Below are 57671 nucleotides of genomic sequence, written 5' to 3' on the forward strand. Positions count from 1 at the left end.
GGAGAAACTAATACAAGAATCATTAAAATTACAGTTAACAAACTTCCTAGCAAAACAAGATTATTTAACTTTTTTGTTTTTATATATTGCATTATAAGTGTAAAAGCAATTGTAATAAAAGAAAAACCTAAATATATTTCGCTACATCCTCCAAGAATTAGGATTGAAACTACAAAAACTATTTTATCAATTAATTTATTATTTTTATAAATATTTATAATTGATCCTAAAAATATGACAAAAAATATTGAAGGAAAAAAATAGGTTATACTACCTGCTAACCAATAATAATTTTCTGAAAGAGAACATAATAATAATGTATAAATAGATAAAAAACTAGTAGATAATAGCAAACGCTTTTTTAAATCATCTATTTCAATACTTTTTAAAAAGTATAAAAATCCTACAAAGAAAAGAATAATAAATACAATACTATATATTCCAAAGTAATTAATTGAATTTAAAGCTAATGGAGAAACTGTTAAAACCGCTGTTGCAATATATCTTGATGTCCAATCAAAATATCTATGAATTTGAACATCGATAAATGAATTATTTTTTAACGCAACTCCGTATGAAAAATCATCTGCAGATGGATAATTATAAAAAACAAAGGAATAAAATTGGAAATAATATTAAGAAATTCAATATTATTAATACAAGTAAACTTTTTTTCATTTTGAATAATAATCTTTTATAATAAATTTTGGTCTTCTTTTTACTTCTAAAAATATTCTTCCTATATATTCACCTAGAATACCGATTCCAATTAATTGTATACTTCCTATAAAAGTTATTGCAGTAATTAAAGATGCATAACCATGTTCAGATATTCCGAAAAATATTTTTTCAATCACTATTTTTAGTCCAAATATTATAGAAAATACAACTGTTATGAAGCCAAAGTATAAGAAAAGTTTTAAAGGAAAAATTGAAAAGGAAGTTATTCCATCAAGTGCTAGTTTAAATAGTTTGAAAAAATTAAATTTTGTTTTTCCAGCAACTCTTTCATCTCTTTTATATTCAACAATTGTTGTTCTAAATCCAACCCAATTGAATAAACCTTTCATAAAAAGTTGATTTTCTTTAAATTTTATTATTTCATTTACAACTTTCTTATCCATTAATCTAAAATCACCAACATTCGATTCTAGTTTAACATCTACTAAGCTGTTATATAAATTATAAAAAAGTTTTGCGGATACACGTTTTAAATAAGAATCACTATTTCTATCAACTCTTTTTGCTAAAACAATATCAAAACCTTCTTCGTATTTTGTTAACATTTCTGCTATAACGTGCAAAGGATCCTGTAAATCGACATCAATTGGAATTATAATATCTCCTTTTGCATAGTCTAAACCTGCAAAAAGTGCATTTTCTTTCCCGAAATTCCTTGAAAAATCAACGATATGTATATTATTATATTTAGAAAATTTTTCAATTAATATATTTAATGTCAAATCTTTACTTCCGTCATTTATAAATATTATCTCAAGCGAATATTTACTTTTATCAATATGCTTTGAATAAAATTCGAAGGTTTCTCGCAGAAATACATCAATAGTAGCTTCCTCATTGTAGACAGGAACTATTAGGTTAATCGTTTTCAATCTTTCAATTTAGATATAGGTTAATTTATACTTTATTGCAAAAGTACTTTAAATTTTGAATACTAATTAATTATTGCAGTTATCTTTTTCGTTCTTTTGCTCTAAATACAAAGAAGAAAATTACAATTGATAAAACTGTAATTAAAATTGTATCCCAATTATCTTTAAATAAATTGATAATATTTTCCATTTTTGATTGCGTATTAAAATTTAAAAATAATAAAAAAGCTGTTCAGAAGAACAGCTTTTTATATTTATCTTGAATCTATTTGATTAAGCGTGAATTGGACGATTATCAGTTGCAGCTAAAGCAGCTTCTTTAATCGCTTCTGCGAATGTTGGGTGAGCATGTGACATTCTTGTTAAGTCTTCTGCTGAAGCACGGAATTCCATTGCTGTAACTCCTTCTGCAATTAAATCTGCAGCACGAGCCCCAATGATATGCATTCCTAAAATTTCATCTGTATTTTTATCTGCTAAAATTTTAGCAAAACCATCTGTATCCATAGAAGCACGAGCACGTCCTAAAGCTTTGAAAGGGAAAGAACCAACTTTATATTCTACTCCTTCTTCTTTTAATTGCTCTTCTGTTTTACCAACTCCTGCAACTTCTGGCCAAGTATAAACTACACCTGGAATTAAATTATAATTAATATGAGGTTTTTGTCCAGCTAATTGCTCAGCTACTAAAACTCCTTCTTCTTCTGCTTTGTGTGCTAACATTGCTCCTGCAACAACATCACCGATTGCATAAACGTTTGAAACATTTGTTTGTAAGTGATCGTTTGTTTTGATACGACCTCTTTCATCAACTTCGATTCCTACGTTTTCTAAACCTAAAGATCCAGTGAAAGCACGACGACCAACTGCTACTAAAGCATAATCTCCGTTAATTTCAATTTCTTCTCCTTTTTTAGAAGTCGCTTTTAATGTTACATCGTTTCCATTGTTTACTACAGAAGTTACTCCAGTAGAAGTGTAGAATTTCATTCCTTGTTTTTTCAATACTTTTGTCAATTCTTTAGACAAAGCACCATCCATTCCTGAAATAATACGATCTGCATATTCAACAACTGTTACTTGAGAACCTAAACGTAAGTATACTGAACCTAATTCTAATCCAATAACTCCACCTCCAATTACAATCAAGTGTTTTGGAACTTCTGTTAAAGCTAAAGCTTCTGTAGAAGTAATGATGCGTGTTTTATCTGTTTGTGCGAACGGCAATTCAGATGAAACTGAACCTGTTGCAATAATTGTATTTTTAGCTTCAATTTCTTGAGTAGAACCGTCTTTTGCAGTTACTATAATATGAGTTGCATCTTTGAAAGCACCTGTTCCTTCTAAAACATCAATATTATTTTTACTCATCAAGTATTTGATACCAGCTACGTTAGTATCCACAACACCTGCTTTTCGAGCAATCATTTGAGTGAAGTTTACTTTTGGAGCATCAATTTCGATTCCGTGCTCTTTAAAGTGATTAACAGCATCGTAATAATGGTGAGAAGAATCTAATAAAGCTTTTGACGGAATACATCCTACATTAAGACATGTACCTCCTAAACTTTCTTTCTCGATAATTGCTGTTTTAAATCCTAATTGTGCGCAACGGATTGCAGCAACGTATCCTCCAGGTCCAGCACCAATTACGGCTACATCATAAGAACTCATATAGTTTTATTTTGATTTATATTAATTAAACTTCACAAATATAACCAATATCGTATATATTTTTGTTATAAAATTGTCATGAATTTTGTTAGGAAATATCTTAATCTAACTGATAATTTCTGCGAGCCCATTTTTTACTTGGTTCAATCCATTCATCCAGCGCTTTATAAAGAAAACCATGTTTCAAACCTGTATATAATTCAACCTCTTTGAAATGATTTATTTTTTGAGTTGATTTTTCTTTTCTTTTTATAGCTGAAACTCCATAATAATCAGAATTTTCATAAATCGTCAATATATTTCCTGAGAAGTTAATATCGGGCAGATCTTGTAAATCACTTTCTTGAAATGAACCTATAAAAACATAATTTATAGCTGGATTTTTCATAAACGTTGAAACATATTGTGCGATGTAACCTCCTTTCGAAGTTCCTATAACTGTAATATGATTCGGTTTGACACCAATATTTAATAAACTATCTATTTGATTGACAATTTTTTTTGCATAGACAACTCCATTTGTGTTTGGAGCTCTTTTCTCGCTGATAACAGTAAATCCATCATTTTTGTATGATTGTAAAATCTTAGAATATTCGATTTTAGTTTTATAAACTGTGTCATAATCATTGTCATTATGTGTTTCCAAATACTTATTATGCAGAAAAAACACATAATCTTTATCTTCTTTGTTTTGTGCTATTTTGTTTTGTGAACAACTCACAAATCCGATTAAGAATATGAATAAATATTTCATTATTAAAATTTTAAGGCAATCAAATATAATTAAAAAATCCTTTGCTTTTCAGCAAAGGATTTCTATATGTTTTAGAATATTTAATCTAATTTTTAATTACCAGTTCATCAAAACAGATCCCCAAGTGAATCCTGCTCCAAATGCAGTCATCATAACTAAATCACCTTTTTTGATTTTACCTTCTTTTTTGGCTTCACTTAAGGCTATTGGAATAGATGCAGCTGTTGTATTTCCGTAACGCATAATGTTGTTGTAAACTTTTTCGTCTGGTAAACCCAATTGTTTTTGTACAAATTGAGAAATACGCAAGTTGGCTTGATGCGGAATAAATAAATCTAAATCTTCAGGTTTTTTATTTGCAGCTGATAAAGCTTCTGCTATTGATTCAGGAAAACGCGTAACTGCATGTTTGAAAACATAGTTTCCATTCATATAAGGATAAATTTCCTTTTTTGTTAATGTGTTACCTTCTTTCAATAATTCGTCTGACCAACCTGTTTTTGTACCTGGAAAAGTAACGGCAAGTTCTTCAGCAAATTCTCCTTCTGAATGCAAGTTAGTCGCTAAAATTCCTCTTCCTTCTTCTTCCGTTGCAGAAACAATAACCGCTCCTGCTCCATCGCCGAAAATTACTGAAACGCCACGACCTTCATCAGACATATCCAATCCAAATGAATGTACTTCTGCTCCAATTACCAAAATATTTTTGTAAATACCAGCTTTTATAAAAGCATTTGCTGTTGACAGTGCATATACAAAACCAGAACATTGATTACGAATATCCATTGCACCAATAGTACGACAACCTAATTCTTTCTGAACCAATACTCCATTTCCTGGAAAATAATAATCTGGAGATAAAGTAGCGAACAATATAAAATCAATATCTTGAGCAGTAATTCCTGCATCTTCTAGAGCGTTTTTAGCCGCAATAACACCTAAATCTGTAGAAGATATTTTAGAATCCTTTTCAACATGCCTTCTTTCTACAATTCCTGTTCTTTCTTGGATCCATTCATCATTGGTATCCATTACTTTCGCTAAATCAAAGTTTGTTACAACTCTTTCAGGCACATAATGCCCAACTCCTGTTATAATAGAGTTTATCATCTGATAATCGTTTACTTTTCAATTGAGGCAAAGATATTAAATGATAACGGTTTCTTAAAATTAATACGTCTTTTTGACATCAAATTATTTAGAAAATCTTGTTTTTAAGATTCCATTCATAATGATCGAAAGTAACATTACGCCTGTAGCAACATAAAAAACAGGTGTCATATGTTCTGAATCTCCAAAAATAAGACTTGCCAAAATGATACCATATACAGGTTCTAAATTTACATTTAACATCAATGTAAAAGCACTTACATGTTTTAATAAATCTACAGATTCTATTTGTGCGAATGCTGTAAAAACTATTCCTAATAATGCTAGCCAACCAAAGTTTGACCAACTTATGGTTATCACTTCCGTGATTGCTTCGGGTTGAAAAAGAAGCATTACAATTGAAATTGTAATAAAACCACCAATCATCTCATATAATGTAACTTTTGTTGGTTGTAGTGTTTTTGGCAATGTAGAATTTAATACAGCAAATAATGCAGACAAAAAGCTACATAATATTCCTATAATGATTCCTAATTTATAACCATCTGGTGAAACGTTAAAAATAACTGCAACACAAGTTGCTACAATAATGGCTAATATAATTTCCAGTAAATTTATTCTTCTCCTAAAAAATATTGGTTCCAAAACAGCACTAAAAAGTGCGCCCATGGATAGGGTGCTCAATGCAATTGAAATATTAGAAAGTTTAATAGACAAATAAAAAGTAAACCAATGTATTCCTACAATTCCACCGATTATTAATAATTTAATTAACTCCTTTTTCGAAACAGTCAAATCCATTTTTCTAAATTTCATATAAAGAAAAACAGCAAATCCTCCTATCAACACACGATACCAAACCATTGGTAAAGCTCCCATTGTAACTAATTTTCCGAAAACTCCTGTAAAACCCCAAAGAAGAACGAGGAATTGCAAACGAAGTTGAATTTTTGAAATCATTCTAAGTATTTTCGTAAAAATAAAATTAAATTTTAGATAAGTAAAACTAAAAATAGAATAATAATTACTCATTATTGATTTTAAAAATTTCAATTTTTAATTGATGAATTTCTTGATTCAAAAACACTGAATGTAAAACATTTAAGGCTTCATGTGTGTCTTTTATTAAATTCTAACAAGTATTTTTCAACACATTTTTTTCTTTAATATTAAATTAACATTAAATAATTATTACTCAAATTTTAATTATTATTCTTCGTTGTATTTTCGAATTTCAAAAATTAACGATGGATTTTAGTATTTTTTTACAGGCAGATGCATTAATTGCATTATTTACGTTGACAATGTTAGAAATTGTTTTAGGAATTGACAATATTGTTTTTATCTCTATTTTATCAGGAAAACTTCCCGCACATCAACAAAAGAAAGCGCAGCAGCTTGGTTTGTTTTTAGCGATGTTTACACGTGTATTGCTTTTATTTTCTTTAAGTTGGGTTATGAGTTTAACTACACCTTTGTTCAATATAGCAGATTGGATAGGAATTACTTCTTCTGATTGGCACGAAAAATTAGCAATTTCTGGACGTGACTTAATCCTTTTAATAGGTGGTATATTCTTAATTTATAAATCTACCGTAGAAATTCATCATAAAATTGAGGGAGTTGAAGAAAGTAATGAAAAAATTAAAGTTCATTCTTTTGCAGGAACTATTGTTCAAATCTTAATCTTAGATATCGTTTTCTCACTGGATTCTGTTATTACAGCAGTTGGAATGGCTGAACATATAGAAGTCATGATTGCCGCAGTAATTATTGCTGTTGCTGTAATGATGCTTTCTGCAAGTGCAGTTTCTAAGTTTGTTAACGATCATCCTACAGTAAAAATGTTAGCATTATCATTCTTATTATTAATTGGTGTTTCATTATTAGCAGAAGGATTTGATCAACATATTTCCAAAGGTTACATTTATTTTGCAATGGGATTCTCTGTTTTGGTCGAATTCTTGAACTTAAAAATGAAGAAAAAAAATGCCAATCCAGGAATTGTTCGAAATATGGTTGGCGATGCAGAAAAACAAAACAAAAATTTATAACTAACTTTAAGGTCTCAATTATGAGACCTTTTTTAATAAAAAAAATCAATGCAAAATATTAAATTAATAGTTACAGATATGGACGGAACATTATTACGTTCAGATCATTCATTAAGTCCTGAATTCAATAAAATATACCAAGAATTAAAAAAGAATAATATCACATTTGTACCTGCAAGTGGACGTCAATATTATAGTATCATTTCCTATTTTGAAAATATAAAAGATGAATTGGCTATAATTGCTGAAAACGGAACTTATGTTACCTACAAAGGTGAAGAAGTTTTTGTGGATGAAATGGATTATTCTATCATTAAAAAAATAATCGAAGAAGTTCGTAAAATAGAAGGCGCAAATATTGTTTTAGCTGGGAAAAATGCAGCTTATGTAGAATCGAAAGATGAAACTTTTTTAGAATATTTTAAAAATTATTATAACAAAAGTGTTTGGGTTGAAGATTTAACAAAGATTGAAAATGAACAATTTATAAAGATTGCTGTAAATCATCCCAATGGAACAGAATTTAATGTATTTCCGAAATTAGTTGATTTCGAAAAGTACGGATTAAAAGTTGTTGTTTCTGGTGAAGTTTGGCTTGATGTGATGAATAAAAATTCGAACAAAGGAGTTGCTCTTCAAGCCTTGATGGATAAATTGGATATTTCATCTGAAGAAATCATTGTTTTTGGTGATTTTATGAATGATTTAGAGATGCTAAATTTGGCCAAATATAGTTTTGCAATGGAGAATGCACACCAAAACGTAAAAGAAATTGCCAATTTTACGGCTCCTTCAAATGATGAAGATGGTGTTATTCAAATTATTAAACACTATTTGCAACAATTAAATACTGTAGATATTTAATAATCTTAAGAAATAACATGCAGAAATTAACATACAAATAATTGAAAATTTATTAATTTCGCACAAAACCTAAACAAACAAATGTTTTTAATCAACAAACATCTAAAAAGCGTTCTTGCAATTGGAACTTTATTTTTTGTTTTTTCTTGTAAAAATGAAAATAATTCAGTTCAAAATCAAAGCACAACAACAGAACCAAAAGAGATTTTACAAAATAATACAGATTCTATTTACAACGTAAAAATAGATTCTTCTACTTTGCATCAAAATACGAATTTACCAGCTGAAAAGCAAAATGCTATCGACTCGACAAAGCAATATGTTTATTTAACTTTTGATGATGGACCTTATAAAGGAAGTAAAAATATCAATAAAATTTTAACAGAAGAAAATGTAAAAGGAACTGTATTCTTAGTTGGTTTTAATGCTTTTACTAAAGATCTTAAACAAAATGTAGAAAATTATAAAGCAAATCCGAATGTAGAAATTGCAAATCATACATTTTCTCATGCTCGCAATAAATACAAAGCTTTTTATAATGCACCACCTGAAAATGTATACGAAGATATTCGCAAAAATGAAGTTGCTTTGGATATACATTCTCGTTGGGTACGTTTGCCAGCGCGTAATACATGGCGTGTAAATGAACATAAAAAAGATGATCCTGTAAAAAATGCAATCCCAGCAGCAAATTTAATTGCCAAAAATCAATATTATATATATGGTTGGGATTATGAATGGGAAAGAAGTGGAAAAAAATCTCCTAATCATGAACTTTCATCACCTGAGAAAATTTACGAAGGAATTTTACATCGTTTAGATCAGAATAAAACATTTCAAAAAAATCATTTGGTGATCTTAATGCACGATGATATGTTTAATGAAGATTTTAATGCTGAAAAATTAAGAAAATTAATTGTTTTACTAAAACAAAATCCAAAAATTGTGATTGAAGGTATTTCTGGATATCCAACCAGGATTAGCTAGATAAAAAATCAAAAAAAAACTATTCAATTGAATAGTTTTTTTTATTTGATGAAGTTTATAGTTGTTTCTATTTCGTGACCTTTCTCTAATACTTTGTGTATTGGACAAGAATTTGCAACTTTCAGTAATCTTGTTTGTTGTTTTTCATCAAAATCACCTTCGATAACAACATGACGTTGAAATTTTATTGCTTGTGTTGTATTCATATCAAAATTGACATCAACCTCAACTTTTCTGTAAGCAAATTCTTTATGATTCATATACATTTGCAATGTAATAGAAGTACAAGAAGCCAACGAAGCGCCCAATAATTCGCTTGGTTTTGCAGCTGTATCCAAACCACCTTTATCTATTGGTTCATCAACAGTAAACTCATGTTTTCCGGTTTTAATTATCGAAATATAATTTTTGTCTGTTGAACTTGATATTACATTTATATCACTCATTATTTTTTATTTTCTTTACCTTTCAGTTTAGATTTTTGTTGAGCTTCTGGAATTGGAACATAATCGTCATCTCCAGGTACTTTCGGAAAACGATGATTTATCCAATCTTCTTTTGCCTTTTCAATTCTCTCCTTTGAGGAACTCACAAAATTCCAAAAAATAAAATGTTCTTCTGGCAATTCTTCTCCACCGAAAATATAAACTGTAGAACCTGCTGCAATTTCAAACTCGCATAATTTTGTGTCCTTTGCTATTAACAATTGCTTTGTTCCATAAGTTTCACCATCATCTTTTATAGAACCTTCTAATACATATAATGCGGATTCTCCATATAAATCTTCTCCTAATGATACTTTGAAATCATTTTTAGCTTTAATTTCAATAAAATATAAAGGAGAATAAACAGGAACAGCAGAAGTATATTCTTTAAATTTCCCTGCAATTAATCTATAATCTGCATTATGATCAGACCAATTTGGTAATTTTTCTGCTTCTACATGCGTAAAACTTGGTTCTATTTCTTCAAGTTCTTTAGGTAGAGCAATCCAAATTTGAAGACCATGAAGTGTTTTATCCGTTGTTCTTAAATATTCGGGTGTTCGTTCTGAATGCACGACTCCTTTACCAGCTGTCATCCAATTAACTGCACCTGGTTTTATTTCCATTTTAGTTCCTAAACTATCACAATGCATAATAGATCCTTCGAATAAATAAGTCAAAGTAGATAAACCAATATGTGGATGTGGACCTACATCAAGATTTTGATAATCTTTCAATTTTGTTGGTCCCATATGATCTATAAATACAAATGGCCCTACGTGCCTTTTTTGGCGAAAAGGCAATAATCTACCTACTAAAAAATTGCCAATATCAGCAGCTTTTTCTTCTAAAATTAATCCAACATTAGACATAGAAATACGTTTTTGTTTCGTGTAAATTTAGTTTTAAAAATAATTTTAAAACTTGATTTAAGATAATAAAAAAAGGCTAGCCAAAAGGCTAACCTAATTATTTTTTTTATAATTTGAACGATTTTAGTAATCGTAACTATTTTGTGTTTCTCCACCAAAATTCCAAGCAATACCAAAACGTAACGTATTTTCTAATGCATTGTTTGTATCTGAAGTTGGAATTAAATAAGAAGCATTAAATGCAAAAGCATTGTATTTAAGCCCTAAACCTAATGTTAAATGTTGGCGATCTCCTTTTGTTTTGCTTTCATGAAAATAACCTGTACGAATAAATAAAGCATCATTATAAGAATACTCTGCACCAATAGAATACATGATTTCTTTTAATTCTTCTTTTCCTCCTCCTGGAGCATCTCCGAAAGAACTAAAAATTCCTGACATTACACCTTTATTAGGAATATAACTGCTTGTAATATTTCCTTCTTCATCATACTCAAATTGAGGTGTAGGCACTAATAATTTAGAGAATTCTGTTGTAATTCCGACTTTATTATAATCATCAAATTTGAAATCATATCCAACTCCTAAACGCAATGTTGTAGGCAAGTAAGATGAATTGTCTTCTGAATTAGAATAATCTAATTTTGGACCAATATTAGAAATTTGAAAACCTCCTCGTAATTTCCCTTCAAAATGATTCGTGCTCATCGTTTCAGATTGATAATAACCTGCCAAATCTACTGCGAATGTATTTGCTGGTTGAACTGTAGCATCATTCATCCCATTAAATAAATCTGAACGAATAAAACGTCCTGTTACAGCCATCGAATAATTATCTGTTAAACGTAAACCGTATGATAAATCAATAGAGAATTCATTTGGCTTAGCAGTACCATCATTAATAATCAAATCGCTCCCACCAATACCGCCTGCTCCAAGTCTATTTAACTGAATTTCTCCCATATTGAAATAGTAAATACTTGCTCCTAATGTACTGCGTTCTTCTTGCCCTAAAAAAGTATAATAAGTAGCATTCAATAAAAATACATCATTTACTAGAGAGCCCATATAAGGCGTATATGAAAAGGCTACACCAGAATAATCTGGAGCAAAAGAATATTTTGCAGCATTCCAATATTGAGAATAATTATCTGCAGATGTAGCAACACCTTGATCTCCTAAACCTCCTGCGCGTGCATCTGGAGAAATTCTTAAAAAAGGAGCTCCTGTTATAATCGGATTATTAACCTCATCTTTTTTTTGAGCAAAAGTCAATCCTGATGCTAAAATCAATAAGCTTGCGGTAATTTTTTTCATTCGTGTTATTATTGATTATATTTAATCTTTTTAATTTTTATTTTAATATAACAAGTTTTTCAACTGCTGCTGCTGATCCTTTACAAACAGTATCATCAACACCTTTTACGTTGACCTTGTAAATATAAACGCCTTTTCCTATTTTATCTCCAAAATCGTCCAGACCATCCCATTCTATTGCATATTTTCCTGTTCGATATCCTTCTCGAAAAGGTTCTGCAGAAACTGTTTTTCGGATTGTTTTGACTAATTTTCCTGAAATTGTAAATATCTGAACCATTACATCTAACTCAGAATCACAATTATGTTCAAAATGAAAAAACGTATTTTTCGTAAATGGATTTGGCCAATTTAGCAATTTATCAATATGCAATTGTCCAGTTCCATTTTCCATTACTACAAAGTCTAACGTTGCAGAATTAGAATTATTGTTGATGTCCCAAAATTTTAAATTTACCGTATGTTGACCAAGTTCTAGATTTTTTAATTGATACATCACTTGACCTTTCTGATAATCTTCAAAATTCTTATTGACACATGGATTTGCATCTCCACCATCGTAATAATCATTTAAGACATATGCATCTTGCACTTTGCCATCAATTGTCGCAACAATATCATGTCCAATACTTGATCCAGTTGCATTAATCCCTGTATTATCTGTTAAACAACCAACCAAATAAGGTGAACGATCTGTAATTCCTCCATTTGCAAAATGAAGATTGTTCATATACAATTTTCCTTGTGGGCGTTCGTCATCATTTAATCCTTCTTCATTTATTCCTTCAATTGTTATTGTTTTTAAATTTGATGCATCTTTCCCATCTTTTTCATCCCATGCATAAAACTTTATTTTACGATCACCTAATTCATAATTAATATCTTTTGGAATATAAAATTGGATCGTGAATTCACCATTTTGTACTTTTCCTGTTCCTTTGTAAATTGTTTTATTTTCAGTTTGAAAAGTTTTTCCTGCCCAATCTGACTCTGATAAAATCGTTTTTGTTTCAGATTTTTCGTATAAACTAATTGCAATTTTTCCATTAAAATTATTATCAATGGAAGCTGCATTTAATTGATTAATCTTTCCTGTAATTGTTATAAAGTCTAATGCTTTCATCTTTCCTCCAGATAATGCATCAATATCTTTTTTATTTTTAATACTTAATATCTCAATTTCTTGCTGTGGACGATGAATTGATAACATTGGATCCCCAAGGATACTTACACTTTTATTATTCGGATGTTTTGGAGAATAACTAATTTTTGATTGATTTAAGGCTTTTCCAATTGTTTGATTTTCTAATCCATCTTTCATGAAAAATTGTTCAATCAAATAATTATTCATCGAATCGCCATAACCTGTTCCAATTGGACGATTGGTTGTAATCATTGATAAAGCTCCACCATTTGGATTTTTTAACATAGATTCTCCAGCAGAATTATATTGTGGCAAGTCCCAAATTGTAAAATCACAAGTTACAGTTGTAACAATTGGTAGACGTGAATATGCAGCATTGAAATTAGATAAATTTGTTAATTCTTCTGCTGTAATTATTCGTTCTTGTGCCCAACTTCTAGGTCCTCCATGGCCATAATACATCAAAAAATTAGAACCTAATTCTATTGCATTTAAGATCGCTTGATTTACAGTTGGATATCTAACTCCAGCAGAAGTACTTTCAAGTTGATGAGCTCCAGAGTATATTTTATTAATTGTATAAATCTGATTTTCAGATTTAGAAAATTCAGCATCAATCTTTTCATCTAAACCTGGTGTATTAACATTATTATCATTGTCTGTAACAGCCACAAGCTTTGTTCGCCAATCTCCATACGATGTTCCTTTACCTTGTACTTTATCGTAATATGAAATTATTTTATCAACCAGAACTTTTGCTTCTCCAGAATTTGATGCAGGAATTCGTCCAACAGCTATTTCAAACCAATTAGCATCATATCCATAAATACCGTCAACTCCATTATTTAGCATTTTTACATGATTAGATAACATTGCAAAATAATCGTCTGTCGCAATCGATTTATCAATATTCTCTGAAGGTTCGTCTGTAAAAGTTGGGAGATAATTCGTAAAATCTTTTATTCTATTTTTAGGATCATAGGTTGTTGCGCCAAATAGAACACCATATTCTAATTTTGGACTTAATCCATCTTTTAAAAATTTAAAGAAATCGCGAATTGCAATCGGATCTTGACTTCCTGATGAAAAATCATTGTAAACTTGTTCCGTTGTAACAACAGCTACATTTATTTTATCATGCTTTCTTCTAAAATCTGCTAAGCGCGTTGCTTGATCAAAATATTTTGGATGTGAAACAATTACATAATCAATATCCCTCAAACTACGAATATCTTGATTTGCTACTTTTCCTACATATTTTGCATCTGTAAAAGCATTTTCATCTTTGAAAGCGACAAATTGATTAAGGTAATTTTCACTAAATTTATATAAATTATTTTGTGGAACAATTGAAGATATTGAATGAAAATCAGAAACATTCCATACAGAAACATTAGAAGCATTATTCAACGAAAAAGCATTAATATTTCCTTTATTCATATCTTCTAAAAACTGAAAAGTGAATTGTTCATTGTTATAAGTTAGACCATCTTTGAAACGCAATTGTAAATAATCCAAATAGACTAATCCAGAAGGATTTGTTCCATTCGTATTAATTGCAATATCAATCGTATTTGAATTTAAAGATATTTTATCATCTCGAAGAATTCTATTAAATAGAGAGCTTCCTAATGAATTACTAAAAATTTGCCCGTTTACATTAAGATTAAAAGAAGTATTATTGGCATTTTTACCAACAATAGAAGAACGTAAATATGCTTCTCCTCCCTTTACAGCATTTGCTTTGAACGTTTTTTTGAAACCATCTTTCAATCCAATATTTTCTCCAACCCAAATTTGACCAAGTCCATTCAAGTTAATCGAATCCTTTTTATGAAACTGTAAATTATCAAAAGTTGAAAATGTTTTAATAGGATTTCCATTTAGTGATTGCTCACCTACTCTTTTTCCATTTTCACCATTAAAACTGATAAAATAGTAAGCAAAATCATCATACAAATTATAACGAAGTTTTACATTTTCTAAATTTGTTGTATTATTTCTATACCATTGATGTGGCCCTTTTGCATAAAACAAAACATAATCATTGTTATCAAAACTTCCGTCTTCACTTCCAACAAATTTTATTGGAATTTCATTTAATGCTCCTTTTCTTTCTTCCGTTAAATTTTCCATCAAACGACCTTCTCCATTTCCATATATTTTTAACGATTTTGGATTAAAGTTGGTCGGAATTCCATTTTTCGTAAAGAAATTTTTATCTAGTTTAAAAACTCCATCTTTCGAAACTTTTATTTTATACCAATCACCAGATTTAAGAACACTTGAAGTAGAATTATCAGTTAATCTTTGCGCAAAACTTCGTTTAGATTGAGCTAATTTCGGAACAATTGAAAAAGATTCTATTTTTAAAATCTTATTGTTCTGCTTAACAAATGGTACAACTTTAACAATTAGTTTTTGTTGACCATTTTTGTCTATAATATTATAAGAAGAAAAATTAATTTTATCTGTAATTGAAGAAGTATTCAAATCAGCCAACTCATTCTGAACATCTTTATATTGAATGTTTGACAATTCAACTTCTTGATTTGTAGTAGTTAATTCAACCACAAATTCTGGAAGAAAATATCCTCCAACAAAATAATTATCTTTATTCGAAAAGAATGGAACATTCACCGTATTTCCATTCGATAAAGAAATTGTTTGATTATTCTCCCAATTAATTTTGTAATTTTGACTAAATAATTGAGGAAATTGAAGTAAAGTTGCAACTAAAATAAAATATTTCTTCATGTCTGAATAACGCTATTTTGACAAATATATTTTCAATCGTAAAATAAAAAAATAATTCTTACGTTTGATACAAGAAATAAAGCATTTTTTCGTTGTAAGATTAATGTCAAATGCTTTTATTTGCATTAAATTTAATTTTCGAAAACCAGAAATATTCTATGAAAATGAATAAAGGACGTATTTTTTCTCTTGCCCTTGCAGCTGTTACTATGAGTGTATTCATGGGTTGTGCAAGCAGTTCAGGAAAGAAAAAAGGAGGTGGAACAAAAAATTTCACAAGCCGTACAGGATGGAAACCAAACGATAACAAAGGTTGGTTTTTTTCAGGTAAAAAGAAAGAAAATATCAAAGCATGGCCTGGAATGGTTTTCATCGAAGGTGGATCTTTTACAATGGGAATTACGAAAGATGACGTGTTACACGATTGGAATAATTCTCCTGTCCGTATGCAAGTAAAATCTTTCTTTATTGGTGAAACTGAGGTTACAAACTACGAATACAAAGAATACTTAACTTGGTTGAAAGTTGTTTTCCCTCCAGAAGACACGCAATACAAGGACATTTATAATGGAGCATTACCAGATGAAACTGTTTTCAACAATCAATTATCTCGTGATGATTTCTCTACAGAAAACTATTTATTTTCGCCAGAATTCAGTTATTATCCTGTAGTTGGTATTTCTTGGTTACAAGCCGTTAACTATTGTGATTGGTTAACTGATCGTGCTAACGAAAAAGCATTAATGAATAAAGGTATTTTATCGAAAGATTATTATGCTAACGAAGAGTACAATTATGGTAATAAAACATTTAGCGCAGAACAATATAAGTTAGGTGATACAAATGTAAATGAAGCGATTGATTCGACTAAAATTATGAGAGCGAATCAAATCAAAACGCAAAATACGCGTATCTTAAGAGCGAATCGTGCGACAAGTTCTTTAGAAGTTCAGCCTTTCCGTTTACCAACTGAAGCTGAATGGGAATATGCAGCATTAGCTTTACCAGGAAATCGCGAATACAACGAATACAAAGGGAAAGAAGTTGCTCAAAATAATCTAAGAGTAACAAAAGGTGCTCAAAGAGGACAATACTTAGACAACTTCAAACAAGGTCGTGGAGATTACTCTGGTATTGGAGGATTTGGTAACGATGGTTCTGCAATTACAAGTGATGTTCGCAAATATCCATCAAATGATTTTGGTCTTTACGGAATGTTAGGTAACGTTGCTGAGTGGGTTTCTGATGTTTATCGTCCAATTATCGATGAAGAAGCGAATGATTTCAACTACTATCGTGGAAACATCTTAAAAACTAAAATTGATAATGGTACAGGAGGTTTCGAAAAATATGACGAAACAAACGTTGAGTACGATACATTAGACAACGGAAAATTAGTTTACAGAGGATTACCAGGTTCTTATAAAAAACAAACACAATACGATTTAACAAACTATCGTGATGGTGATCCTAATTCTTCTTTATCGCCACGTGCAGAAGAAGGAAAAACTGCTGATGAAGCAACAGAAGATATGTACAATGCTCCTCTACGTAAATTTAGAGTAGATGAAAAAGGACGCGTAATCTTAGAAAAAGATTCTGGTAAACGTACTTCTGATATTTCTGATGAAACTCGTGTTGTAAAAGGTGGTTCTTGGAAAGACCCAATTTATTGGATAGATCCAGGACAAAGACGTTACTTGCATCAAGCGCAAGCTACAAACTGGATTGGTTTCCGTGTAGCACAAGAATACACAGGAAGTTTCGAATCAAAACGTAAAAGAAGAGGATAATAATCCTTCTCAAAATATTTTAAATCTCGTTGATTAATTTCAGCGAGATTTTTTATTTTTACAACATGAAAACAGCAGAAATATTCGATCAATTTCTTAAATCGAAAATCGTTACAACTGATACACGCAACATCTCAAAAAACTGTATCTTTTTTGCTTTAAAAGGAGCTAATTTCAATGGAAATACATTTGGTCAAGAAGCCATCAACCAAGGTGCTGCAATGGCAATTGTTGACGAAAAAGAGTTTGAAAATAATAATCAAAATATTTTCCTTGTCGAAGATGCTTTAGAAGCTTTACAAGATTTGGCAAGAACTTATCGCAATTATTTAAAAATTCCTTTCATCGGATTAACTGGTTCAAATGGTAAAACAACTACAAAAGAATTGATTTCGGCTGTATTAAAAGAAAAATTCAGAACACATTATACATTTGGAAATTTAAATAACCATATTGGCGTTCCTTTAACAATACTTTCTATTCCAGAAGATACAGAAATCGCTGTAATCGAAATGGGTGCAAATCATCAAAAAGAAATCGAATTATTAGCTTCTATTTCTCAACCCGATTTCGGTTATATTACTAATTTTGGGAAAGCGCATTTAGAAGGTTTCGGAGGTTTTGAAGGTGTTATCAAAGGTAAATCAGAATTATATGATTATCTTCAAATGCATAACAAAACAGCTTTTGTTAATCTAAACGATCCTATTCAAGTCGAAAAAACGAATAATATCAATCGAATTACTTTTTCTGATAAAAATAATGCTGATGTTCAAATTGAATTAATCGAAAACGAAACTGAATATTTAGCTGTAGAATATGACAATTTAATTATACATTCTCATCTTACAGGAAACTATAATTTCAGCAATATTTCTTGTGCAATAGCAATCGGACAACATTTCGGAATTGACCGTGATACTATCAAAAATGGAATTGAAAATTATTTTCCTTCAAATAATCGTTCGCAAATAATTACTAAAGAAAATTATAAAATTGTGATGGATGCTTACAACGCAAATCCAAGTAGTATGGAAGCTTCGTTTTATAATTTTGTAAAATTCGACGGTTCTAAAACAATTGTAATTGGCGATATGTTTGAACTTGGCGAAGAATCAAAAGCCGAACATCAACGTATTTTAGATTTAGCTGAACAATTAGACTTTGATCAAATTTTTGTTTTAGGACACAATTTTAGCGAAACGATTACAAATAATCCAAAAGTTCAAAAATTTGAAAACCGCGTTGCTTTTGAAGATTATTTAAAAAAGAATCCTATTAAAACTCAAAATATTCTAATCAAAGGTTCACATGGCATGAGACTTGATTTATTAGAAAATATTTAATTAAAATAATTTAAAAATCAATGCTTAAATCAATCTTTTTAACTCTCTTTTGCTCAGTAACTTTTGCTCAATCTCAATCCATAATTCATTGGAAAAAAGATTTTAAAATGAATTATGAAAACTTCAAAAAGAAACCTACTCAAACAAAAACTCCTCAAGGTTTTTTGGATTCTAAATTAGGATGGCAAATTGCTGAAATAGATGGAGAAATACCAGAACTAAAGGTTTTTAATAAATTTGATGAAAATAATTCTTGGATTTCGATGAAACATGCTGGAATTCTAAATGAAATGCAGCTACAATTTGATTTATCTGAATTGTATGCACGAAAAATAAGAAAAGATTTTGAAAATCTTAGAACACAAAAAGTAGTCAATAAAGAAGCTTATAAAGCCAAATTTACATCTGGATCAAACAATTTTCAAAAGAGATTAAGATCAATTGCAGGAGTTTCTCTCAACCAACCAGATTTATATAAATTACTTAATAAACAGATTCAAGATTCTTTAGTAATTTATCAGGCTTATATATCAGATTAATTTAACAATATATAAACTTTAATTTTTTTAATTTTGAATAATAATAAATATAAGCTGTGATTTTTCACAGCTTTTTTTAACACATTTGGTTTATGAAAAAAATTTTATACTCTTTAAGTCTTTGTGCTTTTAGTATCACTACTCTAGCACAAGCTCCTAACGGCTATTACAATACAGCTACAGGATCTGGTTATGCATTGAAAACTCAATTATATAATATCATTAAAGGTCATACAACGAAAAGTTATGATGATCTAAAAGGTTTATACAGACAAAAAGATGCTGATAATGGTTTTCAGGATAAATATTATGAGAAAGACAATACAATCTTAGATATATATTCTGAAATTGCTACGGCAAAAGATCCATATAATTTCACACCAGGTCAAAAAGAATGTGGAAATTATAAAAATGAAGGTGATTGTTACAATAGAGAACACTTGGTTCCGCAAAGTATATTTAATAAAAAATCTCCTATGGTTTCTGATCCTTTTCATATTTGGCCTACAGATGGTAAAGTAAATGGAATGAGAAGCAACTATCCTTTTGGTGTTGTTGGAAATGCTACTTATACTTCACTCAATGGCTCAAAGTTAGGAAATAATAAAAATTCTGGTTATTCTGCTGGATATTCTGGTATTGTTTTCGAGCCTATTGATGAATTTAAAGGAGATATTGCTCGTGCCTATTTATATTTTGCAACGCGTTATCAAGAAAATGGAATTCAAGGTTGGTCTTATGCCATGTTTAACGGAACAAAAGACAAAATTTTTACAGAAACTTTCTTGAAAATTTTATTGACATGGCATTTAAATGATCCTGTTTCTGATCGAGAAAAAGACATTAATGATTTAGTATATAGATATCAAAAAAATAGAAACCCATTTATTGATCATCCAGAATATGTAGAAAAAATTTGGGGATCAAATTTAGCAAGTTATGATTTTGAATATCAAAAACGTGATGATATTTCAGTTTACAATTTTACAAATCGTTCAGTAAAAGTTAAACTTGAAAATAATTCAAAATCTATTCAAAAAGTTTCTGTATTTAATTTCAACGGACAATTAATAGATGAAGTTTCTAATTCTTCAAATCAAAAAGAAATTGAAGTTAAGTTTAAAACGCCAGGAGTTTATATCATCAAGGTTGTAGGAAACCAAATGGAAATAAACAAACGTGTAGTTATTAAATAACTAAAATAATAATAGAATTAAAAAATCCTTCGCTAGCAAAAGTGAAGGATTTTTTTTGAGTAGTAAATGAGTAAAATTATTAGTCATTATTGATATTTTTTTTAAAAAAAGTACTTCCATAAAGAAACATTATTAATAATAGAGGAATACCAATTATGACTGATAACAAAATAAATAGTTTTAACATACTGATGAAAAATATTTTCGTTTCTAATACTTTATACAATTTACTAATAGTTCGATTATATTATTCATAATAAAATACCTTTTTTAATAAATTAATAATATTTTTATTAAATCAATAATTTTCAGCTTTCTAAAATTTTAAATTCATAAAAAAAGTCGCTTAAAATTAAGCGACTCATATATTATAAGTATTTTACTTAAAAATCTTATTGATTTCCCTTTTCGTAATCAGCTAAGAATTGAGCTAAACCAGAATCTGTTAAAGGATGTTTTAATAATCCTAAGATTGAAGATAAAGGTCCTGTCATTACATCAGCTCCAATTTTTGCACAATTTACAATATGCATTGTATTACGAACTGAAGCAGCTAAAATTTGAGTTTCATATAAATAGTTATCATAAACCAAACGAATTTCTTCGATTAAGTTTAAACCATCTGTAGAAATATCATCTAAACGTCCGATAAATGGAGAAACGTATGTTGCACCAGCTTTTGCTGCTAATAATGCTTGTCCTACAGAAAAAACTAAAGTTACATTAGTTCTAATTCCTTTTGTAGAAAAATATTTACACGCTTTCACACCATCTTTTGTCATAGGAATTTTAACTACGATTTGAGGATTTAAAGCGGCTAAAGCTTCTCCTTCTTTTACCATTCCTTCAAAATCTGTCGAAATTACTTCAGCAGAAACATCTCCATCAACTAATTCACAAATAGCTTTGTAGTGATTTAAAATATTTTCTTTACCTGTAATTCCTTCTTTTGCCATTAAAGATGGATTTGTTGTTACACCATCTAAAACTCCTAAATCTTGGGCTTCTTTAATGTCAGCTAAGTTAGCTGTATCGATAAAAAATTTCATTATTGTCTGTATTTCGTTGAAACAAAATTAAGAATTAAATTATAGAAAACCATTAATCTTAAAGATAACCTTAAAAATATTTTATACCGCTGTATATCCGCCGTCAACAAGGTAATATCCGCCTGTCATAAAAGATGCTTTATCAGAACTTAAAAATAAAACCAATTCAGCAACTTCCTCTGGTTTGCCCAAGCGTCCCATTGGATGTTTCGTAACAAGTAATTCTAGATAGTCTGCACTCAAATTGTTTGACAACAATGGAGTCATTATATAACCTGGGCCGACAGCATTGCATCGAATATTTTTTGGACCATATTCTGCTCCAATATTTTTAGTCAATCCTACAACTCCATGTTTTGCAGAAGTGTAAGCAGAACTCATTGGTGCCGCAACTGTTCCATGAATAGAAGCCATATTTACAATAGATCCTCCTCCATTCTTTTCCATTGCTTTCAACTGATATTTACAGCCGTAAAAAACACCATTAAAATTGATATCAATTACTTTCTTCCAAGCATCTATCGAATAATTTTCAGTTAATTCAGCAGGTCCAGCAATTCCAGCATTATTACAAGCAATATCAAGCTTTCCGTAAACTTCAAGTGTTTTGTTTACTAATGCTTCATTATCTTCTGGTAACGAAGTATCAGCCTTAAAAAATATTGCTTCTCCTCCATTCTTTTTAATGATTTCTACAACCTCATTACCTCCTTTTTCATCAATATCAGAAACCACTACCTTAGCTCCTTCTTTTGCATATAATTCGGCTATTGCTTTTCCTATTCCAGAACTTGCTCCAGTCACAATCGCAACTTTGTTTTTTAAACTTGACATAATTTTATGATTTTAATTGATTAAAGTTAATCATTTAAAATCGGATATATAAAACATTTAGTAGAAATAACATTGTTTAAAATCATTTAATTTTATTCTTTATTTTGAAAAGAATTTCTAGCTTATGAGTAAATCTAGTTTAAAGCAATTCTAATTTTTTTATATTTGATGTAAATAACTCTTTTTAATGAAAAATCTTATACTAGCATCTCTTTTATGTGGCTTATCGACACTAAATGCACAAGAAACAAGTGATTTTAAATACATTAATATTCCTGAAAATTTTTCTGACTTCAATAAGGATCAATATCAATTAAATAATAGATTAAGATATTTATTAACACAAAAAAAATATGAAGTTTTACCTTCTGACAAATCTAATTGGCCACAAGAAGTAGAACAAAATCCTTGTTTAGCTTTGAATGCTGATATTTTTAAAGTTAAAAGTTTTTTGAACAATAAATTAGAAGTAAAATTTACAGATTGCTCTAATAAAACTATCGAAAAATTTGAAGGAACTTCTAAAATAAAAGAATATGACAAAGGTTATCAAGAAGCCTTAAAATTAGCGTTAAATTCTTTGAAATCTCAAAATGCTAAAGTTTCTACAACAACGATTCAACCGAAAGAACAACAAACGGAATCGACATATATGCCCGAACCGAAAGGAGTTCAAGTTACAGCGACGAATTTGTTAACTGATGGAAAAAATACTTTCCAGAAAATTGATCTTCAAAATGGTGGTTTTATGTTGATGTCTGAAAATGGAAATCAAGTTATTGCGAAATTTGAACCAACTTTAAAAAATGGTATTTATAGAGTTATCGTTACCAAAGGAGATTCGAAATATTTTTCTGTAGGTTATATCAGTGGAGATACAATTTCGTACGAAGCAAATGAAAATAATAATTGGAAAGAAATTAAATTATCTGCTAAATAATACGATTATGAAAACGATTTTATCAAGTTTATTTCTATTGGCTCTAACATCGCTTCAGGCACAAAATATTATTTGAACGGAAATAATATTATCATCGAATACAAAACAGGTGATAAATTTTGGTCAACTACAACTTATTCAAAATAAGTTTTTATAGTACATTTGCACCTTAAATAGTAGAAAATGCAAGCACCTATTGCTAAAAAAATAGAAAAAAAATTAGAAAAACACGGAGATATCCGTATCGATAATTATTATTGGTTAAATGATCGTGAAAATAAAGAAGTGATCGATTATTTGAATCAAGAAAACGAATATACAAAAGCTATTTTAGCGCCAACTGAAACCTTACAAGGCAAACTTTTTGAGGAAATGAAATCACGAATCAAAGAAGATGATTCGTCTGTTCCTTACAAAATGAATGGTTATTGGTATTTAACAGAATTTCAGAAAGGGAAAGAATATCCAATTCACAAACGTAGAAAAGATAGTTTAGATAATCCAGATGAAATCCTTTTCGATGTTAATACAATGGCCGAAGGTCATGCATATTATAAATTGGGCGGACTTTCTATTTCTCCTAATAACGAAATGTGTACGTTTGGAGTAGATAATGTTTCTCGTAGAATTTATACAATTCAAGTTAAAGATTTGAAAACAGGTGAAATTTTACCTGATAAAATTGAAAATACAACAGGCGGTTCTGTTTGGGCTGCAGATAATCAAACTTTATTTTACACACGCAAAGATGAAACTTTGCGAGCTTACCAAATTTGGAAACATAAATTAGGTACAAAACAAGAAGATGATCGTTTAGTTTTTGAAGAAACAGACGATACATTTTCTGTATATGTTTACAAATCGAAATCTAGAGATTACATCATTATAGGAACATCGAGTACCGTTTCAGACGAATATCGATATATCAAAGCAAATGAACCAGATGCTGAATTTAAAATCTTTCAAGAAAGAGAACGCGATTTAGAATATTCTATAGAACATTTCGGAAACGAATTTTATATTCAAACCAATAAAGACGATGCATTCAACTTCAAACTAATGAAAACTCCTATTGATAAAACGGAGCAAGAAAATTGGGTTGATGTTATTCCACATCGTGAAGAAACTTTTATTGAAGGTTTCGAAATTTTTAAGAACTATTTGGTAATTGAAGAACGTACAAATGGTTTAATCCAAATGAATATCAAAGCTTGGGACAAATCAGAAGATTACTATTTACCATTTAACGAAGAAACATATACAGCTGGATCTGGAACAAATCCTGATTTTGATACAGATATTCTGCGTTATGGTTATACTTCTTTAACTACGCCAACTTCTGTCATCGATTTTAATATGAAAGACAAAACTTCGGAAGTAAAAAAAGAACAAGAAGTTTTAGGAAGTTTTAATAAAGAAAATTATGTTTCTGAACGTATTTGGGCCGAAGCACGGGATGGCGAAAAAGTAGCAATTTCATTAGTTCGTCGCAAAGATACAAAGCTATCTAGCGAAACTCCATTGTTATTATATGCTTACGGATCTTATGGTTACACAATCGAGCCTAATTTTAGTTCAGTTCGATTAAGTTTACTAGATCGTGGTTTTATCTATGCAATTGCACATATTCGTGGTGGTCAATATCTAGGTCGAGAATGGTACGAAGATGGAAAAATGTTAGAAAAGAAAAATACATTTTTTGATTATATCGACTGTGCAAAATATCTAATTCAAAAAGACTACACTTCTACTCCACACTTATACGGAATGGGAGGTTCTGCTGGTGGATTATTAATGGGAGCTGTAATAAATTATGAACCAACTTTATTCAACGGAATCGTAGCACAAGTTCCTTTTGTAGATGTTGTAACGACAATGTTAGATGATACAATTCCTTTAACAACTGGAGAATACGACGAATGGGGAAATCCTAACGATAAAGAATATTATTTTTATATGAAAGAATATTCTCCTTATGATAATGTCGAAGCGAAAGCTTATCCAAATCTTTATGTTTCGACTGGTTTACACGATTCTCAAGTACAATATTGGGAACCTGCAAAATGGGTTGCTAAACTAAGAGATTTAAAAACGGATAATAATATTCTACTTTTAGATACAAATATGGATACAGGACATGGCGGTGCTTCTGGCCGATTCGAATCCTTAAAAGAAGATGCAAAAGAAGATGCTTTCTTATTTATGTTAGAAGGAATCACAGAATAATTTCTAAAAAGCCAACAGTTAATGTTGGCTTTTTGCTTATAATGAAAATAAAACGTATTAATTATTCGATTATTAATTACTAAATTTACAACAAAGCTTTGTAATTTGACACCAAAAGAAATTCTTTTTAAATATTGGAATTATCCTTCTTTCAAAACGCCACAAGAGGAAATCATCACAAGTGTTTTGGAAGGAAAAGATACGTTGGCAATTTTACCAACTGGTGGAGGAAAATCTATTTGTTATCAAGTTCCAGCAATTATTTTTGATGGATTAACCTTGGTCATTTCGCCACTTATTGCGCTGATGAAAGATCAAGTTCAGAATTTACAATCCAAAGGAATTCCAACGGCGTATATTACCAACGAAATAGATCAGAATACAATTGGTAAAATTTTAGACGATTGTCAAAATAACAAAATCAAATTGTTATATGTTTCTCCAGAACGCTTACAAAGTAGAGTTTTTGTAGAAAGATTGAAACAAATCAATATCAGTTTACTTGCTGTTGACGAAGCACATTGCGTTTCTGAATGGGGACACGATTTTCGCCCTGCATATCATCGTATTTCGAGATTAAAAACGATTCTTCCAAAAGTTCCGATCTTAGCTTTGACTGCAACTGCGACAGAAAAAATTCAGCAAGAAATTATTGAAAAACTTGAATTGAATCAGCCAGAAGTTTTTAAATCTTCTTTAAAAAGAGAAAATCTTTCGTACAATGTTTTTCTTTCTGCTGATAAGAAAAACGATTTGATTTATTATTTAAAAAAATATCCTGGTTCTAGTATTATTTTTGTCCGAAATAGAAAATTGACTTATGAAATTGCTAATTTTTTAAGCCAAAATGGATTTGATGCAGATTATTTTCACGCCAAATTAACGAAAGACGAAAAAGAAGAAAAACAGCGAGATTGGACATTGAGTAATTCGCGAATTATGGTTTCGACAAATGCATTTGGAATGGGGATCGACAAACCAAATGTTCGTACCGTTTTTCATATCGATTTGCCGCAAGGAATCGAAGCTTATTATCAGGAAGTTGGTCGTGCTGGACGAGATGATAAGGAATCGCTTGGAATTTATTTATATAATCCTGACGATCGTATTCAAGCAGAAAATATTTTCAAAGCAAATTTGCCTTCGCAACAAGATTTTATTAAAATTTCGAATTGTTTATTCAGTCAATTGCAATTAGCTGAAGGCGAATTAACCGAAATGAATTATCAGTTGGATATTCCAAAATTCGCTGAAAAATTTAGTTTAAATCTTAAAATGGTTCTTCAATTTTTAGAATTTCTAAATACGAAAGAAATCATTCAGCAAAAAAATTATTCTCAAAATAGTACAATTCAAATTTTAGCTTCGCCACATTCTGTTAATTTAAATGAAAACCGAATTTTTGATTATTTGCAACGTCATTATCCTGGAATTTATACATACAACAGAGAAATTTCGGAAAGTAAAATGGCTTTTGAATTGCACATGAGCATTGGCGATATTAGAATTATTTTGCACGAATATGCAAAAAATGGTTCTATTGATTATTCGGATCGGTTTCTAGCACGATTTAGATTTCTTGTTCCACGAGATTCTAATTCATTTAAAAATAAATTATGGAAAGATTTTGAATCAATTCAAGTGAATAATTGGAAACGTTTGCAAGCAATGGCTTACTATGCAGAGCAAAATACAATTTGTAGAGAACGCTTATTGTTTGGTTATTTTAATCAAAAATCTGATCAAAATTGTGGAAAATGCGATGTTTGTTTATCAAAAAAACAAACCGAGAACTTCAATTCTACCGATTTGATTGATTATTTGAAAGAAGGAACAAAAACGCAAGCAGAAATCCTTTCAAAATTCATAAATTCGCCAAAAGATAAAATTGTCGAAGAATTACAATATTTGATCGACGAAATGCGAGTTCAACCAATTGGATTCGATTCTTATAAACTAATAGAATAAAAATGCGAGTAGTCTTTATGGGTACGCCGGAATTTGCGGCGACATCTTTGAATGAAATCAATACAAATAGTCATCACGAAATAGTTGGAGTTGTTACTGTTCCAGATAAACCTTCTGGTAGAGGACAAAAGATGAATATTTCTGATGTAAAAAAATATGCCGTAGAACATAATTTACCTTTGGCACAACCAGAAAAATTACGAGACGAAGCTTTTATAGAAACATTAAAAAGTTGGAATGCTGATGTTTTTGTAGTTGTAGCTTTTCGTATGTTGCCACAAGTGGTTTGGTCAATTCCTTCGAAAGGAACTTTTAATCTTCATGGTTCTCTTCTTCCGCAATATCGTGGCGCTGCGCCTATCAATTGGGCAGTTATGAATGGTGACAAAGAAACTGGTGTAACGACTTTTTTAATTGATGAAAAAATTGACACTGGAAATATCTTAATTTCTGATAAAGTAGAAATTGGAGAAAATGATAGTGTTGGAAAAATTCATGATGAATTGATGCAAATCGGAGCCAAATTAGTGGTAAAAACTTTGGATGGTTTGGAAAATGATTCATTAAAACCTCATCCACAAGATGAAACGACAGAATTGAAACATGCTCCTAAAATTTTTAAAGAAGATTGTAAAATAGATTGGAACGATTCTATAACTAAAATTCACAACAAAATTCGAGGACTTTCTCCTTATCCATGTGCTTGGACAACTTTTGGAAATGGCGAAAATTACAAATCCTTAAAAATATATGCTGGATTGAAAACAGATATTCTTGTTGAAGGAGAAAACTATCAATTGATTTTACAAAAAAATAATTTATATGTAAATCTACCTCAAGGAGTTTATGAAATATTGGAACTTCAACCTGAAGGAAAGCGCCGTATGACAGCAAAAGATTTCATTAATGGAAACAAAAATGAGGATGTTTTATTCGTAAAATAAGTACTTATTACCGGCTTTCGATACAATTTTCTTAAAATTTTGCATTTTTTTTGATTTTTTTTATGTTGAAACTTGCACAAATAAAGGGAAAGAGTATATTTGTGTATAAATTAATTTAAAAAGTTACAACTATGAACAAATCAGAACTTATCGATGCAATTGCAGCTGACGCTGGAATTTCTAAAGAAGCTGCTAAAAAAGCCTTAAACTCATTTACAGAAAATGTAACTAAAGCTTTAGCAAAAGGAGACAAAGTTGCTTTAGTAGGATTCGGTACTTTCTCAACTTCTGAGAGAGCTGCAAGAACAGGTATCAACCCACAAACTAAAAAAGAAATCAAAATTGCTGCTAAAACAGTAGCTAAATTCAAAGCTGGATCTGAATTATCAGGAGCTGTTGATACAAAAAAGAAAAAATAATATTTCTGATACAATAAAAATCCACTCAATTGAGTGGATTTTTTTATGCCAAGTTTTTGGTATTAACTTCAAAAAAATCCTTCAAGTTGAAAGCTTGAAGGATTTTTTAATCATATTATAGATTTAATTATCTTCTGTTAAATCTGTTTTATAGGTTTCTGGAATTGTAAAATAGTTTACTAAAATCGCAATAAAGATTAAAACCAATGGATATGCTAATCCGATATAAGGCGACATTGCTGCCGAAACAATAATCGTACTTTTTATTAATTCTGTTATAAAAGTTGTTGCACCTCCAATAAAACCATTTCCCATATTTTGAGCAAATCCCATACTTGTATAACGAATTTTTGTTGGGAAAATTTCTAACATAAAAGCACCAAGCGGACCATAAGTTGCTGCACCAGCTATGGAAGTAATTAAACTAACGATAATAATTCCAAAAATTGCTAAATTTGAAATATCATGAACTTCTTTCAATCCTTCTGGATTTCCTAATTTCATGTATAACAAAAATGATAAAGGAATTAAAATAAAGCTACAAATCATTCCGCCTAACATGACAGGTTTACGACCAATTTTATCACTTAATGCTCCAAACCATTGATAGAAAAATGAGCTAAATAATGTAGAACATAAAACAACGATTAAAACAGTTTCGTAAGGCAAATTAACAGCTCTTTGTAAAAAGAAAAGTGTCACGAATAACGTTGTTTGCATAATTGTACTTTGTGCCGCATTTCCTCCAAAAATTGCTTTCAACATCAATTTTACATTTCCTGGTGTTGTAAAAGCATCTTTAATTGGTGTTTTCGATGTTTTTCCTTCTTTTTTTAATTGTTCGAAAATTGGACTTTCATGTAAACGCTGACGAATAAAATAGCTTAAGATAACTAATATTCCACTAAACAAAAATGGGATTCTCCACCCAAAAGTCGCAAAAGATTCTTCTGATAAAAATGTTTGCGTTAAGAAAACAACCAATAAACATAATAACAATCCAATTGGAACAGTAGCTTGAATAAATCCTGTGTAAAAACCACGTTTTTCTGCTGGAGCATGTTCTGCTACATAAATCACTGCACCTGCGTATTCTCCACTAATTGCAAGTCCTTGCATAATACGACAAGCTAATAATAAAACTGGTGCAAACCATCCTACACTTTCAAAAGTTGGGATACAACCTATTAAAAAAGTTGCTGCTCCCATCATTATTAAAGAAACTAAGAATGAATATTTTCTTCCAATGCGATCTCCGATGCTTCCAAAAATTAATGATCCTATTGGACGAAACATAAAGGATGAAACCACAACAGCAAGAGTTTCTAAGAAATGTGAAGATCCATCATTTGGGAATAATTGTGTAGAAAGTACACTTGCTAAGATGATTGCCAAGAACATATCGTACCATTCGATTAATGTTCCAACAGATGATGCTAAAATAATTTGGAAAATATTATCTTTCTTCGCCTCTGTTTGCGAAGTATGTAAAGTATTTGTACTCATTTTTTTGTGTGATGTTAGAAGTTAAATAATGTTGTAAGTTGAAATCTATTATTATTTGCTAAGTATTTGTTTTCTGTTCCTGTCCCTTTAATTGTCGCATCTGCCCATTGAGCTGTACTACGATCATATTCTAATCTAAATTTTAAGGCTTTGCTTAATGTAAAATCTAAACGAGGAACTACTTTATACAAATAATTTACAGTGCGTGTGCCTGGTGTAGCTGAAACTGCTCCCCAATTTGTTGTAACACCATAAGATGTTGATGCAATTGCATCTTCAACGGGATCTTTAACACCATTATTTCTAACATATCCTGCAAATAATCCAAATGAAAATTTACCTTTCGAATTTTGTTGTAAATCAATCCACATACTATGTGTATTCATCGGTTTATAAGTTTCAAGTGCTGTCGGACTTGTTTGATACCCAACAATTCCTCCAAGCTGTACAAAAGAAGAAGCATCTTGCATCAAATATCCAGCAACCGTTACTTGTAATGGTTTTGTATTCAACTTAGAATAAGCCATAAATGAAACACTTTCAACTCGTTCACTCGATTTAATAGGTGGATTTCCAGAAGATAACTTTGGTTTCAAATTTTCATATTGTGCAGCAATTCCTGCTGTAAAAACTTGTGATTTGTATTGCAATTGTAAATGCGCAGCTGGCATTCCACTATTGCGAAAAGCTTCTGTATTTGGCGTAAAATCACGTTGAGAATGTAACGCTGCAATAACTTTTAATTTATCCGTAAGTTTATGCGTTAAACGAACTTGTGGATTACGATTCAATGCATAAACTGGAGCGCCTGTTCCATAATTCGCAACATTTGGTAAAGCTTCCAATACGACAAAAGGATGCCAATATTGTCCAATCCCTAATTGCGTCTTTTCCCAATCAAACATCACATAAGCGTGACGTAAACGAAATTCATTTATTCCTCCTTCAGTCGCACCAAAAAACTCTCCCTCCAAAATTCCTGAAGTTTTAGCTCCTAACAATTCTGGTCCTTTTAAGTTCACTCCTGCTCTTGAAACAATTGACAACATATGAAATTTGGAAGCATTATTTATATCAGCACCATTTACGTCCAACAATCTATCTTTAGGATAAAGTGGAACCAAAACCTCTCCTGCTCCAATCATTTGACGCGTATCCATAAAAATATCATTTCTGATAAATCCGTAAAACTGCACATCAACTTTATCAGGATTAGCTTTTTGTTCTTTCAATTCCTGTTTTTCTACAACTATACTATCTGTCGAATTCTGTTGAGCAGAGACAAAGCTATAGCTGCAAAACAAGCTTAAGAGAGCTAATTTTGTTAATTTTTTACTCATTTTTTTGTGATAATTTTGAGCAACTAAAATAGTCAAAAGAAAAAAACTAACAAATGTTCGTTAATTATTTATTAATAAATTTTATTAACATTATTGAATCATTAAAATTTTGAGTAATTTTTAAGATATAAATATTTTCAAAGCGATTTTTGGAAATAATTTTGAGGATTTCACATTTTTATTGGTGTATTTTATACACTTTTATTGAATTCTTCGAAGAATTTTTAAAAAAAAATCGAGAGAAGAATATTGTTTCAACAAATGAGGAGAAATTTAGACTTCTCTCGTAGTTTTAGTTTTAAAAATGTTCGCAAATTTATTAAATACTGAATTTTGTTTAGCATTATCAGTACTAAGCTTATGTTAAATCATAAAAAATAAAAGTTTCCTTAATTATATTTAGTATCTTCTACACAATTTTTAAAATTAATGCATAATTATTCAGTCTATAATACCAAATAAATTAGATTTTTATCAAATTCAAATTTGTTGATTGAAATAAATTTAAATTTTTTACTAATTTTTTAAGATTTTTTTTAGAAAATTCTTAATTCTAGAAGCTATTTTTGCTAGGCAAATTACAACTATGCAAACAAACATTGAAATACATTCATTAACTCACGCTGATTTGAAAGAATTATCTGCTTTGTATAATCTTTCTTATCAAAATTATTACGTTCCTATTAATCTTTCTGCTGAACAATTTCAGGAGAAATTAAAAATGGAAGATATAAATCTTGACTATTCTGTAGGTGCAAGCATTGATGGAAAATTAGTTGGTTTCTTACTTTACGGAATAAGAAATTATAACCATGTGAAAACTGCTTACATAGGCGGAACTGGAGTTTGTCCTGATCATCGTGGCAAGAAAATAACGCAACAAATGTTAGATTATAGTTTTCCAAGACTTAAAGATGAACATGTAAAAAATATATTTTTAGAAGTAAACACTAAAAATGATTTTGCGATAAATGCATACGAATCTTGTGGTTTTGAAAAAACTAGAACGTTAAATAGTTATAAAGGAATTCCTATTTTGGTTGTTAATCCACTGCATGGAATTGTAGAATTTGACGATTTAGATTTAATTACAAGTGAAAATTTTTGGGATATAAAACCAACTTGGAAAAATGATATCCAAAGTGTAAAAAACATCATCAAAGATTGCCAAATTAACGGAATTTACGAAGATGATATTTTAGTTGCTTATAAAATTATCAATAAAAAAAATACGCGCATTTACCAATTTGGAGTTCATCGCGATTACAGAAATCGTTATTTAGCTTCTATTCTTTTCAGTGATCTGAAGAATAAAGAAATAAAAATGATAAATGTTGATGAAAGAGAACTTTCTACAAATGATTTTATCCAATCATTGGGATTAAAATTATATGATAGACAATATGAAATGAAAAAAGAATTATAACGAAAAAGCCTCTTTTTAGAGGCTTTTTTTAGTTCAATTCGAAGAAATCTCGTTTTCCTATTTTAATTTTGTTTCCAGATTCTACTACAAAATCTTCAAAAGGATCTATATTTTTATCTCCATTAATTTGTACTGCACCGCTTTCTATCAAACGTCTAATTGCATTTCTTGATAAATCGTTCTTTAGTTGATGACAAACATCTAACAACGTAACTTTTTCATTTTCGAAAGTTAATGAATCAATTTCAACTTTTTCGAAAACTCTGTTTTCATCATTTCTTTTCTGAAATTGATTATTAAAAAATTCTTCCGCTTTTTCAGCTTCAACTTCATTATGATATTGAGTTATGATATTTTTTGCAACTAGTTTCTTAATCAACATTGGATTATCTATTTTCAGACGTTCCACTAAATTTGCTTTTTCTTCTATTGAAAAATCGGTTGCTAAAGCAATATATTCTTCTAATAAATCGTCTGGAATTGACATTGTTTTTCCAAACATTTCATTTGGTTCATCAGTTAATCCAATAATATTATTCAAAGATTTACTCATTTTTTCTTTTCCGTCAGTTCCTCTCAAAAGTGGCATACACAATACAATTTGAGTTGCATCTCCATTGGTTTCTTGCAATTGTCGTCCCATTGTACAGTTAAATAACTGATCTGTTCCTCCCATTTCGATATCAGCATTTATTTGAACCGAATCATAAGCTTGTAAAATTGGGTAAACCAATTCGTGCATTGCAATTGGAGTATTTTCTGTAAAACGTTTATTAAAATCATTTCGGTGCATTAATTGTGCAACTGTAACTTTTGATAATAATTGAATAACATCAGAAAAAGGTAAACGATCTAACCAATCAGAATTAAAAACAATTTCAGCTTTATCTACATCAATAATTTTAGATAATTGATTAATATAAGTTTCTGCATTCATCTGAACTTGTTTTTCGTTCAATGGTTGACGGCTTTTATTTTTTCCTGTTGGATCTCCAATTTGAGCCGTAAAACTTCCTACTAAAATTACAATTTGATGTCCTAAGTCCTGAAATTCTTTCAATTTCTTCAAAACTACTGCATGCCCAAGATGTAAATCTGGTGCCGTTGGATCAAAACCTAATTTAATTCGTAAAGGTCTATTCTCTTTTTTAGCTAATTCTAGTTTTTCTTGTAAACCATTTTCTGGTAAAAAAATAGCTACATTTTCTTTTAACTTTTTTAGATTTTCCATTTTTTTAAAATAAAAAAGCCCGAGCTAAACTGCTCGGGCTTGTAGATTATAATTATATTTTTGACGTACAAAATTAATACGAAGTATACACATAGTCTACCCGAGCAAATATTGTACGATAATAAGTGCTAAAAAATGGTAAACGTAATATGTGTTGTAAAAACTTCATTTGTAGTGCAAAGTTAATAATATTTTTTATTTTAAGGATTCTCTTTCCAAATTTTATCTGAAGTCTCTAAATAAACGGGAAGTGCCGCTGATCCATACCAATTATAAATCTCAACAGCTAACAATTTTGCTTCTATTGCTGGATCTGTTTGCAGAATTTTTTCCAATTCTTCTTTCGTATCTACATCTTGAAATATAAAAATCCCTCGATAATTCTTTTCATTTTTTCCCATTGGACCAACAACTACTATTTTTTTTTCTTTTACTAATCGATTTATATTCGCCAAATGACCTTTAAATTTTTCAGTAATTAGATTATTATCAGTTGATTGATTAGATCCTGTTTTTAGAATAACAAAGAAATAAGATTTCATTCCATAAGGATCTGCTTTCAATTCTTTCGCTAAAGTTTCATCATAATTAGGATTAGATTTTTGAGCAAATGAAGTAAAAGAGATGATGAAAAGCAATAAGAAGTATATAAATTTGATTTTTGATATTTTCATTTCGTTGTATAATTTTATTTTTAATACGACTAAAATAGTCTAAAAAAGTTTTTCGTTATAACTTTGTATAAATTATTATAAAATGAGCAATAAAACTGCTAAAACAAATGCAGTCCGAATTTTAGATACACTCAATATCTCATACAAATTACGTGAATACGAAGTTGACGAAGAGCATGTTGATGCGCTACATGTTGCAGAATCTTTGGGTGTAAATCCAGAAGGAATTTATAAAACATTGATCTTAAAAGGAAATGTAGAACCGTACATTGTTGCTGTGATTCCTGCAAATACACATCTTGATATGAAAAAATTTGCAAAAGTTTCTGGAAACAAAAATTGTGAAATGCTTCCTTTGAAAGATTTGCTAAATGTTACAGGATACATTCGTGGCGGTTGTTCTCCAATTGGCATGAAAAAACAATTTCCTACCTATATTGAAGAGCTTGCGATTCTACAAGATCAGATTTGTATAAGTGCAGGAAAAAGAGGTTTACAAATTATACTAAATGCGGAAGATTTAGGAAACTTAATAAATGCTAAATTTGAAGATATTACACAATTCGATTTATAATTTATTGATTATTAAGGATCAATTTCTCTAAAATAGTTGGAAATTTAGCTTCATCTTCGAATGTAAGATCTGGATTTGCATAGACAATTATTCCATTTTTATCAATCACATAAGTTGCTCTATTGTTATAACCCAAATTATTATATGAGTTATAAGCCAACGAAATTGCATAATTTTCATCGTTTAGATACGTAATTTTATTCGTTCTTAAAGCTGATTTCCACAATTCTAATAATGGATTTGTAGAACTAGAAACTGCATAACTTTTTACATTTTCTAACAATGGATTATGATCAATTAATTGAATTTGAGCCGCACATGTCATTGCAGATTTAGTATCAATAGAAGTAAAATCTGGTAAAATTTGACCACTAAAAGCGGCAGGATAAAAAGTTAATACTTTAAAACTCGATTTATCATCTAGAAATTTCTCTGTCGAATTATTCTTATAATTTGGTCCATTCAAGATAAAATCTGGCGCTTTATCACCAACTTTCAATGTTTTATTTTTTACGAAATCTATTTTAATTTCATCTGTTTTTAATGCTCTTTTAACTAATCTTTCAAGCGGTTTCAAATGTTCACCTTGCGCACGATAATCATTATCTCGCATCAAAATTTTATTATTCTGATCGACTAAAAAAAGAACAGAACTTTCTACTAAAACATTACCAGCATTGTGAGTTGGGATTATAGAAGATATAGTATTTTGATTAAATGGTTTTAAGCCAACTGACTTATAAATTTTTCCAGCTGCATCATATATAACTGTGGTTCCATCTAACTTATTCTGATTTGAATTCTCATTGAAAGCAAAACTTTGTGGCATTTCTTTGCTCCATTTATCCTCTTCATTTACAACATAAATTACATCAATCTTTGGAGAATTCTGAGAAGTAAAAGCTAAATTCTTTACAAAATAATAATTCAGCGACGTTGTCATCATGCTTGCATACGAATTTGTTTTGTACAAACTTGGCGTAAATACAATAATCTTCATGTTTGGAGATTTTTCCAAATTTTCAATTTTATTTATCGGAAATTGAGATCCAACATTCAGATTTTGAGCTTTTAAAAAAGTAAAACTCAACACAAAATAAATAAACACGAAAAATCTTGACATAAAAATTTAATACTTAATTAATCTATTGAATAAACAAGCACAAGTTAATCCTTTTCTTTATTTTGAAAAAATGATAATTAACAAGATTTAAATAGCACAACTCTTTTCCTCTAAATCAACTATATTTGTATCTATTTTTAACTATAAAAAGTCTTATATAAAATGGAATTCAATGTTAGCAATGCTTTGAAACAATTAAATACTGATTATTCTGAAGATAAGGCTTCAGAAATTATCGAAAATCTATTGTATAATCCAACTGATTTTTCCGATGAAGATCATGAAATAATTGATGAATTGGGCGATAAATTCTTACGAATTGCAGCTCAAATATTTGTTGAAGATTTAGCATACGATTTCAATACTTTAGTGAATTATTGGGAAGCTTTTATTGGACAATTAACGGAAGAACAATCTCAAAATTTATTGAATTTTGCAATTGAACAAACTGATGTTGATTTTGTTGAAGATTTTATTATTGGCTATCGAAAATTTTACACAAATCCGAAAGAAAGTATTACGTTTTTTAATAAACTAAACGAAAATGAACTTTATGAAATTAAATTTTTCAAAGCTCGTTGTTATGAAGTTTTAGAAGAAAACGAAAAAGCTGTTGAGGAATATATTAATTATTTAAATTCCGATTATTTTAAATTACAAGAAAATGCAGAACAAGCTGCTGTAAATACTTTTTACATTAGTCATACAATTGCTCCATTATTGGTAAAAATGAAAAAGTACGATGAAGCGAAAGTATATTTCGATAATGTTTTAAAGAATATTGAATTTGAAGATTATATTGCAAATTTCGAAGATTCTAATCATCAAGAAATTAAATGCTTTTTAGAAGATTATGTTACAAGTTTACAAGAAATTGGAGAGAAAACAGAAGCAGAAAACGTTTCTAAAAAAATAATTGAATATTTTTCTTAAAATTACAACATTCGTACATATTATATTGATTTATTGCGAAATCCATATTAATAGTGAGATTTAATGTTTTCTTAACGTTTATATAAAATTAATCTATTTTAAAATTAAAAAATAAATGCAAATTTCTTTAGGAAATTGCAAAAAAGGCTTACCTTTGCACTATAAATAATTTATTCATAGTTGTTAAGGAGAATGTAGATTGATTTTTTGAAGAAGAATATCCTTAATAAAATAGAGTTTTTTTTATAGTATTTTTAGGTTGGTTAGTGGTTCAATGAAAATTGAGCCATTTTTTATTTCTTATAACCATAAGCACAATGTCTACATCCATTTTGGCAGCATTTTCCTTTCTGATAATGAAAAAATTCTGTAAAAACCCAATATCCATTCTCTATATAATAATGAATATGAGGAATAAATTCTGAAGGCGTTGTAGGCTGTGGATATTCATGATCTAATTCTACGTAGTAGTTTAGCTTTTCTAAACAAGAATTACACAAACATTTGTAATGTGTTTTCTTCAAAAATTCTTGTATTTCATCTTTCACAATAATAGTAGAACAAGCACAATTTTCTATATCGTTTACTTTACATTCTATTGTTTCGTTACAACGCGAACAACTTTCCATCATTTTATCTGATTATTTTTTTGAATTTTTAAAATACAAAAAACCTTAAAATTTATTAAATCTATCAACTATTTTCTTACAATTTTCATAAATAAATTAATTTTATTGAGACATAAAATAAATCATTTAAAAATAATGGATTTATTTTCAAAACATTAAGAAATTTGTACAAGAATAAAGGATAGACATAAATTATTCTTATTTAGTGTTTTTATAGTAGTTTTGATTGGTTAAAATCCTCGGAAATATTTCCAAGGATTTTTTTTTATTTTCTTAATCTATCGATTAATAAACCAATTACAAATCCTATTATTGATGGAGCAATCCAACCTAAATCATATTCAAAAAATGGAATCTTATTTAAATTTTTCATTGTTGAATCCTCTAATTCTATTAATAATTTTAATAAACCTAAAATTGCAATAATTGTAGAAGCTATCAATGCAAAAATGTAAGGAGTTTTACTCTTAACAAATTTTCCAAATACAACAATATAAATAACTAATGTAATTGTAATTGGATAAACAAAAGCTAAAGGCGGATATGCAAAATTTATGATTTCGTCTACTCCTTTTACAGATAATCCAAATGAAATAAGTGTACATAAAATAACTAATATTGTGTAGCTCAATTTTCCGTTTGTTAACTTACAAAAGAATGTTCCTACTGCAGAAGTTAATGCAATTGCTGTTGTTAAGCAGGCAAAAGCCATGCATAAAGCGATTGCTATTAAGCCATAATCTCCTAATGTATTTCTTGAAATTTCAATCAATAATTCGGCACGAGAAATAGATGAATCTGTAACTCCGGAAGTTGCACCTAAATAAATTAATCCTCCGTAAACGAATAACAAGCAAGTTGTAGATAAAATTCCTGATAAAATGACAATTTGTGATTTACTTTTTGAATCCTTGTAACCTTTACTTTGTGCAGCTGATATTATAATTCCTGCAAAAATAACAGAAGCTAAAACATCTAATGTCTGGTAACCTTCTACAAAACCTTTCGAAAAAGATTCAATTATTGTCAATTTCGAAGGAATAAAATCTGCAGTCGGATTTATTATTCCTACAGCAATCAATATCGTTAATAAAATTAATAAAACCGGCGTAAGATAATTCCCAATAACATCTACTACTTTTGAAGGTCGAATTGCTAAAATAAGTGTTACAGAAAAGAACAATAAAGAACCCCACAAAGGATTCATTTCAGGAAAAAATGGTTTTATACCAACTTCAAAAGTTGTTGCAGCAGTTCTTGGAATTGCGATTAAAGGCCCAATACAAATCATAATAATTGTTCCTAAAATTGCTGCTAAGTTTTTATTGACACGATTTCCTAAATCGTTGAAACTATCTCCAGAAAATACAACAGACAAAATTCCAGTAAATGGTAATAAAATTCCAGTCAAACCAAATGCTAACATTGCTATAAAATAATTAGAGCCAACTTCTACACCAATTAATGGAGGTAAAAGAAGATTTCCTGCTCCAAAAAACATCGCAAATAATGCGAATCCAAGTGTTAATATACTGGTTAACTTTTTAATATTCATCTACTTACTAATTACTTATTGTTTAAAAAAATGGTTTGCAAATTACTATAAATGCACTTTGAAGCCTTAAACTTAGTAGATTTATTCGATAAATACATCTCAGTTTTGCAAATTCGACAGTTTTGGATAATTATTTTTATATTTATTAAGATTTAAACTTCATATATTATGAATACTTTAATTATCTATATCGTCAAAACGTAATTGGTTCGATTTTTTATCAATTGAAATAAAACGATTGGTTGGTGAATAACCTTCTCCATTCGGTTGATAATATTCTCGCTTGTAAGAATACTGATCTTCATAATTCCAAACAATTTTTTCCCTTTATAACGATCTGGGTAAATTCTTTTTGTCGTTGAATAGTTAGAATAAGTAATAAAATTTGACGAAGTTTTTATCTCTTGAATTAATCTATTTTTATCTTGATTTGAGATTTCTAAAGTAAATGTGTGATAATAATCGCCAATTCCCCAATAAGACACATTTTTTGTCAACCTAAAATCATCATTTAGTTTAAAATCTAAATCTTCTACCAATTCGACTGCATCATTTTTAGAGAATAATTCATCTGAAAAAACTTCGGACAAAATATATGCAAGTAAAATTATTGAATAAATTACAGCAAAACATCTAGCATATTTTTGTTGAGAATATTCTTTTATCAATCTATAAATTACAAAACCAATTAATACAGGAGCTGACATCAATAGTATAATGATTACCAAATAAATATTATAAAAATTAATCCCATGTTGTATATTTTAATTTACCAGATAGAACATTGATTAAAATCAAATTGAAAAACGAAAAACTAATTGCTGTAAAAGGAAAATTATTTTTTATTAATTGGAATAATATAATTCCAAATACAATAAAAAGTGTAACAATTATAATTGTCCAGACAAAATCCAAGAAACAAAAATTTGATTTTAAGTAAACAATTGGTGCTGAAAAATCAATTTGAAAACATAGAATAGTAACAATTATATTGACAAAGAAATATCCAATAAATACAATTACATTTACGAATTCTAAAAACTCAAACTTTCTATAATCAGTCATTAAATAGTAATCTAAGTTAATCGTAACAAGCATTATACTCCAAAACAAATTTGTAGATCCAAATAATTGTTCTGTATTTTTTAATCCTGGTTTTCTGAATATATCATCGAAATTATTAATTTTCAATAAAGTGAAAACTCCAAACAAAATAACTGAGATAGAAATTAAATAAAGACTCACCGAAAAGACGAGTTTAACATTATCACCAATTAACTCAGAAAAGGAAATTGTCATCAGTGCAATACCGATGACAAAAATTCCTAAAAATAAGTGAGCAAATGTTATTTTATTTTGTTCCATTCGATGTTTTTAGAATAGTACATTAAGATTGCAACAATCATAAATAAACCTATACTTCCTGCTAATAAAGCATGTTCTTTGAGTTGTAAAATACTGTAAATAAACGCATATAAGAAAATTAACATTAACGTAATTTTGAATGTCAATCCAAATGATTTTAAGAAAGAATAAACGAAGAAACTAATTAATAATATGGTTGCGCCGGATGAAATAAAGTAAGCGAAATCAAATCCTAAATATTCTGATAGTGATAACAATAATACAAAGTTCACACAAATTGCAAACCCAACCAAAGCATATTGTACTAAATGAATGTTGAAATTATTTCGACTTTCAATAAAGAAAAATGCCACAAATGTTAATCCTATAAACAAAATCGCATATTTTGTAGAACGATACGTTTTGTCATAATGATCATTCATTTGGAGGAAGTTAACACCAAAACTATAATCAGAGAAATTAGAAGAATCTTTCCAAATCTGTCCTTGTAGCGGATTCTGTTGATATATAGACCATTTTACATTTGTTTTACCATTCTTTGTTTCTGGATCAGAATTAGGTAAAAAATTACCATCATATTTCAAATCTTTCCAATCCGTTGTCAAATTAACTTTTGTATTAATTGCTGATGGAATAATATTCAACATTTGTGAACCTTTCATCACCAAATTAATCGAAACTTGATTAAAATCAAATGTTAAAGGATCTATTTTCTGAGCCATCATTTGTACAGGAATTACTTTTTTGCTTTTTTCTGGCTCAGAATATTCATTGTTTTCTGCACCAACTTCTGACTGAATTTCTATTGGTGAAGTTGTATTATCCATCGTTAATGGATAATTCTTCCCATTAGACTGTACAACGACTTTGTTTTCATATCCTTTAGGATCAGAAATTCCGAAGATAATCCTAGTAGAAAGTATATTGTCTATTCCTATTTCGGCAAACATATCTGTATAATTCATAAATTTTGAATTGATATTTAGCTTAGAATTATAAACAACTGCTTCATAAATACTACGACTTTTTAGCTGTGTATCAATCGTTCCATTAATATTCAATTCATTTGCAGAAATATATTTTTTCATTTGCTGTTCTGTAACTTTCCCTTCTCCATTATTTACTTTTTCTACATAAGTAACCTCGATAAATGGTCCGTAAATAGTTTGTTTTCCACTCCATTTATCCGAAATCTCCTTAATTACTTTCTCTTTGTTTCCTTGTCGTTCCTCGATTAAGTTTAGAATAAAAGGAATCGGAATTAAAAGTCCTAAGACTAAAAGACAAACCATAAGACCTTTTACCATCGTTCTGTTTTGTAAATAAAATGATTGATTTTCAGTTTGATAATCATTTTCTAAATCATTGTTTTCCATAAGTTTGATTTTTATTAATTTATTTTAAAAGTACTTTGTATTTCAAAGTTTAAAAACAAAAAAAATTATTTTATATTTTTTATTAATTTTTCTAAATAGTTCAAATGCTCTTGAAATGCTTGTTTTCCGAGAGCTGTTATAGCATAAGTTGTGTTCGTCTTACGACCAATAAATCCTTTATGCACAGTTATATAATCGTTTTCTTCTAAGTTTTTTAGATGTGAAGCCAAATTACCATCAGTTAAATCTAAAAAGTCTTTCAAATCTTTAAAAGAAATCTCTTCATTCATCACCAAAGCACTCATAATTCCAACACGAATACGATTATCAAAAACTTTGTTTAATTTATTAAGATTAAAATCCATGTTGCAAATTTAAGCTTTGTAATCATATTTACGTACCATCCAAATCCCAAAAATAAAATGTAAAAGTCCGAATCCTACAAACCAAAACAATAAACCATTGAAAATAAAATAGAAAGCTAATAATCCTAATACTATTTCACAAATTGCTAAATATTTTATCTCTGCAATTGTATCGCGTTCCACTGTGTATAGAGCCAAACCGTAAAACATAAGAGTTGCTGGAGCTACATAAGCAAAACTAAAATTATTGATGAATATTAAACTCAATAAGCCTCCGATGATTAGAACAAAGAAAAATTTAGATAAAATTCTTTTCGTAAGTGGATTGATAAATTTAAAGCCATCTTTTGCTGATTTTTTATTAATAAAAAAGAAACCTCCAATACAAGCTGTAATCAAAGTTAAAATTCCTAAAATGAACAATTTTATTTCTAAATCCTTCATCAAAATAGGCATCGATGTTTCGTTATACTCTACTTGTAGTGCATTTTTCGAAATCAAAACATAGGCAATAGAAGCAGAAATCATTCCCACTACTCCAACCCAAGCTCCGCTCCATCCACTAATACTCGTGAATTTTGATGTACGTTGCATCATTGTTTTGATTTCGTTTAAACTTTCTATAGGATTATTTTCGTTCATATTAAAAGTACTTTGAAATACAAAGTTAGTGTAAAAAATGATTCCGCAAAATATTTTTCAAAAAAAAATCCAATTCCGTAAGAAATTGGATTTTAAAATATAATGAATAAAATTTATTCTTAAGGATTTGTAGACCATAAAGATGCTGATGCTAACATCGCGCGTTTGTCTAATTTTAATAGGTCAACAACTAGCTGAGCAAAATCTTCTGGTTGAAGCACTTTTTCTGGATTTCCGTCTGTAATTTTCAAAACATCTTTCGACATTTCTGATGCAATTGTACTTGGTGTTAAGGTTGTTACTCGAATGTTTTTCTTTCTCAATTCAAACATCAACGATTCTGATAAACCAATTAATCCCGCTTTTGATGCTGAATATGCAGAAGTAACTGCATTTCCTTTTAATCCCGCAGTAGAAGAAACATTGATGATATCACCGCTTCCTAACTCTATCATTGAAGGAATAACAGCTCTAGAAACATAATATGGTCCAAATAAGTTAGTACGCACAATATCTTCCCAATCGTTTTCTGGCATTTCTAAAAAACCTCCGAAAGCTGCAATACCCGCATTATTAATTAAAATATCAAATGCTCCGAAACTTTCAATTAATCGTTCTAATTGCATTTTTACTTCAACTTTTTCGGCAACATTAAAAATAGAATACTCCGCTTTTACTCCAAAGCTTTTTATCTCCTCTACTGTTTCTTCTAATGCTTTTTTATTTCGTCCTGTAATAGCAACATTTACACCTTCATTTGCTAAAGCTAAAGCTGTAGCTTTCCCTAAACCTCTACTTCCTCCTGTTATTAAAGCATTTTTCCCTTTTAAATCTTGCATAATTATTTTATAATTAGAGTTTTACAATTTATTTTTTAATATATTTCCTTATTATTTTCTACAAAGATAATCAACATAGATTTGTCGTTGAAAATATTTTTTATCTACCTATTTATGAGTATTTTTACACTTTAATACACACTATATAGAATGATTACATCTTTATTTTTTACTCTACTATTTATCAATTTCCTTTCATTTTTTCTGTTTAAAATAGATAAACGGAATTCTATTCTAAAAAAAAGACGTATCTCTGAATTTACACTTTGTTTTGTAACGCTTATTGGTGGAACTGTTGGCTCTCTTATGTCGATGCAAATTTACAGACACAAAACAAAAAAGACATCTTTTATTCTAAAAATACTTTTCATCGTAGCATTACAATGTTGTACTCTATTTATTTTGGCTGATAAGATTTAATAAATTTAAAGTCTAAACCTACGATTGTCTTTTTTCTCAGCTTGTTGCTTCTTTTGATTCAATCGCTTTTGTTGTGAAGCTTTCGTAGGTTTTGTTTTTCTCCTAAACTTTGGAATATGCAAAGATTTTTCGACCAATTCTAACATTTTCTTTGTTGCTGATTCTTTATTCTCCAACTGAGAACGAGATTCTTGAGAAGTAATCTGTAAAAAACCTTCAGCATTTATCTTATTTTTTAGTTTTTCGATGATTAATGCTTTTTCTTCTTCAGAAAAAAATTGAGATGTTTCAACCTTCCATTTAGCTAAAACCATTGTTTCGACTTTATTTACATTTTGTCCTCCAGCTCCACTACTTCTTGCAGTTTTATAAATTATTTCAGAAGAAAAATTTTTCATTAATTCGCTTTTTTATTAAATAGAATATGAGAAATCAAACAGATTAATGTAAAAAATAACCCAACAGCAACTACTCCATTCCATTGAAATTTGTCCCAAGCATTTGCAGCAATAAATGTTCCTAAAGAACCACCAATAAAATAACTCGTCATATAAACAGTGTTTACTCTATTTCCTGCTTTTGCATCTAATCCAAATATAATTGTTTGATTGGAAACGTGCATTGCTTGCAAACCTAAATCTATTAATATCACGCCAATGATTAATCCCCAATATGTATAACCAAATTCATAGAAAAATCCCCATGAAATGAGCATAATGATGATTGAGTAAAAGATAATTTTAGAAGTTGATAAAACTTTAGAAATCTTTCCGACCATAGCTGCTGCTAATGCTCCTACAGCACCAATTAATCCAAATGCACCAGCTACATCACTTCCGACAAAAAAAGGTGGTTCTTCTAAATGAAAAACCAATGTTGTCCAAAAAGCACTAAATGCTGCAAAACCTACTGCTCCACGAAAAGCTGCTAATCTTAATTGAGGTTGCGTTTTTACTAAACCTACAATTGATTTCATCAAACTACTATAAGTTCCTTTGAAATTTGGTTGTATTTCTGGTAAAAATAGGTAGATAAAAATCCACAACACAAACATTAAAATTGCGCCAATTAAATAAACTTCTCGCCATCCTAAATATTCTCCAACAAAACCACTAAAAACACGAGAAAGTAAAATACCTACAAGCAAACCGCTCATAACCATTCCTACTGATTGTGCTTTATTTTTAGGTTCGGCTAATTCTGAAGCCATTGGGACAAAAACTTGTGGAATAACTGAGGTAAAACCAATTAGAAAACTTAATGGAAAAAGCCAACTTACAGATGGAGCAAAATACATTCCTAAAAGAGCTGCGATAATAAAAACAAAATCAATTAAGATCATTCGTTTTCTCTTCAACAAATCGCCTAAAGGAATAATAAATAGCAATCCAGCTGCATATCCAATTTGAGTTAACATTGCAATGTTAGATACCTTACTTTCAGAAACATTAAAATCTTTTGCAATTAATGATAATAATGGTTGATTATAATAATTATTAGCAACGACCAAACCACTCCCGATAATCATTATCCATAAAATAATCGGAGTTAATTTTGGTTTAACTTGTAAATTTTCCATTCTAATAATCGCTCGCTTCCGTAAGAAGTTTTATATCATCATGAGAAAGCTGAACATTTACTGCTTCTACAAAAGCATCAATATGTTGTTCTTTAGTTGCACTCGCAATAGGAGCTACAATAGTTTTTTGTTCTAATAACCAAGCTAAAGCAACCGCAGAATAAGAAATATTGTGTTGATTAGAAACTGTATTTAAAGCATCAAGAATACGATATCCTCTTTCATTTAAGTATTTTTTTATTCCATCACCACGTAAGCTTTTCTGTAAATCTTCTTCTCCTTTATATTTCCCTGATAGAAAACCACTTGCTAAACTATAATATGGTATTACAGCAAGGTTATATTTCTCAGCAACCGGTTGCAAAAATTCTTCGAAATGTTGACGATCGTATAAATTATATTCGGGTTGCAAGGTTTTATATTGTGGTAAATTATAAAGATTTGATTTCTCCAAAGATTCTATCAATCGCTCAGAAGAAAAATTAGAAGCTCCAATAAAACGAACCTTACCTTCTTTTATTAATTGGTTATAAGCAGATAATGTTTCTTCTACAGGCGTATTAACATCATCATAATGCGTTTGATACAAATCAATATAATCAGTCTGTAAACGAGTAAGAGAATCATCAATTTCTTTTAAGATATGAGCCTTAGTCGTATTCGGCTTATCTTGAACTATATTTCGTCCGCCTACTTTTGTAGCTAAAACTATTTGATCTCTTTTTCCTCGCGATTTTAACCAATTTCCGATAATTTTTTCTGATTCTGTTCCAACATTACCAGGAACCCAATGAGAATAATTATTAGAAGTATCAATGGCATTAAATCCTCTATCTAAAAAAGCATCTAATATTTTAAAAGATTCTTCTTCATTCAATGTCCAACCAAAAACATTTCCTCCGAAAAAAATTGGTTTTATCTGTAAATCTGTATTTCCTAATTGTACACTTTTCATAAGAATCAAAGATAAAAAAAAAGCTACTTTTCAGTAGCTTCTTTCTTGTAAAATTTTTTGACTCACACGTCGAAAAATGTAACTTTTAAGATACTTATAGTGTCTTCATAGGTTTAGAAAACGAAGTATCTAAGTTTAATACTTAGTTTGAAATCGATAAACAAATTTAATCATCACATAACATTTATCATAAAAACACATTCCTAACTTAGTGAACTATCGTTTTAACAAGGTGAAATTTGAATATATTCAAGTAAAATACTTTATTGAATGTTTAAAATCATTTTAACAACTGTTCCATTTTTATGAAAATCAATAAATATATTTTTTTCAGAATTTTGATTCAAAAGATGTAATCTTTCTTCTATAATTTTTAGCGCTTTAGATTCATAGATTTTACTAGTTTTAGTATTCCTATTACTTCCATTTCCATTATCTTCGATAATTAGTTGTAAGTAATTGTTTTCCAAAAGTAGAGTTAGTTTTATTTTTGGTTCTAAATTATTTTTATCAAAAGCATGAACAAATGCGTTTTCAATTATTGGTTGAATTAGCATTGGTGGAATCTTTATTTTATAAATATCCAATTGATCATCTAGTTCAATTTCAAATAAAATTTTGTTTTGCCATCTAAAATTTTCAACTTCTACATACAATTTCAAAAAATCAATTTCATCATTTAAACTAATTTCATCTTTGGTTGACAAGTTTAACATTTGACGAATTAAATGAGAAAATCTTCCAAGAGAATTTAGCGCATTATCAATATCATTATCCAAAATATAAAACTGAATAGAATTGAGAACATTGAAAATAAAATGAGGATTCATTTGCGATTGCAATGCTGTTAACTTAGTTTCCGTCAATTGACGTTCTAATTGTAATCGCTTATTTTCTTGTTGATTAATCTCGTTTAATTGATTTATTTTTAATTGATTAAATTTATTTAAAGTTCTGATTTTATTCGAATTGTACTTGTAAATAATCAACCCACAAACAAAAACTGAAATTAAAATAAAATAAATATTCAAATAAAAAGGTTCGGCTATATCCAAAGATAGAAGATTTACTACCTGTTTTTCGCCATTATTCGTATCGGTTATTTCTAATTGAATTTTATATTTTCCATAACGTAAATTCCCTAAAAAAATGGTTTCTTCAGTAAAATATTCATTCCAATTTTCTTCAGGATTAATCCGATATCTGTATTTATAATTTTCAGGAAAATTTGCATCTACAATAGAAAAGTTTACAACTAAATTATTCTCATCATTCTTTAATTTCAAATCTTTATCAATTAAATCGAACCACGCAAATTTTTCATCGCCAAACGCAGTATCGTTTATTTTAAGATTTGTAATTAAAACTTTTTTTGGATGATTTGGTTGATGCAATAGATTATTCAAATCTAATTTATAATATCCATTTTCAACACCAAGAAAAACAGTTTTTCCATCGAAAGCAGAGGAATGTATATCCTTATTTACAAAACCTTGTCCGTTACTTATTGTATAAATTTTATCATTGTTAAAAACCAATAAATTTCGATTTGTTCCAATAAAAATACTTTCTCCAAAAATATCGATAGAACTTATATTTTCTCCTCCAATATCGCGAATATTGATTATTCTTTTGGTGATTAATTCATCTCCGTTTATCTGTAAAATGTACACTTTTGCAAACTCAGTTGCAACGATTATTTGATTATTTCCTATACATTTTATCATTTTCAACTTCGTTTCCTTGAATTGATTATTCTGCAAATAAGAAATGAATTTTCCGTTCTCATATTTAAACAAACCATCTAAAGAAGAACCGAAAAAAACGGCATTTTTATTCTGCGAAATTGAAACAACATCTTTCGGAACATTTCCTTGTGCAGCAGAAAATGATTTGTATTTTATGTTTTTTAAATCATCAAAAATTAAAATTCCTCCAGAAGGATTTGTTTGAATAAACTGATTATTGAAATAAGTAAATCGGTTTGTTTTATTTGGAAGATAATGCGTGAAATTCCCTTCAAAATCTAATTCAAAAAGCCCTAAATTAGTGGCAATTAAGAAGGATTCGTTGTGAATTATAATTTTATAAAATCGAAGATTTTTAGCTTTTAAATCATAATCTATTTCGGAAAAATCTTTGTTCGATTGATTCAGAAAATTTCTATATTTTTCTTTATTTTGAAGCATATAAGTATAGAAATCATCCTTTTTTGCTATTTTTTTGAATTCATTATTTTCTTTAAGATAAAGTCCTTCTGGCGTTAAAAAATAGGGAACATTTTTTATTTTGAGTATTTCTATAATTCTTTTATTATCAATTGCCGAAAAATCTAAAAAATGATTGAAATGAACTTCAAAAAGTCCTTTATCTAAAGTTCCGACATAAATTAAATCATCTGTTTTGCTGTTAAAAATTCGATAAGGATAATCGGAAGTTATCTTGAATTTTTGCGTTTGATCATTTATTCCGTTAGTTGTAATTTCCGAAACGATTCCATTGCCAGAACCTATATCATTCCCAACTATAAGTAAAGAATTTCTTTTTTTAGAAAAATTATGATTTCGAATAATTGGCAAATCGGAGGTTACATAATTTGATTTTTGGTTAAAGAAATCATTTAATGAAATTTTTTTGAGTCCTTTTGAAGAAGAAAAATATATATTTTTATGATAAACGAAACTATAATTTATTTTATCAAATGGGCTGATTAATTTTAGTTTTGAAGGTGTAACTTCATAAATTCCATGATCAATCGTTGTGACATATATTTTATTTTGATAGTCAAAAAAAGAAACGGCTTCGAAAACAATATTATTATTTTTCTCAAATGAAGGATTATATATTTTGTTTGATTTCGGATCAATAATAGAAACTCCTCCTTGAGTTGCAACATATATTAAATCATTAATATAAAACAAATTACGAACTCTATCCGAAACTAAACCTTTATGTGTATTTATTTGTTCGAAATCTTGACCTGAAAATTTTAAAATTCCTTCGCCATAACTCCCAAACCAAATATTATGCTCTTTATCTTCTATGATTGACCAAATATTATTGTACTGAACTTTCTCAAAACGTTTTAGTATTTTGAAGTTATTCATATCTTTTACAAAAACGCCATAACGAGTTCCTACCCAAACAAAATTTCTTGAATCTTTATAGATGCTCAAAATTTCATTAGCTGGTAAACCGTTTTCGTAAGTGTATTGTTTTGTTAAAACAAATTGTGCGAAAAGTTGATTTGAGTAAAGAATAAAAAGAATGAATAATACCGATTTACGAAACCACATTCGATAGAATTTTATAACCCAATGATGTGACAGGAAGATTTGTTTCTCCTCCTTTTGGCGAACAGTTTAAGATTAATTGATTATTTCGTTTATCAATTTTTTTTGCAAAATTTATATTCACCAAATACGAACGATTTACTCTAAAAAAATTTGTTTGATTGATTAGATTCTCAACTTCTTTCAATGTTTTTGTTATCATAAAAACATCATCTTTGGTATAAATTGTACAATAACAATCATCTGCTTTGCAATAAATGATTTCATCAATTTTTAGAACCAAAACTTCAGTTATTGAAGGAATAAAAATTATTCCGTGTTCATTTTTAAAAATTTCCTTTAAATTTTCAGTCTCTAATTCTTCTTCTGCATCTTCTTTTATCAGTTCAATTTTGTTAGTTTTATTCTGATTATTTTTTCGTAATTCAAAACGATTGATAAGAATTTTAAGATCAGAAATAGAAATTGGTTTCATCAAATATCCCAAACATCCCCATTGGTTAACTGCTTGCAAAATATAATCTGAATGGGCGGTTGTGAAAATCACGTCAAAAGAAATATCTTCAAAGTAATCAAATAATTTGAAACCAAATTCTTCTGGCATTTGAATATCTAAAAAAACAATATCAGGTAGATTTTCCTTTATCTTTTCCACTCCTTCTTTTACAGAACTTGCTGTTTCTATGGAACTAAAAAAATCGGGTATTGCACGTTCTATAATTTTTTTTAATCCTTGTTGAGCATAGTGTTCATCATCAATAATAAGAGCTTTATAATTGTCCATTTTGGCGTATTTACTACAAATATAAAATAAAAAAGGATGCCCTATACGAACATCCTTTTATTATAATTAAAGTGTTATTTTATACTCTTTTACTTTTTAATTGTAAGAAAATCGCTGCGATTATAGATCCAACAGATGCCATGATAAAACCAACCCACAATTGTGAATTGAAACCTAATCCCATCGCGATTGGAATTCCTCCTAAAAATGCACCTAAAGCATTTCCTACATTAAAACTTGCTTGACCAGCTGCAGCAGCTAAAGTTTCGGAACCTTTTCCGTTATTAATCAACATCATTTGGATTGGTGAACCAATTGTGAAAGCAATTAATCCTGTTATAAATGACATTATATAAGCCATTTCTTGGATGTGCGAAGTGAAATAAACTATCACTAAACAAATTGCCATAGAAGCAAATGAGATAATTGCTGCTTTATTTGGAGACATTGTATCAGCTAATTTTCCTCCGATAAAATTTCCTACAAACATTCCTAAACCAATCAATGTCATAATAATTGGAACTTTTGTTTTTGGTAAATCTGCCACATTTGTCATTAATGGAGAAATATAACTTATCCACGCAAATAAGCCTGATGTCCCAATAGATATCATCACAATTAATACCCAAGCTTCCCATTTTTTGAAAAAACTTAATTGTTCCACCAAACTTCCTTTATTGGTATTTTTCACATTTGGAACCCAAAGAGAAATGGCTAACATTGTGATTAATCCTAAACTTGCTATAATCCCGAATGTTAATCGCCACGAAAATAATTGTCCCAATTTTGTTCCTAATGGAACTCCGACCAAATTAGCGAACGTTAATCCTGCAAACATAATAGAAATGGCTTGAGCTTCTTTTCCTTTTGTTGCTAATTGTGCTGCAACAACAGAACCTACACCAAAAAAAGCTCCGTGTGGTAAACCAGACATAAAACGAGCAATTAATAAGGTATTATAACTTGGTGCAATTACAAATAATGAATTAAAAATTGTAAACAATAACATAAAAAAGATCAATACTTTTTTAGGAGAATATTTGCTTGTAGCCATGATTAATGTTGGAGCGCCAACCATTACACCCATTGCATAGATTGATATAAAATTCCCTGCTGTTGGAATTGAAACATTCAAATCTTTTGCAAAATCTTCTAAAACTCCCATCATCGAAAATTCCGTCATTCCGATGGCTAAACCTCCCATTGCTAAGGCAAGTAAACTCTTTTTTACCATTTATTCTTTTATTCTTCGTATAATTCAATCGGCAAACCATCTGGATCTTCAAAAAAAGTAAACTTCTTTTGCGTATATTCATCCACTCGAATTGGCTCTACCGCTATATTCAACTGCATTAACTTCTCTACTTCTTTTTCTATATTATCCACTGCAAAAGCAATATGTCTCAAACCAGAAGCTTCTGGACGAGAAACACGTTTTGGTGGATTTAGAAAAGAAAATAATTCGACGCAGTAATAATTTTGCAAAGCTAAATCTAATTTATAAGAATCACGTTCTTTTCTGTAAACTTCTTGCACAATTTCGAAACCTAAAATTTTTGTATAAAATTCTTTCGACTTTTGATAATCCGAACAAATAATTGCGATATGATGTATTTTTTTTAATGCTAACATATTTTATGCATAATGATTATTTTTTGCTCTTTCGTATTGTGGCAACCATTTTATATCTTCATTCAACTCTTTTGCAGCACGCAGTGCAAAATAAGGATCACGTAATAATTCTCGCGCTATAAAAATTAAATCGGCTTCATTATTTTGAAGAATTTCTTCAGCTTGTTTTGGTTCAAAAATAAGTCCAACAGCTCCTGTAATTATATCAACTTGATTTTTGATTTCATTCGCAAATGGAACTTGATAATTTTTTTTGACATCAATTTCTTGGAAACTAACTCCTCCTCCAGAAGAAACATCAACCACTTCTACTCCATTATCTTTTAGAATTTTACATAATTTGATTGTTTCTTCTAAATTCCAACCATTTTCTGCCCAATCTGTCGCGGATAAACGAATCCAAAGTGATTGAGTTGTAATATATTTTTTCATTTCTTCAACAATTTCCAAAACAAAACGAATTCTATTCTCGAAACTGCCTCCATATTCATCTGCTCTATGATTAATTAAAGGAGATAAAAATTGATGAACCAAATATCCGTGAGCTCCATGAATTTCTAAAATTTCAAAACCAGATTTTATTGCACGTTCCGTTGCTTTTCCCCAATCTGTTATTAAACATTTAATTTCAGGAATAGTTAATTCGTGTGGAATTTCGTCAGATTCATTAAAAGGTAAATTAGAACTCGAAACTGTTTTCCAGCCATTTTTTTCTGTAGATGCTATATGATGATTTCCCAACCAAGGTTTTTCTGTACTTCCTTTTCGTCCAGCATGAGCCAATTGTATACCAGGAACGCAATTATATTTCTTAATCTCAAAAGTTAATTTCTTATAAGCTTCTATATGTTCATCTTTCCAAATCCCCAAATCGCCATTCGAAATTCTTCCTTCTGGAACAATTGCTGTAGCTTCTAGAACAATTGCTGCAACATTTCCTACAGCACGAGAAACATAATGTTGAAGATGCCAATCATTAGGAAATCCATCTTCCGAAGAATATTGACACATTGGCGACATAATGATTCTATTTTTTAACGAAATAGAATCATTTATTTTTATTGATTCGAATAATTTGCTCATTACTTCTCTATTTAATTAATATGTAATAAAAGTCGTAAATATCATTGATATTAGGGGCTAAATGAAAAGTATACCTAAAATAAAGGCTTTAATTAAAAATAAATTGAATTTTGCGTGATTTGGTTTGAATTGAAATTAACAAAAATTAAACCTGTGAAGTTTATAAGTTTAATTTTTGCGCTTCTTTGGCTGTTCCAATTCAATTAAACGAGCTTCTAAATCATTCATACGATCATAAATGGTCGCTGGGTCTGGAATGTTGAACGACAAATAAAGTTTAACCTCCCAGACCTCTTTTATTTCTTCAGGGGTGAAAGTCTTAGTTGCATAGATTCTGTTATCAGATTTCAAAAGAACATTACCATACTTCTCAATACGATTCAACGCTCTTTTTACTAAAATACCTTCATACTCAAACGATTGTATAACAAAAATGTAAACTCTACCATCTTTTATATCCTCGTTCCAATTCTCTTTCCACTCACCTACAACATACGATTGATTCTGTATTGTTGGCTCCATAGAATCTCCTGCAACTTGGAACATACGAAATGTACCATTACTTATATTAGGTAAATTATAAGTAGGTAAACTCTTTATAAATGTAGTATCTCCATAACCTGTAAGATAACCAGCAGCTGCTTTATTAGGTACTAAAACAACATTATCCCTCCCTTGCTTATCTACTGTTACAACTTTTGGTGTATGGAAGTAATTTTCTTTTGGTTCTTTTGAAAGAGTAACATTTTTTGCACTTTTCGTTTCTTCTGAAAATGTTACACTATTTGTTACACTATTGTTATGTAACAAATTTTGCACATTTCGTTTTAAAAAGTTTTTATCTCCAGTTAATAAAAATTCCCCCGAAACTAATACGCATTTTGCGTAAAGCAAATCTATGTCAAACGTATTTCTACTATACCAAGAAGACAAAGTTTGTGGCTTAATTCCTAAGAATTTAGCAAACTCAGTATCTGTACTAAAGCCATACAGTTCTTTTATAGTGTTTAAAATGAATCGTTTATCAATATTTTTACTCATTTTGCGTAAATATTTACTCGTTTTGTTGTTTTGTTACGCATTTTGCGTATATTTGTCCTGTTAGAACATCACAAAAGTAAGCAAAATAATTAAATATGAGCAGTATAATAAAAAATGCACGAAGTAATAAGATTTGGTATCAATTACATAAGGCGACAGGATTTAGTTCTTCTTACTGCAAAAAAGTAGTAACTGGAGATCGAGAAAAAAAATCAAAAGGAGCAAAAATGATTCTTAAAAAATTTAATGAAATAGCAGAAATACTTGAACCATGCAACAATTAAATATAGAATTAGTATTAAAAGATTTCTTTAAAGAATTAGTAAAAGAAATTAACAACGAAAAATAATCATCCTGATTGGCAAACTCCAAGGTTCGAGTCCTTGGCAGGAACAAAGTTTAAATCAAACTTATCAAAATGAATTTACTGAATAACGACATAATCATACGCAGATATAAAGATGAGGAGAGCCTTTGGGTTTCTCAACGTTTTGTAATGCAAGTTTGTCAAATATCAGAAGGACATTTTAGAAGAAATAGAACATTATTTAAAGATTCAATTGCTAAAGGTTACAAATACGGCGATTATTTACCTGACACAGGCAAAGCTTGGCGTTGGGCAAAAGTAAAAGGTCAATTTTATTATGATTATGATAGAATTGCTGACCGCAAGCCAACACACTACAGAAGTAAATTAGGCACAAAGCATGAGCTTTTACAAGCGTATGAAGCTCTGCTAAGTGCTAATAAAAGTAATAAACAAGATTTAGTTACGAATAATATTATAGGACAAGTAGCATTATCAGTTAATAATAATGATGTTCTTTACTATATGTACGATTCTCCTGTAACGTTTACACGTAAACAGGCAGAACAAATGGCTACAGCTGAGGCTTGGTGTATTTGGATGACTAAACAAATGGAAAATGATAATTTCAAATTACTTGGAATAACGAAAAAACAAGATTTCTTTACTATTTGTACAGAGATTTTATCACCTTTAAATCTTGAAGGTTTTAAAATTAGTTCAGCAGAATACTTACGTAATACTGTTTTGTACAAATTCCCGAAAGAGAATATTTTGGAACAATTGAATTTCTTTATTTCAGATAAATACGGAAATCAAAATGCTTTAGTAGTTGGTAAATATCCAATTTTCAGCGAAGAAACAGGCGAAATATTCCAGTTTGATATTCATCAAGCGATCATGTTTAATTTATACATGAATCCTGGTTCTGCATCAAAAGAATATTTACACTCTCTTTGGGAGGATAAATATTGCAATGACATTGTAGAATTTGGAATGCAACCTGTTGCTTATCGTACATTTTGCCACCACTTATCACGCTTTAATAACGAAATAAAAACAGCAAGAGAACGACACGGTGTAGAACATTATAAAAAGAATGTTCAAACCTATGTAACTGCTGAAAAGCTGAAATATTCACACTCTTTATTTTGTGCCGATGGTTCAGGAACTATTAACTACTCTTATGTAGATAAAAAAGGAAAACAAAACACGATGAAATTATACGTCATCTTAATTACAGATGTTGCAAGTAAAAAAATTGTGGGTTGGGCTCCATCAATAAAAGGTTCGCACAAAGAAACTCCTCAAATGACAATTGAAGCTGTGAAAATGGCGATTGAAAATACAGGAAGTCAAACAATGTTTGAGTTTATTTCAGATAACCACGGAGCATTTACATCTGCTGAAAGTAAAAGTTTCTTGAATATGGTATTTAACCGAGTTAGAACCATAGAAGCTGGTAACTCACAAGCTAATCCAGCAGAAACGCAGTTTAGATTGTTTAAACGTAGTTTAAAAGATATTAATTCTTTTATATCTACTTCTTGGAATGCAGGAATAGAAGGACAAGCAAACGCTGATTATATAAAGGTTGATGATTTACCAAGTTATGAGGATGCTTGTATTTTAATGCACAATCTTATTAAGCGTTGGAATGACACAAAATTGAGGGATCAAGTTTCACCAAATGAAAGATATGCGCACAACATTCACCCAAATTGTCAACCTATTAGCGATACAGTATTAAGATACTTATTTGCAAATCGTACTGAAGTTGATTTGCGTTACATGAGAGGATTTGTAAATGTTTACAAAACAAAAGGCTACAACGAATCTAAAGTGTATCAGTTCGAAATTCCAAATTATGGTGCTGATGGTACTGAGCAAATAGCAAAAGCATTAGGTTATACAAATAATGCAAAAGTAAAAGTGATTTGGGACGAAAATGCAGCCGATTTATACACGTTGGATGGTAAATACATTATGACTTGTTTACCAGCGATGAAATCAGTTCAATCTCATGCAGAATTAACAGATGAATTTGCAAATGGTTTAGATCATCAATTAGGACGAAAAAAATCACAAACAAAAGCAATAGATGAGTTTGAAAT

52 protein-coding genes (1 of these 52 running past the window's edge) are annotated in these 57671 nt (G+C 29.4%); 19 read left to right on the forward strand and 33 right to left on the reverse strand.

Annotation, left to right across the window (positions count from 1 at the left end):
• Window positions 1-210, forward strand: a 210-nt coding sequence (locus ACMHJW_RS11840; RefSeq protein ID WP_413533627.1) for a hypothetical protein, incomplete at its 5' end; no start/stop codon positions are given.
• A gap of 464 nt (window positions 211-674) precedes the next feature.
• On the opposite strand, the gene ACMHJW_RS11845 is transcribed toward ACMHJW_RS11840, so the two are convergent.
• The 5 genes from ACMHJW_RS11845 to ACMHJW_RS11865 form a co-directional block, all read right to left on the reverse strand.
• Entirely contained in the window at window positions 675-1613 is a 939-nt protein-coding gene (locus ACMHJW_RS11845) for a glycosyltransferase family 2 protein (RefSeq protein ID WP_413533628.1), read from the reverse strand.
• 273 nt (window positions 1614-1886) lie between these two features.
• Window positions 1887-3287 carry a dihydrolipoyl dehydrogenase gene (gene lpdA, locus ACMHJW_RS11850; RefSeq protein WP_413533629.1) on the reverse strand — a complete coding sequence of 467 codons (1401 nt, stop codon included), beginning with the start codon at window positions 3285-3287 and terminating at the stop codon, window positions 1887-1889.
• A gap of 100 nt (window positions 3288-3387) precedes the next feature.
• Window positions 3388-4041 carry a dienelactone hydrolase family protein gene (locus ACMHJW_RS11855; protein WP_413533630.1) on the reverse strand — a complete coding sequence of 218 codons (654 nt, stop codon included), beginning with the start codon at window positions 4039-4041 and terminating at the stop codon, window positions 3388-3390.
• A gap of 96 nt (window positions 4042-4137) precedes the next feature.
• Window positions 4138-5151 (reverse strand): 3-oxoacyl-ACP synthase III family protein, encoded by a 1014-nt coding sequence (locus ACMHJW_RS11860; protein ID WP_413533631.1) that lies wholly within the window; start codon window positions 5149-5151, stop codon window positions 4138-4140.
• Window positions 5152-5235: 84 nt separating this feature from the next.
• Window positions 5236-6111 carry a DMT family transporter gene (locus ACMHJW_RS11865; protein ID WP_413533632.1) on the reverse strand — a complete coding sequence of 292 codons (876 nt, stop codon included), beginning with the start codon at window positions 6109-6111 and terminating at the stop codon, window positions 5236-5238.
• Window positions 6112-6398: 287 nt separating this feature from the next.
• Here ACMHJW_RS11865 and ACMHJW_RS11870 point away from each other — a divergent pair, with 287 nt between their 5' ends.
• The 3 genes from ACMHJW_RS11870 (at window position 6399) to ACMHJW_RS11880 (ending at window position 9056) form a co-directional block, all read left to right on the forward strand.
• Complete coding sequence (locus tag ACMHJW_RS11870; RefSeq protein ID WP_413533633.1) at window positions 6399-7205, forward strand: TerC family protein; 807 nt, start codon at window positions 6399-6401, stop codon at window positions 7203-7205.
• A gap of 48 nt (window positions 7206-7253) precedes the next feature.
• Window positions 7254-8069 (forward strand): HAD family hydrolase, encoded by an 816-nt coding sequence (locus ACMHJW_RS11875; protein ID WP_413533634.1) that lies wholly within the window; start codon window positions 7254-7256, stop codon window positions 8067-8069.
• Window positions 8070-8150: 81 nt separating this feature from the next.
• A complete protein-coding gene (locus ACMHJW_RS11880) occupies window positions 8151-9056 on the forward strand; it encodes a polysaccharide deacetylase family protein (protein ID WP_413533635.1) in 906 nt (301 codons plus the stop codon).
• Window positions 9057-9097: 41 nt separating this feature from the next.
• Here the strand turns inward: ACMHJW_RS11880 and ACMHJW_RS11885 are convergent, their stop codons facing one another.
• From ACMHJW_RS11885 to porU, 4 genes are all read right to left on the reverse strand, one after another.
• Window positions 9098-9502 carry an OsmC family protein gene (locus ACMHJW_RS11885; protein WP_413533636.1) on the reverse strand — a complete coding sequence of 135 codons (405 nt, stop codon included), beginning with the start codon at window positions 9500-9502 and terminating at the stop codon, window positions 9098-9100.
• Window positions 9502-10413, reverse strand: coding sequence for a pirin family protein (locus tag ACMHJW_RS11890; RefSeq protein ID WP_413533637.1), 912 nt, complete (start codon window positions 10411-10413; stop codon window positions 9502-9504). The genes ACMHJW_RS11885 and ACMHJW_RS11890 overlap by 1 nt, the downstream gene beginning before the upstream one ends.
• Window positions 10414-10536: 123 nt before the next feature.
• Window positions 10537-11730, reverse strand: coding sequence for a type IX secretion system outer membrane channel protein PorV (porV, locus tag ACMHJW_RS11895; RefSeq protein ID WP_413533638.1), 1194 nt, complete (start codon window positions 11728-11730; stop codon window positions 10537-10539).
• A gap of 37 nt (window positions 11731-11767) precedes the next feature.
• The gene (gene porU, locus ACMHJW_RS11900; protein WP_413533639.1) at window positions 11768-15631 is read right to left on the reverse strand and encodes a type IX secretion system sortase PorU; all 3864 of its coding nucleotides are present in this window, start codon (window positions 15629-15631) and stop codon (window positions 11768-11770) included.
• Window positions 15632-15795: 164 nt separating this feature from the next.
• Between porU and gldJ the strand changes: the two genes are divergently transcribed.
• The 4 genes from gldJ (at window position 15796) to ACMHJW_RS11920 (ending at window position 20505) form a co-directional block, all read left to right on the forward strand.
• Complete coding sequence (gene gldJ, locus ACMHJW_RS11905) at window positions 15796-17424, forward strand: gliding motility lipoprotein GldJ (RefSeq protein WP_413533704.1); 1629 nt, start codon at window positions 15796-15798, stop codon at window positions 17422-17424.
• 65 nt (window positions 17425-17489) lie between these two features.
• Window positions 17490-18770, forward strand: coding sequence for a UDP-N-acetylmuramoyl-tripeptide--D-alanyl-D-alanine ligase (locus ACMHJW_RS11910; RefSeq protein WP_413533640.1), 1281 nt, complete (start codon window positions 17490-17492; stop codon window positions 18768-18770).
• A gap of 107 nt (window positions 18771-18877) precedes the next feature.
• Entirely contained in the window at window positions 18878-19309 is a 432-nt protein-coding gene (locus ACMHJW_RS11915; protein WP_413533641.1) for a hypothetical protein, read from the forward strand.
• A 92-nt stretch (window positions 19310-19401) separates the two neighbouring features.
• Window positions 19402-20505 carry an endonuclease gene (locus ACMHJW_RS11920; RefSeq protein ID WP_413533642.1) on the forward strand — a complete coding sequence of 368 codons (1104 nt, stop codon included), beginning with the start codon at window positions 19402-19404 and terminating at the stop codon, window positions 20503-20505.
• Window positions 20506-20897: 392 nt separating this feature from the next.
• Here the strand turns inward: ACMHJW_RS11920 and fsa are convergent, their stop codons facing one another.
• Window positions 20898-21554 carry a fructose-6-phosphate aldolase gene (fsa, locus tag ACMHJW_RS11925; RefSeq protein WP_413533643.1) on the reverse strand — a complete coding sequence of 219 codons (657 nt, stop codon included), beginning with the start codon at window positions 21552-21554 and terminating at the stop codon, window positions 20898-20900.
• A gap of 81 nt (window positions 21555-21635) precedes the next feature.
• The gene (locus ACMHJW_RS11930; protein ID WP_413533644.1) at window positions 21636-22388 is read right to left on the reverse strand and encodes an SDR family NAD(P)-dependent oxidoreductase; all 753 of its coding nucleotides are present in this window, start codon (window positions 22386-22388) and stop codon (window positions 21636-21638) included.
• A 187-nt stretch (window positions 22389-22575) separates the two neighbouring features.
• Here ACMHJW_RS11930 and ACMHJW_RS11935 point away from each other — a divergent pair, with 187 nt between their 5' ends.
• The 5 genes from ACMHJW_RS11935 (at window position 22576) to ACMHJW_RS11955 (ending at window position 28885) form a co-directional block, all read left to right on the forward strand.
• Window positions 22576-23328, forward strand: a complete 753-nt coding sequence (locus ACMHJW_RS11935; protein WP_413533645.1) for a hypothetical protein — start codon at window positions 22576-22578, stop codon at window positions 23326-23328.
• 183 nt (window positions 23329-23511) lie between these two features.
• Window positions 23512-25554 (forward strand): S9 family peptidase, encoded by a 2043-nt coding sequence (locus ACMHJW_RS11940; protein WP_413533646.1) that lies wholly within the window; start codon window positions 23512-23514, stop codon window positions 25552-25554.
• Window positions 25555-25659: 105 nt separating this feature from the next.
• The gene (locus ACMHJW_RS11945) at window positions 25660-27522 is read left to right on the forward strand and encodes an ATP-dependent DNA helicase RecQ (RefSeq protein ID WP_413533647.1); all 1863 of its coding nucleotides are present in this window, start codon (window positions 25660-25662) and stop codon (window positions 27520-27522) included.
• 2 nt (window positions 27523-27524) lie between these two features.
• On the forward strand, window positions 27525-28466 hold the full coding sequence (gene fmt / locus ACMHJW_RS11950; protein WP_413533648.1) for a methionyl-tRNA formyltransferase: 942 nt from the start codon (window positions 27525-27527) through the stop codon (window positions 28464-28466).
• Window positions 28467-28597: 131 nt separating this feature from the next.
• Window positions 28598-28885, forward strand: a complete 288-nt coding sequence (locus ACMHJW_RS11955; RefSeq protein WP_019975917.1) for an HU family DNA-binding protein — start codon at window positions 28598-28600, stop codon at window positions 28883-28885.
• A gap of 123 nt (window positions 28886-29008) precedes the next feature.
• Here the strand turns inward: ACMHJW_RS11955 and ACMHJW_RS11960 are convergent, their stop codons facing one another.
• Window positions 29009-30391 carry an MFS transporter gene (locus ACMHJW_RS11960; RefSeq protein ID WP_413533649.1) on the reverse strand — a complete coding sequence of 461 codons (1383 nt, stop codon included), beginning with the start codon at window positions 30389-30391 and terminating at the stop codon, window positions 29009-29011.
• A gap of 14 nt (window positions 30392-30405) precedes the next feature.
• On the reverse strand, window positions 30406-31731 hold the full coding sequence (locus ACMHJW_RS11965; protein WP_413533650.1) for a DcaP family trimeric outer membrane transporter: 1326 nt from the start codon (window positions 31729-31731) through the stop codon (window positions 30406-30408).
• A 586-nt stretch (window positions 31732-32317) separates the two neighbouring features.
• On the opposite strand from ACMHJW_RS11965, the gene ACMHJW_RS11970 reads away from it, so the two are divergent.
• Window positions 32318-33157 (forward strand): GNAT family N-acetyltransferase, encoded by an 840-nt coding sequence (locus tag ACMHJW_RS11970; RefSeq protein WP_413533651.1) that lies wholly within the window; start codon window positions 32318-32320, stop codon window positions 33155-33157.
• A gap of 28 nt (window positions 33158-33185) precedes the next feature.
• Here the strand turns inward: ACMHJW_RS11970 and tyrS are convergent, their stop codons facing one another.
• Both tyrS and ACMHJW_RS11980 read right to left on the reverse strand, forming a co-directional pair.
• Window positions 33186-34388: a tyrosine--tRNA ligase gene (tyrS, locus tag ACMHJW_RS11975; RefSeq protein WP_413533652.1), complete on the reverse strand. Its 1203-nt coding sequence runs from the start codon at window positions 34386-34388 to the stop codon at window positions 33186-33188.
• 200 nt (window positions 34389-34588) lie between these two features.
• Window positions 34589-35062: a YciI family protein gene (locus tag ACMHJW_RS11980; protein WP_413533653.1), complete on the reverse strand. Its 474-nt coding sequence runs from the start codon at window positions 35060-35062 to the stop codon at window positions 34589-34591.
• Between the two features lie 82 nt (window positions 35063-35144).
• Here ACMHJW_RS11980 and ybaK point away from each other — a divergent pair, with 82 nt between their 5' ends.
• Complete coding sequence (ybaK, locus tag ACMHJW_RS11985) at window positions 35145-35636, forward strand: Cys-tRNA(Pro) deacylase (protein ID WP_413533654.1); 492 nt, start codon at window positions 35145-35147, stop codon at window positions 35634-35636.
• Between the two features lies 1 nt (window position 35637).
• On the opposite strand, the gene ACMHJW_RS11990 is transcribed toward ybaK, so the two are convergent.
• Complete coding sequence (locus ACMHJW_RS11990) at window positions 35638-36636, reverse strand: redoxin family protein (protein ID WP_413533655.1); 999 nt, start codon at window positions 36634-36636, stop codon at window positions 35638-35640.
• Window positions 36637-36921: 285 nt separating this feature from the next.
• Here ACMHJW_RS11990 and ACMHJW_RS11995 point away from each other — a divergent pair, with 285 nt between their 5' ends.
• The gene (locus tag ACMHJW_RS11995) at window positions 36922-37692 is read left to right on the forward strand and encodes a hypothetical protein (protein WP_413533656.1); all 771 of its coding nucleotides are present in this window, start codon (window positions 36922-36924) and stop codon (window positions 37690-37692) included.
• A 293-nt stretch (window positions 37693-37985) separates the two neighbouring features.
• On the opposite strand, the gene ACMHJW_RS12000 is transcribed toward ACMHJW_RS11995, so the two are convergent.
• The 8 genes from ACMHJW_RS12000 to ACMHJW_RS12035 form a co-directional block, all read right to left on the reverse strand.
• The gene (locus ACMHJW_RS12000) at window positions 37986-38324 is read right to left on the reverse strand and encodes a cysteine-rich CWC family protein (RefSeq protein WP_413533657.1); all 339 of its coding nucleotides are present in this window, start codon (window positions 38322-38324) and stop codon (window positions 37986-37988) included.
• A gap of 262 nt (window positions 38325-38586) precedes the next feature.
• The gene (gene brnQ, locus ACMHJW_RS12005) at window positions 38587-39876 is read right to left on the reverse strand and encodes a branched-chain amino acid transport system II carrier protein (protein WP_413533658.1); all 1290 of its coding nucleotides are present in this window, start codon (window positions 39874-39876) and stop codon (window positions 38587-38589) included.
• A gap of 185 nt (window positions 39877-40061) precedes the next feature.
• Window positions 40062-40583, reverse strand: a complete 522-nt coding sequence (locus ACMHJW_RS12010; protein ID WP_413533659.1) for a hypothetical protein — start codon at window positions 40581-40583, stop codon at window positions 40062-40064.
• Between the two features lie 37 nt (window positions 40584-40620).
• Entirely contained in the window at window positions 40621-41241 is a 621-nt protein-coding gene (locus ACMHJW_RS12015) for a hypothetical protein (RefSeq protein WP_413533660.1), read from the reverse strand.
• Window positions 41223-42617: a cell envelope integrity protein CreD gene (creD, locus tag ACMHJW_RS12020; protein WP_413533661.1), complete on the reverse strand. Its 1395-nt coding sequence runs from the start codon at window positions 42615-42617 to the stop codon at window positions 41223-41225. The genes ACMHJW_RS12015 and creD overlap by 19 nt, the downstream gene beginning before the upstream one ends.
• A 65-nt stretch (window positions 42618-42682) precedes the next feature.
• Window positions 42683-42982 carry a winged helix-turn-helix domain-containing protein gene (locus tag ACMHJW_RS12025; protein ID WP_413533662.1) on the reverse strand — a complete coding sequence of 100 codons (300 nt, stop codon included), beginning with the start codon at window positions 42980-42982 and terminating at the stop codon, window positions 42683-42685.
• Window positions 42983-42991: 9 nt separating this feature from the next.
• Window positions 42992-43624 carry a hypothetical protein gene (locus tag ACMHJW_RS12030; RefSeq protein ID WP_413533663.1) on the reverse strand — a complete coding sequence of 211 codons (633 nt, stop codon included), beginning with the start codon at window positions 43622-43624 and terminating at the stop codon, window positions 42992-42994.
• A 119-nt stretch (window positions 43625-43743) separates the two neighbouring features.
• Window positions 43744-44463, reverse strand: a complete 720-nt coding sequence (locus ACMHJW_RS12035; RefSeq protein WP_413533664.1) for a 3-ketoacyl-ACP reductase — start codon at window positions 44461-44463, stop codon at window positions 43744-43746.
• 150 nt (window positions 44464-44613) lie between these two features.
• Between ACMHJW_RS12035 and ACMHJW_RS12040 the strand changes: the two genes are divergently transcribed.
• The gene (locus ACMHJW_RS12040) at window positions 44614-44883 is read left to right on the forward strand and encodes a DUF1294 domain-containing protein (protein ID WP_413533665.1); all 270 of its coding nucleotides are present in this window, start codon (window positions 44614-44616) and stop codon (window positions 44881-44883) included.
• 5 nt (window positions 44884-44888) lie between these two features.
• Here the strand turns inward: ACMHJW_RS12040 and arfB are convergent, their stop codons facing one another.
• The 9 genes from arfB to ACMHJW_RS12085 form a co-directional block, all read right to left on the reverse strand.
• A complete protein-coding gene (gene arfB / locus ACMHJW_RS12045; protein WP_413533666.1) occupies window positions 44889-45281 on the reverse strand; it encodes an alternative ribosome rescue aminoacyl-tRNA hydrolase ArfB in 393 nt (130 codons plus the stop codon).
• On the reverse strand, window positions 45281-46462 hold the full coding sequence (locus ACMHJW_RS12050; RefSeq protein ID WP_413533667.1) for an MFS transporter: 1182 nt from the start codon (window positions 46460-46462) through the stop codon (window positions 45281-45283). Before ACMHJW_RS12050 ends, arfB begins: the two co-directional genes overlap by 1 nt.
• A gap of 1 nt (window position 46463) precedes the next feature.
• Window positions 46464-47417 carry an aldo/keto reductase gene (locus tag ACMHJW_RS12055; RefSeq protein WP_413533668.1) on the reverse strand — a complete coding sequence of 318 codons (954 nt, stop codon included), beginning with the start codon at window positions 47415-47417 and terminating at the stop codon, window positions 46464-46466.
• 263 nt (window positions 47418-47680) lie between these two features.
• Window positions 47681-50713 carry a histidine kinase gene (locus ACMHJW_RS12060; protein WP_413533669.1) on the reverse strand — a complete coding sequence of 1011 codons (3033 nt, stop codon included), beginning with the start codon at window positions 50711-50713 and terminating at the stop codon, window positions 47681-47683.
• Window positions 50700-51494: a LytR/AlgR family response regulator transcription factor gene (locus ACMHJW_RS12065; RefSeq protein ID WP_413533670.1), complete on the reverse strand. Its 795-nt coding sequence runs from the start codon at window positions 51492-51494 to the stop codon at window positions 50700-50702. Before ACMHJW_RS12065 ends, ACMHJW_RS12060 begins: the two co-directional genes overlap by 14 nt.
• Before the next feature lie 79 nt (window positions 51495-51573).
• Window positions 51574-52728 carry an MFS transporter gene (locus tag ACMHJW_RS12070; RefSeq protein ID WP_413533671.1) on the reverse strand — a complete coding sequence of 385 codons (1155 nt, stop codon included), beginning with the start codon at window positions 52726-52728 and terminating at the stop codon, window positions 51574-51576.
• A gap of 8 nt (window positions 52729-52736) precedes the next feature.
• Entirely contained in the window at window positions 52737-53126 is a 390-nt protein-coding gene (locus tag ACMHJW_RS12075) for a VOC family protein (RefSeq protein WP_413533672.1), read from the reverse strand.
• Between the two features lie 3 nt (window positions 53127-53129).
• Window positions 53130-54209: an NADH:flavin oxidoreductase/NADH oxidase gene (locus ACMHJW_RS12080; protein WP_413533673.1), complete on the reverse strand. Its 1080-nt coding sequence runs from the start codon at window positions 54207-54209 to the stop codon at window positions 53130-53132.
• Between the two features lie 168 nt (window positions 54210-54377).
• Window positions 54378-55250, reverse strand: a complete 873-nt coding sequence (locus tag ACMHJW_RS12085; RefSeq protein ID WP_413533674.1) for a LexA family transcriptional regulator — start codon at window positions 55248-55250, stop codon at window positions 54378-54380.
• Window positions 55251-55345: 95 nt separating this feature from the next.
• On the opposite strand from ACMHJW_RS12085, the gene ACMHJW_RS12090 reads away from it, so the two are divergent.
• Window positions 55346-55534 (forward strand): hypothetical protein, encoded by a 189-nt coding sequence (locus ACMHJW_RS12090; RefSeq protein ID WP_282628779.1) that lies wholly within the window; start codon window positions 55346-55348, stop codon window positions 55532-55534.
• Window positions 55535-55668: 134 nt separating this feature from the next.
• A protein-coding gene (locus ACMHJW_RS12095) for a hypothetical protein (RefSeq protein ID WP_413533675.1) crosses the window boundary here: on the forward strand, window positions 55669-57671 show its 5' portion. 175 nt of this gene lie beyond the right edge of the window; only the first 2003 of its 2178 coding nucleotides appear in the window; its start codon is at window positions 55669-55671; the stop codon falls past the right edge of the window.

Source organism: Empedobacter brevis, assembly GCF_965118635.1.
GTDB lineage: Bacteria > Bacteroidota > Bacteroidia > Flavobacteriales > Weeksellaceae > Empedobacter > Empedobacter brevis_A.

Bases quoted from the DNA above. Each gene is read 5' to 3' on its own strand.
- lpdA (WP_413533629.1), bottom strand. From the start codon at position 3,287: ATGAGTTCTTATGATGTAGCCGTAATTGGTGCTGGACCTGGAGGATAC.
- ACMHJW_RS11855 (WP_413533630.1), bottom strand. From the start codon at position 4,041: ATGAAATATTTATTCATATTCTTAATCGGATTTGTGAGTTGTTCACAA.
- ACMHJW_RS11860 (WP_413533631.1), bottom strand. From the start codon at position 5,151: ATGATAAACTCTATTATAACAGGAGTTGGGCATTATGTGCCTGAAAGA.
- ACMHJW_RS11865 (WP_413533632.1), bottom strand. From the start codon at position 6,111: ATGATTTCAAAAATTCAACTTCGTTTGCAATTCCTCGTTCTTCTTTGG.
- ACMHJW_RS11870 (WP_413533633.1), top strand. From the start codon at position 6,399: ATGGATTTTAGTATTTTTTTACAGGCAGATGCATTAATTGCATTATTT.
- ACMHJW_RS11875 (WP_413533634.1), top strand. From the start codon at position 7,254: ATGCAAAATATTAAATTAATAGTTACAGATATGGACGGAACATTATTA.
- ACMHJW_RS11880 (WP_413533635.1), top strand. From the start codon at position 8,151: ATGTTTTTAATCAACAAACATCTAAAAAGCGTTCTTGCAATTGGAACT.
- ACMHJW_RS11885 (WP_413533636.1), bottom strand. From the start codon at position 9,502: ATGAGTGATATAAATGTAATATCAAGTTCAACAGACAAAAATTATATT.
- ACMHJW_RS11890 (WP_413533637.1), bottom strand. From the start codon at position 10,413: ATGTCTAATGTTGGATTAATTTTAGAAGAAAAAGCTGCTGATATTGGC.
- porV (WP_413533638.1), bottom strand. From the start codon at position 11,730: ATGAAAAAAATTACCGCAAGCTTATTGATTTTAGCATCAGGATTGACT.
- porU (WP_413533639.1), bottom strand. From the start codon at position 15,631: ATGAAGAAATATTTTATTTTAGTTGCAACTTTACTTCAATTTCCTCAA.
- gldJ (WP_413533704.1), top strand. From the start codon at position 15,796: ATGAATAAAGGACGTATTTTTTCTCTTGCCCTTGCAGCTGTTACTATG.
- ACMHJW_RS11910 (WP_413533640.1), top strand. From the start codon at position 17,490: ATGAAAACAGCAGAAATATTCGATCAATTTCTTAAATCGAAAATCGTT.
- ACMHJW_RS11915 (WP_413533641.1), top strand. From the start codon at position 18,878: ATGAATTATGAAAACTTCAAAAAGAAACCTACTCAAACAAAAACTCCT.
- ACMHJW_RS11920 (WP_413533642.1), top strand. From the start codon at position 19,402: ATGAAAAAAATTTTATACTCTTTAAGTCTTTGTGCTTTTAGTATCACT.
- fsa (WP_413533643.1), bottom strand. From the start codon at position 21,554: ATGAAATTTTTTATCGATACAGCTAACTTAGCTGACATTAAAGAAGCC.
- ACMHJW_RS11930 (WP_413533644.1), bottom strand. From the start codon at position 22,388: ATGTCAAGTTTAAAAAACAAAGTTGCGATTGTGACTGGAGCAAGTTCT.
- ACMHJW_RS11935 (WP_413533645.1), top strand. From the start codon at position 22,576: ATGAAAAATCTTATACTAGCATCTCTTTTATGTGGCTTATCGACACTA.
- ACMHJW_RS11940 (WP_413533646.1), top strand. From the start codon at position 23,512: ATGCAAGCACCTATTGCTAAAAAAATAGAAAAAAAATTAGAAAAACAC.
- fmt (WP_413533648.1), top strand. From the start codon at position 27,525: ATGCGAGTAGTCTTTATGGGTACGCCGGAATTTGCGGCGACATCTTTG.
- ACMHJW_RS11955 (WP_019975917.1), top strand. From the start codon at position 28,598: ATGAACAAATCAGAACTTATCGATGCAATTGCAGCTGACGCTGGAATT.
- ACMHJW_RS11960 (WP_413533649.1), bottom strand. From the start codon at position 30,391: ATGAGTACAAATACTTTACATACTTCGCAAACAGAGGCGAAGAAAGAT.
- ACMHJW_RS11965 (WP_413533650.1), bottom strand. From the start codon at position 31,731: ATGAGTAAAAAATTAACAAAATTAGCTCTCTTAAGCTTGTTTTGCAGC.
- ACMHJW_RS11970 (WP_413533651.1), top strand. From the start codon at position 32,318: ATGCAAACAAACATTGAAATACATTCATTAACTCACGCTGATTTGAAA.
- tyrS (WP_413533652.1), bottom strand. From the start codon at position 34,388: ATGGAAAATCTAAAAAAGTTAAAAGAAAATGTAGCTATTTTTTTACCA.
- ACMHJW_RS11980 (WP_413533653.1), bottom strand. From the start codon at position 35,062: ATGAAAATATCAAAAATCAAATTTATATACTTCTTATTGCTTTTCATC.
- ybaK (WP_413533654.1), top strand. From the start codon at position 35,145: ATGAGCAATAAAACTGCTAAAACAAATGCAGTCCGAATTTTAGATACA.
- ACMHJW_RS11990 (WP_413533655.1), bottom strand. From the start codon at position 36,636: ATGAAGATTATTGTATTTACGCCAAGTTTGTACAAAACAAATTCGTAT.
- ACMHJW_RS11995 (WP_413533656.1), top strand. From the start codon at position 36,922: ATGGAATTCAATGTTAGCAATGCTTTGAAACAATTAAATACTGATTAT.
- ACMHJW_RS12000 (WP_413533657.1), bottom strand. From the start codon at position 38,324: ATGATGGAAAGTTGTTCGCGTTGTAACGAAACAATAGAATGTAAAGTA.
- brnQ (WP_413533658.1), bottom strand. From the start codon at position 39,876: ATGAATATTAAAAAGTTAACCAGTATATTAACACTTGGATTCGCATTA.
- ACMHJW_RS12010 (WP_413533659.1), bottom strand. From the start codon at position 40,583: ATGTCAGCTCCTGTATTAATTGGTTTTGTAATTTATAGATTGATAAAA.
- ACMHJW_RS12015 (WP_413533660.1), bottom strand. From the start codon at position 41,241: ATGGAACAAAATAAAATAACATTTGCTCACTTATTTTTAGGAATTTTT.
- creD (WP_413533661.1), bottom strand. From the start codon at position 42,617: ATGGAAAACAATGATTTAGAAAATGATTATCAAACTGAAAATCAATCA.
- ACMHJW_RS12025 (WP_413533662.1), bottom strand. From the start codon at position 42,982: ATGGATTTTAATCTTAATAAATTAAACAAAGTTTTTGATAATCGTATT.
- ACMHJW_RS12030 (WP_413533663.1), bottom strand. From the start codon at position 43,624: ATGAACGAAAATAATCCTATAGAAAGTTTAAACGAAATCAAAACAATG.
- ACMHJW_RS12035 (WP_413533664.1), bottom strand. From the start codon at position 44,463: ATGCAAGATTTAAAAGGGAAAAATGCTTTAATAACAGGAGGAAGTAGA.
- ACMHJW_RS12040 (WP_413533665.1), top strand. From the start codon at position 44,614: ATGATTACATCTTTATTTTTTACTCTACTATTTATCAATTTCCTTTCA.
- arfB (WP_413533666.1), bottom strand. From the start codon at position 45,281: ATGAAAAATTTTTCTTCTGAAATAATTTATAAAACTGCAAGAAGTAGT.
- ACMHJW_RS12050 (WP_413533667.1), bottom strand. From the start codon at position 46,462: ATGGAAAATTTACAAGTTAAACCAAAATTAACTCCGATTATTTTATGG.
- ACMHJW_RS12055 (WP_413533668.1), bottom strand. From the start codon at position 47,417: ATGAAAAGTGTACAATTAGGAAATACAGATTTACAGATAAAACCAATT.
- ACMHJW_RS12060 (WP_413533669.1), bottom strand. From the start codon at position 50,713: ATGTGGTTTCGTAAATCGGTATTATTCATTCTTTTTATTCTTTACTCA.
- ACMHJW_RS12065 (WP_413533670.1), bottom strand. From the start codon at position 51,494: ATGGACAATTATAAAGCTCTTATTATTGATGATGAACACTATGCTCAA.
- ACMHJW_RS12070 (WP_413533671.1), bottom strand. From the start codon at position 52,728: ATGGTAAAAAAGAGTTTACTTGCCTTAGCAATGGGAGGTTTAGCCATC.
- ACMHJW_RS12075 (WP_413533672.1), bottom strand. From the start codon at position 53,126: ATGTTAGCATTAAAAAAAATACATCATATCGCAATTATTTGTTCGGAT.
- ACMHJW_RS12080 (WP_413533673.1), bottom strand. From the start codon at position 54,209: ATGAGCAAATTATTCGAATCAATAAAAATAAATGATTCTATTTCGTTA.
- ACMHJW_RS12085 (WP_413533674.1), bottom strand. From the start codon at position 55,250: ATGAGTAAAAATATTGATAAACGATTCATTTTAAACACTATAAAAGAA.
- ACMHJW_RS12090 (WP_282628779.1), top strand. From the start codon at position 55,346: ATGAGCAGTATAATAAAAAATGCACGAAGTAATAAGATTTGGTATCAA.